We start from the raw sequence: 55,629 nt of genomic DNA on the forward strand, positions 1-55,629 counted from the left end.
TCGCGCGCGTATCTTCCATGTACTGCGCGACGCCCGGATAGCGGGCGAAATAGCGGTCGATATAGAGCTTCGCCGCGTCGCGCGTGATGCCGAGATTCGATGCGAGCCCGAATGCGCTCATCCCGTAGATGAGCCCGAAGTTGATTACCTTCGCGATCCGGCGCTGGTCGGAATTGACCTCCAGCGGCGTCACGCCGAACACCTCGGCGGCAGTCGCGCGGTGGATGTCCTCGCCCTGCGAGAACGCGCGCAGCAGCGACGCGTCGCCCGAGATGTGCGCCATGATCCGCAGTTCGATCTGCGAATAGTCGGCCGACACGATCCGGTGGCCCGGCGACGCGATGAACGCCTCGCGGATGCGCCGCCCTTCGGCCGTGCGCACCGGAATGTTCTGAAGATTGGGGTCGTTCGACGCAAGGCGGCCCGTGACCGCGACCGCTTGCGCATAGTTCGTGTGCACGCGGCCGGTGGTGGGGTTCACCATGCGCGGCAGCTTGTCGGTATAGGTCGACTTCAGCTTCGACAACCCGCGATGCTCGAGCAGCAGCTTCGGCAGCGGGTAGTCCTCGGCCAGCTTCTGCAGCACTTCCTCGTCGGTCGACGGCGCGCCGCTCGGCGTCTTCTTCACGACCGGCAACTGCAGCTTCTCGAAGAAGATCTGCCCGATCTGCTTCGGCGAGCCGAGATTGAATTCGCCGCCCGCCAGTTCGTACGCCTCGCCCTCGAGCTCGATCAGGCGCGTCGCAATTTCGGTGCTCTGCGCGTGCAGACGCGCATCGTCGATCAGCACGCCCGTGCGCTCCATCTTGCGCAGCACGAGCGACACCGGCATCTCGATCTCGCGGTACACGCGCTCGAGGCCCGGCTCGCGTGCGACCTGCGGATACAGCGCGTGATGAAGCTGCAGCGTGATGTCGGCATCTTCGGCTGCGTATTCGGCGGCCTGCGCGAGCGCCACTTCGTCGAAACCGATCTGCTTCGCGCCCTTGCCCGCCACGTCCTCGTACTTGATCGTCTTGACGCCCAGATGACGCAGCGCGAGGCTGTCCATGTCGTGTGTGCGGTGCGATTCGACCACGTACGATTCGAGCAGCGTGTCGTGCTCGATGCCGTTCAGCGCGATGTCGTAGTTCGCGAGCACCTGCGCGTCGTACTTCAGGTGCTGGCCGACCTTCTTGCGATCGGCCGATTCGAGCCACGGCTTCAGGCGCGCGAGCACTTCGTCGAGCGGAAGCTGCTCGGGCATGTCGGGGCCGCGGTGCGCGACCGGCAGGTAGGCCGCCTTGCCCGGCTCGACCGAGAACGACAGGCCGACGAGCCGCGCGAGCATCGGATCGAGCGCGGTGGTCTCGGTGTCGAACGCGGTCAGCGCGGCCGCGTCGATCTTCGCGAACCACGCGTCGAACTGTTCCCAAGTCTGGATCGTGTCGTATTCGCGCACGACGTCGGCTGCGATCACCGGGGCCGGCTCGCCTTCCGGCGCATCGGCGCCCCCACCTTCCGCGGGCGCGCTGTCGACTTCGCGCAGCCAGGTCTTGAAGCCGTAGCGCGCGAAGATGTCGCGCAGCAGGTCGCGCGCCTCGCCGTCGCTCTTGAGCGAGGCTTCGATCGATTCGAGATGCGGCGTGAGATCGCACGACGTATCGACGGTCACGAGCTGGCGGCCGAGCGGCAGGAAATCGAGCGCGCGGCGCAGGTTGTCGCCGACCACGCCCTTGATGTCGGCCGCGTGTTCGATCACGCCGTCGAGGGTGTCGTATTGCGTCAGCCATTTCACGGCCGTCTTCGGCCCGCACTTCTCGACGCCCGGCACGTTGTCGACGGTGTCGCCGATCAGCGCGAGATAGTCGATGATGCGCTCGGGCGGCACACCGAACTTCGCGATCACGCCGTCGCGGTCGAGCGTCTCGTTGGTCATCGTGTTGACGAGCGTGACGCGCTCGGTCACGAGCTGCGCGAGATCCTTGTCGCCGGTCGACACGATCACGTTCATCCCGTGCCGTTCGGCTTCGCGCGCGAGCGTGCCGATCACGTCGTCGGCCTCGACGCCCTCGACCATCAGCAGCGGCCAGCCGAGCGCGCGCACGGCGCCGTGGATCGGCTCGACCTGCAAGGCGAGATCGGGCGGCATCGACGGACGGTTTGCCTTATAGTCGGCATAAAGGTCGTCGCGGAACGTCTTGCCCTTTGCATCGAACACGCAAGCGCTATACTCTGCACTGACTTCCTTGCGCATACGGCGCAGCATGTTGATGATTCCGTAGAGCGCTCCGGTCGGCTCCCCGCCAGGGCCACGCAAATCAGGCATCGCATGGTAAGCCCGATACAGATAGCTCGAACCGTCAACCAATAGCAGGGTCTTACCTTCCAGATTTCGTTCTTCAGGCATTATGAACAAGAGAAAAGTGATTCCGAGTCTGCGTTCGCTCGCAGATCAAGAGCGCGCGACGGCCAAGAAGGCGCGCGCATCGTGGCAGATGTTCACGATTATGGCAGAGTTTATCGAGGCGACCGAGTACCTGTCGGAGATCCGCCCGGCTGTCAGCATCTACGGTTCTGCCCGCCTCAAACCCGACACGCCGCACTACAAGCTGGCCGTGCAGATCGCACGCAAGCTGTCGGACGCCGGCTTCGCGGTGATCTCCGGCGGCGGCCCCGGCATCATGGAAGCCGCGAACAAGGGCGCGCACGCCGGCAAGGCGCCGTCGGTCGGCCTGAACATCGAGCTGCCGCACGAGCAGGCCGGCAACCACTACCAGGACATCTCGCTGCGCTTCCGCCACTTCTTCACGCGCAAGGTAACGTTCGTGAAGAACTCGGATGCGGTGATCGTGATGCCGGGCGGCTTCGGCACGCTCGACGAACTGTCCGAAGTACTCACGCTGATCCAGACGAAGAAATCGCGCCTCGTGCCGATCATCCTCGTCGGCAGCGAGTTCTGGCAGGGGCTGCTGCAATGGTTCCGCGATCAACTGATTCCGATGGGCCTGATCAATCCGGAAGACATGGATCTGATGCAGGTGATCGACGATCCCGACCAGGTGCTCGACGCGGTGCTCGCGTTCTACGAGGACAGCGGCGAGGAAGAAGGTTCGGACGAGGACGATCATCCGCCGCGCCCGGAAGAAGACCGGATGTTCTATCTGTAACCGGTCAATGACGACAGCCGGCCGAGCGCCGGCTGTCGTGCTTTTCATGCAACGGACAGTGCGCTTCGGCGACTCGCCGGGCGTGACTTTGTAACGCGCTGTTAATACCTGTTCGCCGCCGTGCGCGGTCGAATGTCAAATGCCCGCAGCCGGCGCTGCGCGATGCGGGGGAATCAGCCGCACCGGCAAGCCGCCAATGTCAAATGGATGGTCCATCGCGCACCTGCGCGCCGCCAATCCTCCGTAATAATCACGACTCGCCTTTTCCGTCCCGCGACAGCACACTACTTCGTGTCGGCGCGGCGTTCCCCCGGTGGAACGGTCCCCCTCGCTTCCATCGCGTCGCGTCGGCCCATTCATCACCACACCACGGAAAAGAACATGCAACGCTCGCTGATCGCCCTCGCTTTCGCCGGCCTCGGCCTTTCGCTGTCCGGCCTCGCTCACGCCGTCAACGTCGACGTCAACATCGGCACGCCCGCGCCGGTCGTCGTCGCCCCCGCGCCCGTCGTGGTCGCCCCCGCGCCGGTGATCGTCGGCTGGCACGGCGACCGCTACTGGGACGGCCGCCGCTACTGGGAACGCCGCGAGTGGGAAGATCGCGAGCGTCATCACGGTCATGGCGGCTATCACTGCCCGCCGGGGCACGCGAAGAAGGGCGAGTGCTGAGTCACTGAGCGCCCGCCGATCGGCCCGCGCACTGACGCATCAAAAACAAGGCCGCACGCGAACGAGAGTTCGCGTGCGGCCTTTGTCGTTGCAGGCGCGGCTGCGCCGCTGCCCAAGCGGTGTTACTGAAATGCCACTTCCGCAAAACTCCGCAGCTTGCGACTATGCAGCTTGTCGAGCCCGTTCGTGCGCAGGATCTCCATCGCCTTCACGCCGATCTGCAGATGCTGGTCGACCTGCCCGCGATAGAACGTGTCGGCCATGCCCGGCAGCTTCAGCTCGCCGTGCAGCGGCTTGTCCGATACGCACAGCAGCGTGCCGTACGGCACCCGGAAGCGGAAGCCGTTCGCGGCGATCGTCGCGCTTTCCATGTCGAGCGCAATCGCACGGCTCTGCGACAGCCGCTGCACCGGCTCGCGATGGTCGCGCAGCTCCCAGTTGCGGTTGTCGACGCTCGCGACCGTGCCCGTGCGCATCACGCGCTTCAGCTCCACGCCCTCCAGCCGCGTGACCTCGGCCACGCCGCGCTCGAGCGCGAGCTGCACTTCGGCCAGCGCCGGGATCGGCACCCACAGCGGCAGGTCGGCGTCGAGCACGTGATCTTCCCGCACGTAACCGTGCGCGAGCACGTAGTCGCCGAGGCGCTGCGTGTTGCGCAGCCCCGCGCAGTGACCGAGCATCACCCACGCGTGCGGGCGCAGCACCGCGATGTGATCGGTGATCGTCTTCGCGTTCGACGGGCCGACGCCGATGTTGACCATCGTGATCCCGCTGCCGTCCGCGCGCTTCAGGTGATACGCGGGCATCTGCGGCAGGCGCGGCGGCGCGGTGCCCTCGGCCGGCTCGCCGCCGAGGTTCGCGTTGTACGTGACGACGTCGCCCGGCTCGACGAACGCGCTGTACTCGCTGCGATACGCGCGCACCTCGGGATCGTCGCTTTCCGTCATCATCGTGCGGCCGAGCTTCACGAACTCGTCGATGTAGAACTGGTAGTTCGTGTAGAGCACGTAGTTCTGGAAGTGCGTGGGCGACGTCGCCGTGTAGTGGCGCAGCCGATGCAGCGAGAAGTCGACGCGCGCGGCCGTGAACAGCGCGAGCGGATGCGGCTCGCCCGGCGCCGGCTCGAACGTGCCGTTGACGATGCGGTCGTCGAGATACGACAGGTCGGGCGTATCGAAGATGTCGCGCATCGCGAGCAGGCGGTCGCGATCGAGCTCGCCCTCGAGATGGATGCCTTCCGGAAACGCGAAATGGATCGGAATCGGCTGCGACGACACGCCGATCTCGATCTTGACATGGTGGTTCTTCGCCAGCAGACGCAGTTGCTCTCGGTAGTAGTTCGCGAAGAGATCGGGGCGCGTGACCGTCGTCTCGAATACGCCGGGGCCCGCGACGAAGCCGTACGAGCGGCGCGAATCGACGTGCGTGTTGACGTCGGTGCGAATCCGCACGAACGGATAGCATGCGCGCACGTGCTCGGTAATCGCTTCGTGGCGGCGATAGCGCGCGAACGCGTCGCGCAGGAAGCCCGTATTCGTGTCGTAAATGGCGGACAACCGCGCGACGGCGGCGATCGGATCGTCGAAAGCCTCGACCGACGGGCTTTCGGGCGACAGCACACGGTGCCGGCGGCTCAAATCGTTCTTCATTTTCATCACCTCGTCTGATCCGACGACATTACCACGGAACCCGGCCGCCTTTATGGCCGCCCCTGCGCACGGAGGGGCCGGATGGCGCGCAGTATTTGCTAAAATCGGTGGGTTCACTGGAGACTCATCATGAAGCCGCTCATTTTCGTCGCCGCTGCCGTCGCGTTTGCCGCCGCCAGCGTCGCTCACGCCGCCGGCGGCACGCCTGACGCCGACGCGCAGGCCCGGGCCGAGGCCAACGAAGCCGCCGGCCTGCCCGATCTCCGCAAGATCAACCGGCCGGGCGCCGAAGTCACGTCGAAAGTGGACTTCGCCGATATCCGCCGCACGCCGAGCTTCCACGAAAAGAGCAAGAACGGCACCGAAGTCACCGAGTACCGCGACCGCGGCAAGCCGGTCGAGATCGACGTGAAGTCGAACTTCGGCACGCGCTACCAGATGAGCTCCACGCCCGACACGTCGCCGAAGCCGCATGACGCGGGCATCCCGATCACGCGCCTGCCGTCGCTGAACCTGCGCTACTGATTCCGTGGCGCGGCGCGCCAACCGCGCCGCGCCGCCCCTTCACCTGCTGTCGCGCTGCACGCCGCCCGCGTGCCGACACCCTGACCTGACGCATCCCGCATGGCCGTTTTCACCGCTGTTTCCGACTCCGATCTCGCGCAATGGATGCGCCACTACGAACTGGGCGACGTGCTTGCGTTCCGCGGCATTCCGTCCGGTATCGAAAACAGCAATTTCTTCCTGACGACGACGCGCGGCGAATACGTCCTCACGATCTTCGAAAAGCTCACCGCGCAGCAGTTGCCGTTCTACCTCGACCTGATGCGCCACCTGGCCGCCCACGGCGTGCCGGTGCCGGACCCGATCCCGCGCGACGACGGCGCGCTGTTCGGCGAGTTGCACGGCAAGCCGGCCGCGATCGTCACGAAGCTCGACGGCGCGGCCGAACTCGCGCCCGGGGTCGAACACTGCATCGAGGTCGGGCAGATGCTCGCGCGCCTGCACCTCGCGGGCCGCGACTATCCGCGCAACCAGCCGAACCTGCGCAGCCTGCCGTGGTGGCAGGAGAACGTGCCGGCAATCGTGCCGTTCATCACGGACGCGCAACGCGCGCTGCTCGAAGGCGAACTCGCGCACCAGGCCGGTTTCTTCGCGTCGGACGACTACGCAGCGCTGCCGGCCGGCCCGTGCCATTGCGACCTGTTCCGCGACAACGTGCTGTTCGCCCATGCGGCGCCCGGCACCGGTCACGACGTGCGGCTCGGCGGCTTCTTCGACTTCTATTTCGCGGGCTGCGACAAGTGGCTGTTCGACGTCGCGGTCACCGTCAACGACTGGTGCGTCGACCTCGCGACCGGCGTGCTCGACGTCGCGCGCGCCGATGCGCTGCTGCGCGCGTACCAGACCGTGCGGCCGTTCACGGCCGAGGAGCGCCGCCATTGGAGCGACATGCTGCGCGCCGGCGCGTACCGCTTCTGGGTGTCGCGCCTGTACGACTTCTACCTGCCGCGCGCGGCCGAGATGCTCAAGCCGCACGACCCCGGCCATTTCGAACGCATCCTGCGTGAGCGTATCGCGCATACGCCCGCGCTTCCCGAGATCCAAACCGCATGCAACTGATCGAAGTGCCCGCGAAAACGGGCTATGTCTGGTTCCGTCAAGGCATCTGGCTGTTCCGCCGGAATCCGCTCGCGTTCATCACGCTGTTCTTCACGTACCTGCTCGCGATCACGCTGGTGTCGATGGTGCCGGTGATCGGCTCCGCGCTGCCGCTGGTGTTCATTCCCGGCATCGCGGTCGGCTTCATGGCCGCGTGCCGCGACACGGTGGCCGGCAAGACCGTGATGCCGACGATCCTGGTCGACGGCTTTCGCTCGTACGGCACCGTCGCGACCCAGCGGCTGCTCGTGCTCGGCGTGATCTACGTCGCGTCGATGGTGCTCGTGTTCGCCGCTTCGTCGTTCGTCGACGGCGGCGCGCTGTTCCACGTGATGATGGGCGCAGCCGACGAAGCAAACACGACGCCCGAGACGCTCGCCGCGCAAGGCACGCTCGGCGCGCTGTTCTTCGCGACGCTGCTCTATCTGCCGGTCGCGATGCTGTTCTGGTTCGCGCCGGTGCTGGTCGCGTGGCATGACGTCCCGCCGGCGAAGGCGCTGTTCTTCAGCGTCGTCAGCTGCTGGCGCAATCGCGGCGCGTTCGCCGTATACGGCGTGCTGTGGTTCGCCGTCGCGCTCGGCACGTCGCTCGCGCTGTCGCTGCTGCTGCAGGCGCTCGGCGCCGGCGCGTACGCGCTGACGATCATGATGCCGGTGACGATCATCATCGTCACGATGCTGTACTGCTCGTTCTACGCGACCTATCGCGGCTGCTTCGGTGTGCAGGAACCGGGCGCGACGACGACGATGTCGGGCCGCTGAATCGTGTCCTGGCCGGCGCCATGCGCCGGCCGTCACGCGGTTTCCGCGCCGGGTCGTCCCCGGCGCGCATCTGATCTTCCCCCCTTTTCCCATATCGACCGCCTCTGGTCGGCCCTGTTCAACCCGATCTTTTGCGCGCAAAATAATTTGCGTACAAATCGTTCGCGCATTGCCGCGCCTCCCGAACCATGGACCGCCTGCCTCCGCTGCCCCAGACGCTCGACGAGCAACTGTGCTTCGCGCTTTATTCGACTTCGCACGCGATGACGAAGGCGTACAAGCCCCTGCTCGACAAGCTGTCGCTGACCTATCCCCAATATCTCGCGATGCTCGTGCTGTGGGAGCGCGACGACATGGCCGTGAAGGACATCGCCGCGCGGCTCGACCTCGACCCGGCCACGGTCACGCCGCTGCTCAAGCGGCTGGAAGCGCTCGGCTACGTGGAGCGCGTACGCAGCGCGGCCGACGAACGCGTCGTCAACGTTCGCGTGACGCCGGAAGGCCGGGCGCTGAAGGATCGCGCGCGCTCGGTGCCCGCCGACCTCTTTTGCGCGATGCAACAGACACCCGAATTCCTGATCAGGCTGCGCGCCGATCTCCAGCAGCTGCGCGATGCGCTGTCGGTGGCCAACGAACGCTGACACGCCCGGCACGAACCGACCTGCCCGGCGCTGCCGGGTTTTTCTTCAAAATTTCATTTGCACACTAATGATTTGTGTTCTATATTTTGTCCATGGCCGGCGACATTCCGTCTGACCGGACCGCTGTTCCCCTCTCTTCCCGACAGGAGCTGCACGATGAACATTCTGTACAAGACCAGCGCCACGAGCACGGGCGGCCGCGACGGCCGCGCGGTATCCGCCGACAACAAGCTGGAAGTGAAACTGGCCGCGCCGCGTGAACTCGGTGGCACGGGCGCGGAAGGCACGAATCCGGAGCAACTGTTCGCCGCAGGTTACTCGGCCTGTTTCCTGAGTGCGATGAAATTCGTCGCGGGCCAGAACAAGCAGACGCTGCCGGCCGATACGCAAGTCACGGCGGAAGTGGGCATCGGCCCGAACGACGCAGGCGGCTTCGGGCTCGACATCGAGCTGCGCGTGTCGCTGCCGGGGCTCGACAAGAACGACGCGCAAGTGCTGGTCGACAAGGCGCACCACGTGTGCCCGTATTCGAACGCCACGCGCAACAACGTGCCGGTGCGCCTGACGGTCGTCTGACGCGGCACAGGTTCAGGGCTCAGGAAATACAAAAAGGGCGCGTGCGGCATGGTGCCGCACGCGCCCTTTTGCGCGATTCATCGAAATGGCGGGCCGGCAGGCCCGCGTGCGCCGCTTAGCGCGCGCCGATCGAATACGGACGGTTCATTGCCGCGTCGCGATCGATCTTGCGCATGCGGAATTCGAGGTCGTAGATGTCGGTGGCTTCGGCCAGATACGCGTCGGCGCGCTCTTTCGCGGCCTTGTCAGCGTTCTTGGTCAGCATCAGGAAGAGGTGGCTCAGCAGGTACATGATCGATCTCGCTATTCAAAGGTTCTGGACTAGGGTTTTCCCGAATTATAGGGAAAACCCTAGGCTTTGACCAGTGTCGATCAGACGATGCGTCGTTCGGTCGCCACAGTGCGGCGATGGGTTTCGAAAAAAGCCCAGATCATCGCGCTGGCGTCGGGGCCGACCGCCGCGTGAAACGGCACGGCTTCGTCGCCGCCGGCCCACGCGTGATCGAGCCCTTTCACGTGGCACAGCCGCACCACCGGCTCGCCGTCGCGGCACACGTCGGTAATCTGTGCGCCCGTTTCGCGCGTCTCGACCCGCTCGCCGCCGCGCAGCGCGCCGCGGCTGTCGGCGAGCCCGTTCAGGCGCATGAACTGCACGGTCAGCTGATCGGCATTCTTCGGCGCGACGACATGATCGCCGTCACCCTGGACGATCAGTGCGGGCATGCCCGGATAGGCGCCGGCATCGACCAGCGCATCGACCGCCACGGCCGGGTTCTGTCTCAAGCCCCGCCGCATCACGTCCATTGCGGTGATGCCGGAATTCGCCTCGCCGAGCGCGGGGCCCGAGTGCAGCGCGACCGCGGCGAAGCGGTCCGGATGGTGCAGTGCAAGAAGCGACGCAAGCCCCGCACCGGCCGACAGCCCCGCGACGTAAACACGCGACGCGTCGAAGCCATGTTCGTCGACCAGCGCGTCGACCAGCGACGCCACCGTGTCCGCCTCGCCGCGCCCCGCGCGATCGGTGTCTTCATACCAGTGCCAGCAACCGTGCGTATGCGCGCGCAGCGACTGTTCCGGATACAGCACCGCGAAACCGTGCTTGTCGGCCAGCAAGTTCATCCGGGTGCCCTGCGCGAATTCGTCGACGGACTGCTGGCAGCCGTGCAGCATCACGACCAGCGGCATCGCGCCACGCCGGCGGCCGGGCGGTATGTAGAGCCCGTAGGCGAGATTCTGGACGAGGCGGCCCAGCGCGGGCGTCATCGGATGTTCGCCCCGCGTCCACTCGCCGGCCGCCCATGCGGCCGCGCGCGGCCGCACACGCGATTCGCGTGGCGGGGACAGATCGGAGGCCGCCGCCTCGAGTGCGTCGCGTGTGATGCGCTGCGCATCGCGCGCCGCGCGCTTGGCGGTCGGGGACAGCATGCGTTTCATGCCGCCCAGCCACACTTTGGTCAGACTTTTGGTCATCGATCGGGCTCGCAGTCAGGAAAAATAGGGGCGCCATGAAAGCGCCACAACGGATGCATCGTTCGACTTTGTGCAATGCACCATAACATTGTTTCCAGGATTTTTCCTGCACGCCGGTCGTTGCCGGCGGCGCAAAAAACGGGCCTCATGCGGACGCGGCGCTATACTGGGGCTTCGCCGCTTGTATCCGTTGTAGTCGTTCTTCCCGGCTCGCGCGTTGATTTAAGCATTCTCCCGCCTTCGTTCGTCCCCTTCCCGATGTTCGACCTGCCTTCTCACCTGTGGATCATGATCACCGCGTTCGGCGGCGCCGGGCTGACCTTGCCGCTCGCGATCACGATTGCCGTCTGGCTCGCGCTCGGCTACTCGTGGCGGCGCGCGGCCGCGTGGCTCGGCGTGCTGGCGGCCGCGATCGGCGTGGTGGCGCTCACGAAGATCGCGTTCCTCGGCTGGGGCATCGGCATTCGCGCGTGGGATTTCACCGGCTTCAGCGGGCATGCGATGCTGTCGACGTCGGTGTATCCGGTCGCGATTTTCCTCGCGCTGATCCGCACGCGCACGCCGGTGCGGATCGCCGGCATCGCGCTCGGGCTGGCGACCGGCGTCGCGGTCGGCGTGTCGCGCGTCGCGCTCGACGCGCATTCGCCGTCCGAGTCGATCACCGGCTGCATCGTCGGTGCGATCGCCGCGCTCGCGTTCATCGCCGGCTCGTGGCGCGCGGTGCCGCACCGCTGGTCGGTGCCGGCGGTCGTCGCGAGCCTCGCGCTCGTCACCGTGGCGCTGCATGGCCTCACGGTGCCGTCGCACCGCTGGGTCACCAAGGTCGCGCTGGAACTGTCGGGCCACGAGCGTCCGTTCGTCCGCGCGCGCTGGAAGGCCAACCCGAACTACCATCCCGCGTCGCAACCGTCGTCGCTGCAGCGCACCGAGTCGGCGCCGCCTACGCTTCACGCGTGACGGGCCGCCCGGCCAGTCCTTTCCACGTCTGACCATTTCCTGCGCACCGTCGCATGCGCAGTATGCCAAGCGTTATAACCCGCCCTATATTACGATTACGGTTTCCACCCGTTCAAAACGAATCCACCATGCGCTCAACCGTCCGTCCGCTTCGCCGCACCCTGCTTCGCCTGCTGCCGATCGTCACGCTTGCCGCCGGGTTCACGTTCAGCGCGCCCGCTTCCGCCGCCGACGAACTGGTCGTGTCGGCCGCCGCCAGCCTGACGAACGCATTCAAGGCCGTCGGCGACGCGTACGAGAAGCAGCACCCGGACACCAAGGTGCTGTTCAACTTCGGCGCATCGGACGTGCTGATGCAGCAGATCGCCAAGGGCGCGCCGGCCGACGTGTTCGCGTCGGCCGACCAGAAGGCGATGGATCGCGCGGTGAACGAAAAGGTGATCGTGCCTGGCACGCGCCGCGATTTCGCCGCGAACTCGCTGGTGCTGATCGTGCCGGCGGACAGCCGCGCGGCCGCGCCGACGTCGCTGAACGACCTGACCGCGCCCGGCGTGAAGCGCATCGCGTACGGCGACCCGGCCTCGGTGCCGGTCGGCCGCTACACCGAGGGTGCGCTGCGCGCGGCCGGCGTGTGGGACGCCGTCAGCGCGAAGGGCGTGCTGGCCGCCAACGTGCGCCAGAGCCTCGACTACGTCGCGCGCGGCGAGGTCGACGCGGGCTTCGTGTTCGGCACCGACGCCGCGATCATGCCGGGCCGCGTGAAGGTCGCGCTGACGGTGCCGACGCAGACGGTCATCACCTACCCGATCGCCGTGGTCAAGGACAGCCGCCACGCCGCGCAGGCGCAGTCGTTCATCGATTTCGTCGCGTCGCCGCAGGGCCAGGCCGTGCTGTCGACGTTCGGCTTCAAGCCCGCCAAGTGAGCTTATCGCGATGCAAGACGCCTGGGTCCCGCTGCTGCTGTCGCTGAAGGTTGCCGGCTGGGCGACCGCGCTCGACATCGTGCTCGGCGTCGCGGCCGCGTTCGTGCTCGCACGCTGGCGCTCGCCGCTGCGCGACGTGGTCGATTCCGTGCTGACGCTGCCGCTCGTACTGCCGCCGACGGTGCTCGGTTATTACCTGCTCGTGCTGCTCGGCCGGCGCGGCGTGTTCGGCGCGTGGCTCGACAAGTTCGGTATCGAGCTGGTGTTCACGTGGCAAGGCGCGGTGATCGCGTCGATGGTCGTCGCGTTTCCGCTGATCCTGAAATCGGCGCGGGCGGCGTTCGAAGGCGTCGATCCGCATCTCGAGCGCGCCGCGCGCACGCTCGGGCTCGGCGAAGCCGCGGTGTTCTTCCGCGTGACGCTGCCGCTCGCCACGCGCGGGATTCTCGCCGGCGCGCTGCTCGCGTTCGCGCGCGCGCTCGGCGAATTCGGCGCGACGCTGATGATCGCCGGCAACCTGCCCGGCCGCACGCAGACGCTGTCGGTCGCGATCTACGCGGCCGTGCAGGCCGGCGACGACAACACGGCCAACTTCCTCGTGCTGGTGACGTCGATCACCTGCGTGCTGGTGCTGCTCGCGACCGGCTGGCTCGTGCCGTCGCGCGCCCGACGGAACCAACTGACATGAAGCGCCTGTCCTGTCCGCATCGCCGGAGTCGTCCGGCGGCCAGCCCGCTTCGGCGGAGGCCCGCATGAGCCTCGTCGTCGACATCCGCAAGACCTACGCGAGCGCCGAGCGCCGCTTCACGCTCGACATGTCGTTCACGGCGACGACGCAGCGCGTCGTGCTGTTCGGGCCGTCGGGCGCGGGCAAGAGCATGACGCTGCAGGCGATCGCGGGGCTGCTGACGCCCGACGCAGGCACGATCACGCTGAACGGCGAGCCGCTGTTCGACGCCGCGCGCCGGATCGACGTGCCGACCCGCGAACGCCGTGTCGCGTACCTGTTCCAGGACTACGCGCTGTTCCCGCATCTGAACGTGCGGCAGAACATCGCGTTCGGGCTCACGTCCGGGCTGCGCAACCCGCGCGCGAAGACGGTGCCACCGGAGGTCGCGTACTGGCTGCGCGCATTCGACCTCGAATCGCTCGCGGGGCAATATCCGTCGCAACTGTCGGGCGGGCAGAAGCAGCGCGTGGCACTCGCTCGTGCGCTGGTCGCGCAGCCGCGCATCCTGCTGCTCGACGAACCCTTCGCGGCGCTCGACGGCGCGATGCGCCAGCGCATGCGCCATGAGCTCGCCGAACTGCAGGCGCGGCTCGACATCCCGATGGTGCTGATCTCGCACGACCCAGACGACGTCGCCGCGTTCGGCGACCAGGTCGTGCAGTTGAGCGAAGGACGCGTGCAGGCGAGCCCGCCGCACGCCGAGTGGCCGACGCGCGTCACCTGAGCGCGCGACGCCGTGGTCGGGAGCGTGGCGCTGGCCGCCACATTGGAACCTGAGAGACGCCGCGGCGCGGCGCATGCTGCAAGCGGAAACGAAGCCGGTGCGATGCATACGCGTGCGGCACCCGGCTTCGCCCCGCCCTGCACGTCGGCTGCCGGCCAGGTCAGCCCGTCACCGCCAGAATCACGCTCGACGCCTTGAACAGCGCGATCGCACGCCGACCGGCGGCGAGCTGCAACGCATCGACGCTGTCGTTGGTCACGACGGCCGTCAGCGTCCCGCCGCCGTCGAGCGCCAGCGTCACCTCGCTGTTCACCGCGCCCGCCGCGACGGCTTCGACGCTGCCGTGCAGCCGGTTGCGCGCGGACACCTTCAGGTCGGGCCCGCCATCGTCGACGGCGAGCACGACCCACGACGCCTTCACCAGCGCACACGCGTGCGCGCCTTCCCGCAGCCCGAGCGCCTCGGCGCTTTCGTGCGTCAGCACGGCGACGACGGCTTGCCCGCCCGGCAGCGCGAGCGTCACCTCGTCGTTGACCGTGCCGCGCACGAGCGACGCGACCTTGCCGAACAACTGGTTGCGCGCGCTCGTCTTCATCCCGATCCGGCCGATCAGCGCCCAGTCGACGTCGAAGCCAGCAACGGCCGCACTCGCGGCCTCGATGAAGCGGCGATGCTCGCGCTCGATCGTGCGGAATGCGGCGATCAACGACGTCGCGCGCGGCGTCAGCGTCGTGCCGCCACCGCCCTTGCCGCCCGTCGAACGCGCGACGAGCGGTTCGCCGGCGAGATTGTTCATCGTGTCGACCGCGTCCCACGCGGCCTTGTAGCTGAGGCCGACGGCCTTCGCCGCGCGCGTGATCGAACCGGTGTCGCCGATCGCCGCGAGCAGCGCGATGCGCGTCGCGCCGCCGAGGGTCTGTTCGCCGGCGCGCAGCCACAGCTCGCCGCCCAGTTCGAGCGGTCCGGCGGACGAGGAAGAAGGCGGGACGTCGGTCATCATCGGCATGCGTGGGGGAAACGGGCGGCCATTATAGGGGCGGCGCGCGGCGCTCAGCCCGGCTTGCCGTCGAGCTTCGGCGGCCGCAGGCTGGCCAGCAGCGTCTCGGCGTCGCGCGCCGCCCGCTGTTCGAGCGCGGCGCCGTAACCGCGCACGAAACCGAGCTGATACGGCGGCGCCGCCAGTTGCTCGAGATGACGCAGCGCGACCATCGCGTCGTTCGCTTCGCCGAGCACGCTCTGCACGCGCGCCAGCGTCTTGACCGTCTCGGTGCGCGTGCGGCGCGACGCCAGCGACGCGAAGAATTCGAGTGCGTAGCGCAGCCGCTTCGCATCGATCCGCACCTGGTGGCGTGCCGCCGTGTCGAGCGACGTGAGCGACGGCGATCCGTAGAGATGCCCGAACAGCCGCCGTACGCGCTTGGTCGCGTGACGCCGCAGCGACGGCGCGTCGTCGCCATCGGCCGCCGGCAACGCGAGCGCACTCAGCCATTCGAGCCAGCCGAGCGTCAGCCGCGCGTAGCGGGCCGAATGCAGCGCCTGCCGCAGCTCGACGCGCGCGGCCATCGACTGCGCGCGGGCGGCGTCGAGCGTGCCGTCCCAGTCGCTGCTGCCGCCGTCGGCCGCGATCAGTGCGGGCAGGCTCTCGGTCGCGAACACGTCCCAATCGCGCACCGTGCCGAGCAGCTTGGCGAGCCAGCGCAGGTCGACGCCGAGCGTGTCCCTCCATTGACGGTCGGTGAAGCGCGGGAAGAAGCGCATCAGCGTGCGCAGGCGGCGCAGCGCGACGCGCATCTGGTGCACGAATTCCGGGTCGTCGCGATCGAGCACGCCGCACTCGTTGCCGAGCCATTGCGCGGTGATGTCGCCGGACAGCGCGAACAGCGCGGCGCGCTGCGTGCGGATGCCGGTCAGGTCGACGGGCTGCGCCTTGACCAGCGTGGCGGCCACCGGTCCGCCGGCACAGGCGCGGTCGATCACGCTCGTCAGTTGCACGAAGGCCGGCCACGCGCCGCTCAGTTCGCGCGCCGCGGCAAACAGCGCGTGCAGCGCCGCCGTGCGCGCGGCCACGGTCTCCCAGTCGGGCGCGGCCAGACGCAGCTCGACGTGGCGGCGCGGCGGCTCGCCGCCGCCATGCAGCGTGATGTCGTCGAGCGTCATCTCGACCACGACGCCGCTGTCGTCGGCCCAGCGCCCGCGCCGCCGTTCGCTGACGAGGCGCAGCGCCGACGCCTGGGCCCGCGCTTCGTCGGTGTCCGGCGCAACGCCGTCGGTTTCGGCGGCCGGTGGTGCGTCGGTATCGGCCGCGCCAGCCGTCGCGGGCACCGGCAGCGGCGTCGCGACGACGATGCCTGCGTGTTCCGCGTCGAACAGTTCGCGCTGCGTGACGCCGGGGGCGAACGTCCGGGTGCGCGATGCGACGACCCGCGTGCCATGCGCGTTCGATTCGACCCAGGTCCACCAGCTCGCGCCGGGGCTCCGCTCGGCCTCCTCGATCTGGCACGGCTCGACCGTCACGCGCTCGTGGCCGCGCCGCATCCGGACCTGCGGGCAGATCCGCCACGCGCGCACGAGCTCGGCGCCGAAGTCGCGTTGCGCGCCACGGGCACGGCTTGCGCCCTTGACCGGCCATCCTTCCAGCGACAACGACAACACGATTTCCAGCACACGCGACATGGAGGCTCCTGCACATGAAGGATCGCCGGCGCATCGACCGCGCCGGCGTCGCTCGTGAAGCAGCTTCCATAGTACACGCCGCCCAAACGCGCTGGCGTCGATCCGGCCCCGCCGCCCTGTGGCAGGTCAAGCCGGCACGTCAGACGGCGTATTGCGCGATGCCGTTGCCGAACGACCAGTTCTCCTTCAGCACTTCGACGAGACCGATGAATACGTCTTCCTGCCGCACGCCGGGCTGCTGCGCGAGGTTATCGGCGATCGCCCGGTACAGCGAGCGCTTCTGCTCGAGCGTGCGGGTGTTGTTCGCGGTGATCTGGATGATCACGAGATCGTCACTGCGTTCGATATCGAGGTAATGGCGACCGAACACGAAATTCTCGGCCGTATGCTCGGTCACGACCATGAAGATGTCGTCCTCGGGAACGTTGAACGTCTGGATCAGCGCGCGTTGCACGCCGTCGACGAGGGCCCTGCGGTAGGCGGCCGGCTTACCTTCGCGTAAGGCGATACGGGTGAATGGCATGGTCATGCTCCTGTCGGTGAGTGACGGTGAAGAACGAAAACACAGCGTCAGGTTAGGCGCGTCCACCTATAATGAACAGTCATTGATGAATATTTCATTTATTTTCATTTGAAATGAAAGTACTCGATCTCGATGCCGTGCGCGCGTTCGTGCTGGTCGCCGACCTCGCCAGTTTCACGCGTGCCGCCGATGCGCTCGGCACCACGCAATCGGCCGTCAGCCTGAAGCTGAAGCGACTGGAGGCCCATCTCGGCAAGCCGCTGCTGGCGCGCACGCCGCGCGTCGTCAAGCTGGCCGCCGACGGCGAGAATTTCCTGCCGGCCGCCCGTGCGCTGCTCGACGCGCACGAGCGTGCGCTCGGCGCGATCTCGACCGGCACGGTGCGCCTGTCGCTCGGCGTCAGCGAGCACGTCGCGGTGCCCGACCTGCCGGCCGTGCTGACGAGCCTGCACCGGCAGGACCCGGGGCTGTCGCTGGAAATGCATCTCGGGGCGTCGACGAGCCTGCTCCCGCAATACGACGAACGGCGGTTCGACGCGGTGATCGCGCGGCACGAGCCTGGCGAGGACCCGCCGCGCGACGACGCCACGCCGCTGTTCACCGAGCCGCTGGCGTGGCTCGCCGCGCCCGACTGGGCGCCGCGCGCGGGCGAGCCGCTGCCGCTCGCGGTGCTGGCCGGCCCCTGCGGCGTGCGAGCCGCCGCGCTGCGCGCGCTCGATCGCGCGGGGTTGCCGTGGCGCGAGCGCTTCACGGGCGGCGGAGTCGCGGCGGTCACGGCGGCCGCCGCGGCCGGATTGGCCGTCTGCCCGCTCGCGCGGCGCGTCGCCCCGCGCACGCTGGTCGACGTCGGCGCGAAATTCGGGTTGCCGCCGCTGCCGCAATCGCAGGTCGTGCTGTATTCGCGCGTCCGCGACGCCCGCGCCGCCGCCGCGCTGCGCAGGTTTGCCGACAGCCTTGCAATCTCGGCGTAAACTGGCGGGCCCGCCGCCCGCAATCTCCAGACGAATGCCGATGAAGCCCGACGCCCGCAAGCACCTCCGCGCCAACCTGCTGATGCTCGGCGCCGCCGCGATCTGGGGCTCCGCCTTCGTCGCGCAACGCCTGAGCCTCGACGTGATCGGGCCATTCCTGTTCACCGGGCTGCGCTTCCTGCTCGGCGCGCTCGTGCTGGTGCCACTGCTGATGGTGAATGCGGCGTCGCGCGCGCAGCTCGCGGCGATCCGGCGCGAACCGGCGCTGCTGCTGCCGGGCCTCGCGCTCGGCGGGCTGCTCGCCGTATCGATCTCGCTGCAGCAGGTCGGCCTGCAATACACGCGGATCGCGAACGCCGGCTTCATCAGCTCGCTGTACGTCGTGATCGTGCCGCTGATGGGCGCGCTCGCGCGCCACCGGATCGGCGCGGGCACGTGGTTCGGCGCCTTGCTGGCCGCGATCGGCCTGTATTTCCTCAGCATCGACGAGCATTTCTCGGTGCTCTACGGCGACTGGTTCCAGCTCGCGGGCGCCGTCATCATCGCCGCGCACGTGATGGCGGTCGGCCATCTCGCGAAGCGCCACGATCCGCTCGTGCTCGCGTTCCTGCAGTTCGCCGTGTGCGGCGTCGCGTGTCTCGCGGTCGGCCTGGCGGTCGAACCGGTCAGCGCCGCGATGCTGCGCGGCGCGCTGCCGACGCTGCTGTACGGCGGGCTGCTGTCGGTCGGGGTCGGCTATACGCTGCAGGTCGTCGCGCAACGCGACGCGGCGCCCGCGCACGCGGCCGTGATCTTCAGCATGGAAGGCGTGTTCGCGGCGATCGCCGGCTGGGCCGCGCTCGGCGAAACGCTGACGCTGCGCGCGCTGGTCGGCTGCGCGCTGATGCTGGCCGGCCTGCTCGCGTGCCAGTTGCTGCCGAACGGCGACGCGCGGAAAAAGGACGAGGACGCGCTGCCGGCGTGACACCCACCGTCCCTATAATGGCGATTCGCGTGACTTCCACGCCAACCGCTTCCGACAGGCCAGCTCCGTGACGTCCACTTCCGTCGATCCCGCCGCCGACCTGCTGCGCGAACGCGCAGCGCACTACGCCGCCCAGGCGGCGCTGTTCCTGCGCGACCAGGCCCTCTCCACCGCGTCGCACGACCTGCGCAGCCCGCTGAATGCGATGCACAGCTGGGCCTACGTGCTCGAGCGCCAGCTCGCCAATGCCGATCCCAATCTCCAGCGCGCGCTTGCGGGCATCCGCACGGGCATCGACCAGCAGGTCGCGCTGATCGATGGCGTGCTCGACGCGCCGCGCGCGGAAACGCGCACGCTCGTGCTCGCGCCGCAGCCGTTCGCGCTGCGCGCGCTGCTCGACGAAACAATCGCGCTCGTCCGGTTCGCGCTCGCCGACGCACGCCAGGTCGCGCTCGACACGACGCTGCCGGACGGCGAGCCGTCGCTCACCGTCGATCGCGAACGCGTCGCACAGGCGCTGTGGACCCTGCTGACGACGGCCGTCGAAGCCAGCGCCGCGGGCAGCCGGGTCGCGTTCGCCTGCACGCGCGACGGCGCGCAGTTCACCGCGCGCGCCACCTGCACCGTGAATGCCGGCGTGCTGGTGGACCCCACGCAGCCGCATGCGTTCGAATCGTTCGCGCGGCGCGAGATGCTGCACGAGCGCGATGCGAAACGCAGCGCATGGACGCTCGCGCTATGCCAGCGCGTGGCCCTCGCGCACGGCGGCACGTTCGCGCACGACGTGTTCGCCGACGGCGCGGCCGCCACCCTCACCTTCTCGATTCCCTGCGAGGCGCCGGTGTAAGCAAGCGGTCGCCCGACGCATTACAAATTCCTTTCTGGCTCTATACTGGTGGGCCTGTCATAACCGGAGCGATTCTTTGTTACAGATCTTCGCGCTCATCGGCGCGTTGTTCCTGGTGGCCCTGAACGGGTTCTTCGTTGCGGCCGAATTCGGCCTCGTCAAACTCCGCGCGACGCGCGTCAAGACCCTCGCCCGCAAGCACGGCCTGCGCGGGCGCATCCTCGGCATCGTGCACGGCCGGCTCGACGCGTATCTTTCCGCGTGCCAGCTCGGCATCACGCTCGCATCGCTCGGCCTCGGCTGGGTCGGCGAACCGGCGTTCGCGCAACTGCTCGGCCCGCTGCTCGACCTGATCGGCGTCCACTCCGAGCGCGTCGTGCACCTGATCTCGCTCGTGTTCGCGTTCTCGCTGATCTCGTTCCTGCACATCGTCGTCGGCGAACTGGCGCCGAAGTCGATGGCGATCCGTCAGCCGGAGAAGGTCGGCCTGTGGGTCGCGCTGCCGCTCTACGCGTTCTACTGGGCGATGTATCCGGCGATCTGGGTGCTCAACACCAGCGCCAACGCAGTGCTGCGGCTCGCAGGGCTGTCGGCCGACCACGGCGGCGATGCGCACTATTCAACCGACGAGCTGAAGCTGATCCTGCGCAGCCGCCGCAGCGCGGCCGGCAATGCGGCCCAGCCAGCGCGCGGCACGTACACCAACGACGAGTGGAACACGCTCGCGCATTCGCTCGATTTTTCGTCGATGACCGTGTCGGACCTGATGCGGCCGGCCCATGAAATGATCGGCCTGCGGCGCGACCTGCCGCTGCCCGACAACATGGAGATCGTCGCGCGGCACCGCTTCAGCCGCTATCCGCTGTTCGAGGATGCGTCGCGCGAACAGGTGAGCGGGCTGATCCACCTGAAGGACCTGCTGCTCGCGCGTCACGCGGGCGCCGCGCTCGAGGATCTCTCCGACTACGTGCGCCCGGTCCAGTACGTGAAGCCCGATACGCCGGCGCTGGAGCTGTTCCGCCGCTTCCGCAAGGGCGCCCCGCACTTCGCGCTGGTCGGCAACAAGGGCGAGAAGCCGATCGGCTTCCTGACGCTCGACAACCTGCTCGGCGCGCTGGTCGGCCAGATCCACGACGAATTCCGCCAAGGCGACGCCGACTGGAGCCGCCTCGACGACGGCACGCTGATGGGCAAGGGCAGCCTGCCCGTCGTGTCGCTCGAGCAGGCGCTCGGCATCGACATCGACGAAGGCCGCGCGGAATCGGTCGGCGGCCTCGTGATCCAGGCGTTGAGCGACCTGCCGACCGAAGGGCAGCGCGTGTCGTTCGACCGCTTCGACGTCGTCGTGAAGAAGATGAACGGGCCGCGCATCGTGCTCGTGCGCGTCTATCCGAAGATCGTGAAAGAGGCCGACGAATGACGGCCCGGCGCCGCATCGCACGATGAACGCGCCGCTGCCGCGCTGCTGCGTGATCACGCCGGAACCGGCGTCCGCGTCGGCAGCTGATCGGGCGGCGTTCCTCGACCGCCTGTCGGCCGTGCTCGCACGCGGCGAAACGCTCGTGCAACTACGCGTGAAATCGCTCGACGCGGCCGCGTTCGCGTCGCTGGCCGCCGCGGCGCTCGCGCGCTGCGCCGCGGCCGGCGCGCACCTGATGCTGAACGGCCCGATCGATGCAGCCGGCGTGATGCGGCTCGACGGCGCCGGCTGGCATCTCGACGGCACCGCATTGCGCGCCGCCGCGCAACGGCCGCTGCCGGCTGCTCGATGGGTGTCCGCCGCGTGCCACACGCAAGACGACCTGCTGCTGGCCGCGCGCGCCGGCGCGGATTTCGTCACGCTGTCGCCGGTGCTGCCGACGCTCAGCCACCCCGGCGCGCCGGCGCTCGGCTGGGCGCGATTCGACGCGCTGGCCGCACAGGCCGCGATGCCCGTGTTCGCGCTCGGCGGCATGACGCGCGCGCATCTCGACGACGCGCGCCGCCACGGCGCGTACGGCATCGCGGGCATACGCGGGTTCTGGTAATTCGGTGCTTTCCGGCAGGCGGCCGGCTGCGTACGACCGCGGCCGGCCGCACTGCTTCACGCGTTCACCGGCTCATGCGTTCAGGTTCGGACGCATGCCGCGCCACGAACCGTCGTCGAGGCGACGCACGTCGTGCGTCAGCGCGTAGCGATTGACGTCGCCGGTCAGCCACGCGACGAGCGAATACGGCGGCAATTCCCCTTCATCGACCCGGTCGCGAGCGCGCGCCGGCGTCTCGAACACCACCCGCCCGCCCGGTGCATCGAACGGCACCGCATCCGGCGACAGGTTCAACGCGATCGTCAACGTCTCGTCGTCGGCGAGCCGCCATGACGCGCACAGCGCGTCGGCATCGCCGTCGCCGTCCGCCTTCAGCGCATGGGCTGCCTGCGGCCGGCAATCGGACAGCCGCGGCGCGATCAGCTTCGCGCGCACCGCGAGCGCCGACTGCACGAAATGCGCGCGATCGATGTCGCGCGCAGTCTCGTCGAAGATCAGCGGGATCTGCGGCGTGAGCAGCGACAGCGCGAGCGCGGCCAGACCGGCCGCCTGCCCGGGATCGCCGGGGCCGCCGTCGCGCCATGCGCCATCGGACAGCACGAGCGACGTCAGCGACAGTCCACCGTCGGCGCCCATCCCGTCAGACGACGCGGCCGGCTGGTACGCCGCGCCGGCCGCGGTCAGCGCGCGGGCGAGCGTGTGGATCGACTGGTGCGCGGAAATGCCTTCATGCGCCGACGGGTCACGCCCCGTGAGCCGGTGCAGCGCACGTTCGCCGCAGCCGTTCCACTGCGCGTCGAAATGGGTATCGGCCAGATGCGCCGGATGCCGCTCGCTGCCGAGCACGAGGTGGATCAGCCGGTCGGCCGGCACGGCGGCGCGCACGCGATCCGCGATCTCGCGCAGCCACGACACGCCGATCCGGTCGGCTTCGCGCAGGCGCAGCCCGTCGCAACGGTATTCATCGATCCAGTACAGCGCGTTGTCGCAGAAGAAATCGCAGACTTCCGGATGATCGAGCGCGAGCGGCGCGGCCTGCAGCGGATCGTCGCGCGTATGGAAGAACGGCCCCGCATAGTGGCGCAGCGCGTCGGTGCCGCTGCCGAAGCGCGCGTAGTCGAGCTCCAGCAGCACCGCGAGACCGTAGCCGTGCGCGGCGTCGATCAGCGCCTTCAGCTCGTCGGGGCCGCCTTCGGCCGCGAGCGGCGCGAACGGCAGGCTGTCGTGCGGCGACGCGAGCAGCTCCAGCGCGGTCACACCGAGGCGCGCGAGCTGCGGCAGGCGGCGGCGCACGGCGTCGAAGCCGCCCACCGCGTGCGGGCGGATCGCGTAGAGCGCGACGTCCTCCCATGCGCGCCCGTGCCAGAACGTATTGCGCCACGTGAACGCGCGCGGATCGACGACCTCGCTCGGCCCGTTGAGCCCCTCGGGTTGCGAACGCGACGCGGGATCGGGAATCGACACGGTATCGTCGAGACGATAGCGGTAACGTGCGCCCGCGCCGCAGTCGACGAACACTTCGAACCAGTTCGGGCCGGCGCTCGTCATCGGCACCAGCATCGGGCCGTAGCCGGTATTCAGTTCGAGCTGGACGTGGGTGCTGCCGGGCGCCCACACGCGGAAATGCGTGCGCGGCGTCGTGCTGAGCGCGCCGCAGGGCTGCGCGCCAAACGGCAAACAATGGATGTAGTGCTGCGCGTACGGATCATGCGGACAATCGGACATCATGCGCTCCTCGTGCGTACCGAGCGGCATGGCCGCGCCACTGGCGCAGCGCATCGGGGCCCGGCATGCGACGGCCAGGCGGGGGGAGAGAAACGAGTATGCGCCGGATTCGCCACCGCGATGCGGTGTGGTCAGACATTTTTAAATGCGAATCGACCCCGGGAAACCGCCGCCGGAAACGAAGCGGCATGCGCCCGCGAGTCGGGTAGTCGGCATACCGGAATGATTGCCCGTCTTGTTGCGCCGGCCGCGCGCACATACGCTGCGCGTCATGCTCGCGGACACGTCGTCCGCTCCCGTCAAAAGGAACCCGCCATGTCGCTTCCCGCCAGCGCCGCGAAATTCGATCCGTCACGCGCGCACGAATACGCCGAACAATCGCGCATCGCGCTCGCCGGCTACGATGCCTGTCACGAACTCGCCGCCTGCATGCTCGCGTCGGCGATCGGTGCGACCGATGCCCGGATTCTCGTGGCCGGCGCGGGCGGCACGGGGCAGGAAATCTGCGTAGCAGCCGCGCTCGAACCGGGCTGGCAATTCACGGCCGTCGACCCGTCCGCGCCGATGCTCGCGCTCGCGCGCTCGAATGTCGAAGCCGCGGGTTTCGGCGCGCGTACCGCGTTCGTCGAGGATGGCGTCGACGCGTTGCCCGATGCGCCCGCGTTCGACGGCGCGACGCTGATCGGCGTGCTGCATCACGTGCCGGGCGACGACGCGAAAGCCGCGCTGCTGCATGCGATCGCGCGGCGACTGAAGCCCGGCGCGCCGCTCGTGCTCGCCGGCAACCATCGCCGCTACGCGGACCACCCGCGCCTGCTCGACGCCTGGCAGCAGCGCTGGCGCATGAAGGGCGCCACGTCCGACGCCGTGCGCGCGCAACTCGCGAAGATCCTGCAGGGCGCCGATCCGCCCGCGTCCGAGGAAGCCGTGTTCGCGCTGCTGCGCGACGCGGGCTTCGATGCGCCGCTGCGTTTTTTCGCGAGCCTGTTCTGGGGCGCGTGGATCGCGGTGCGGCGCGCTTGACGATTCGAAGCGGCCCGCCACGGCGCGCACCACACGATTCGCGAATGCGCCGCGCGCGCTCGGTATGATGGCGTTCCCGCCCCCTTCCGGCCTCGACATGCTCACCGTCCATCACCTGAACAACTCGCGTTCGCAGCGCGTGCTCTGGCTGCTCGAAGAACTGGATGTGCCGTACGAGATCGTGCGCTACGAACGCGATCCGAAAACGATGCTCGCGCCGGCCGAATTGCGCGCGATCCATCCGCTCGGCAAGTCGCCTGTCGTGACCGACGACGGCCGCACCTTCGCCGAATCGGGCGCGATCATCGAATACCTGGTCGAACGCTACGGCAACGGGCGCCTCGCGCCGCCGCCCGGCTCGCCCGAGCGGCACGACTACACGTACTGGCTGCACTACGCGGAAGGGTCGGCGATGCCGCCGCTGCTGCTCAAGCTCGTCGCGCTGCGGATCGCGCATGCGCCGATGCCGTTCTTCGCGCGGCCGATCGCACGCAAGATCGCCGCGACGCTGCAGTCGGGTTTCGTCGATCCGCAGATCGACCTGCATCTCGGCCACGTCGACGGTGCGCTGGCGCGCAGCGGCTGGTTCGTCGGCGACGGCTTCAGCGCGGCCGACATCCAGATGAGCTTTCCGCTCGAAGCCGCGACCGCGCGCGGCGGTGGCAGCCGGTATCCGGCGATCGCGCGCTTTCTCGACACGATCCATGCGCGGCCCGCGTACCAGCGCGCGCTGGAGCGCGGCGGCCGGTACGACCTGCTCAAGTAACCGGCGTCAGCTCAGCAGCCCCGCCGCGACGTTGATCGACAAGCCGAGCACGGCCATGTTGAAGTAGAACGACAGGATCGACTGCGCGAGCACCGAGCGCCGCGCGGAGCGGTTCGCGAGCGACACGTCGGCCGTCTGCGACGCGACCGCGAGCGTGAACGCGAAATACAGGAAATCCCAGTAATCGGGCTCCGGGTTCCGGTCGGGGAAACGGAGCGCGCGATCGTTGCTCGGCGAGCCGTAATAGAGCCGCGCATAGTGCAGCGTGAAGATCGTCGGGATCAGGAACCACGCGCCGAACAGCGTCGCGCCCGTGATCGCGTAGTGGCTGAGCCCCGCGCTGAAGCCGACGCTCTTGGCGGTCGCGAGTTCGATCGCGATCGCCGCCACGCTCGCGACGGTCGCGAGGCACACGACGGTCAGCACGGTCGTCGCGTTTTCGTCCTCGCGGACCGCGACTTCGCGCACCTTGTGATGATGCGCGGTCACCATGCGCACCCACATCAGCACGAGGTACAGCCAGACCGCGCAATCCCAGCCGATCAGCGCCCGCGCGGTCGGGCGCAGCGGAAACGGCAGCAGCACCGCGCACAGCACGCCGGCGACGAACGCCGCGACCATGCGCGGCCGGTTGCGTAATACCTGCGGATAAAGCGTCATCGTGTGATTCCGAAAGCGGATGGAAAGGGTTCGGCCGGTGCGCGGGAAAGCCGCCGCGCCGGCGGGTAACGCGCCCCGATTATCGCCATTCCGTCGTGACGTGGCGATGGGCACGAGCGCCTAAGATAAGGGGATGACCGCCACCGCCCTGCTCTGCCGCCATCCCGCGAACCCGGCCGGCCGCGACTTCGTCGTCGGCGACCTGCACGGCTGCGTGGACGTGCTGCGCGCGCTGCTGCACGACGTCCGCTTCGATCCGGCCCGCGACCGGCTGTTCTCGGTCGGCGATCTCGTGGACCGCGGCCCGGCCTCCGAAACCGCGCTGGACCTGCTCGACCGGCCGTGGTGCCACGTCGTGCGAGGCAATCACGAGGAAGTGCTGAGCCTCGTCGCACGCGGCAAGCTGCCGCCCGACGCGTGGCGCGGGATCGGCGGCGACTGGGGCGCCGACCTGCCGCCGGAACGGCTGCACGCGCATGCGGCACGCGTTGACGCGCTGCCGCTCGTGCGCGTGATCGGCGACGGCCCGGCGCGCTTCAACGTGCTGCATGCGGAATTCTTCGGCTCGGATGCGGAGCTCGATACCGGCAGCTATCCGCACGACGTGCGCGAGCGGCTGATCTGGGGCCGCGATCTGATCCAGGGGCTCGCCGATCCGGCGCGGCAGGCCGGACTGTCGCTGACCTGCACGGGGCACACGCCGGTGCGTGAACCGCAACGGATCGGCGCGCAATGGTTCATCGACACGGGTGCGTTCGCGCCGGCCGGGCGCCTCACGCTCGCCGAGCCGCGCACCGGCCGCACGTGGTCGATGACGCAGGCCGAGGCGCGCGAACGCCACGCGGGCGACTGGCCGCTGCCGTGACGGGCCGGTCGGTGTCCGCTCCGCGCAATGCAACGCCCGCCGCGCCCGGCCAAGCAAACGCTAGCCGACCTGATTCAGTTCGAACACCGCATCGACGGCCGAGCCGTTCCAGTTGTATTCGAGATAGGCCGCATGCTGGCAGTCGCGCAGCAGCGTCGTGCGGAATGCGGCGAGACATTCGCCGCGCGGGTCGCGCACCGACGGATAGACGATCCCCGCGCCGCCCGCCTGGCGCACCGCGCGGCCGAATGCCTGCCCCGCGCTGTAGTCGACCGGGTCCAGCAACGCGGGATCGCGCTGCGGCCACGTGCGCACGTCGGCAACGTCGCCGTGCGCGAGCACGGTATAGAGCCGCATCTGCTGGCGCATCGGCGGCTCCTTGGTCGCGGCGAGGAACAGCCCGCTGTGATAGCGCGTTTCCGCGATCGCCGTATCGCGCGAGCGCGTGCAGTAGAACACGCCGTAGCTGCCGTCCGAAAAGCGGCTACCCAGCGGATTCAGGTGCGTGAACGCGGCCATGATCGGCCCCCAGCCCTGCCCGTAGCGGCGCTCGGCGGGCGGCACGAGCTCGAGCGTGCCGACTTCGTTGCGGATGCGGTCGTTGGTCAGCGATTCGAGCGCGTAGAGCGCGTCGAAATCGTCCGCCGACGCGACGCGGTCGAACAGGTTGATGGCCGGAAAACGGGTGGGAATCACGCGATAGGCGGGCGCCCAGTCGACGGTGGTCGTGGGCCACCGGGTGACTTCGATCGGTGTCGTCACGCCCAGCCACCCCGCATCGCATCGAGATATTGCCGCACGGCCACCAGGTCGCCGACGTTGCCGGCCAGCATCCGGTCGAGCGCGCGCTTGCCGCCGAACGGCGCCGCATCGTTGGGCCGCTTGACCCAAGCATCGGCCGCAGCGGGCTGCGGCAGCAGGATCTGCAAGCCCTTGTAGATACCGAGCAAGAGCGACAGCCGCTCGAGCGTATCGCGCGGCAGGCGCGCCGATTCCGGCGCGGCCTTCCACTTGAAGAACGTCGAGCGGCCGGGCGACCCGAGCAGCACGATCTGCTCGTCGATCGTCAGTTCCCAGTCGCGCGCGATGTTGAAAAACGCACGCAGGCCGGCCGCCGACATCTGCGCGACCGAAGCGTGCGGCAAGGCGGAATGCGATTCATAGGCGGGCTGTGACATGACGGTTAGTCTCGAAACGAATTTACTAACAAGATTAGTCCATTCTCGTATTTTTGCAAGGGTCGCACCCAACGATCGTCAAGCCCGTCCGACAAATCGATATTTTTTGTCCATTCTGGACTCTTATTTTATTTTCTGCCTTAATGGCCGGGCGGACACCGCGTCACGGCGCGGGTCGTGTCCGTGGAGACCATGTCGCACGGAAACCGGATGCACCATGCCAAGGAACGCACCATGAAGAGACTGATTGCCGCTGTTTCGATCGCCCTGCTCGCGGTATCCGCAGGCCCCGCCGTCGCGAAGGACTGGACCACGATCCGCTTCGGCACCGACGCCAGCTACGCGCCGTTCGAATCGAAGGCGCCGGACGGCAAGCTCGTCGGCTTCGACATCGACCTCGGCAACGAGATCTGCGCGCGCCTGAAGGCCAAATGCGTGTGGCTCGAGAACGATTTCGACGGGATGATTCCGGCGCTGAAGGCGAAGAAGTTCGACGCGGTGCTGTCGTCGATGTCGATCACGCCGCAGCGCGCGCAGCAGATCGGCTTCACGACGAAGATCTACAACCAGCCGACGCGGCTCGTCGTGAAGAAGGGCTCGTCGCTGCTGCCGACCGCCGCATCGCTGAAGGGCAAATCGATCGGCGTCGAGCAGGGCACGACGCAGGAAACGTATGCGAAGGCGTACTGGGGCAAGCAAGGCGCGAACGTCGTGTCGTACCAGAACCAGGACGGCGTGTATGCCGACCTGATCGCCGGCCGCCTCGACGCGGCCCTCCAGGATGAAGTGCAGGCCGCGATCGGGTTCCTGAAATCGCCGCGCGGCGCGAACTACACGTTCGTCGGGCCCGAGCTCGTCGACGAAAAGGTGCTCGGCATCGGCGCCGGCATCGGTTTGCGCCAGGAGGACACCGACCTGAAGGCGAAGATCGACCGCGCGATCCACGACATGGTCAAGGACGGCACCTACAAGCGGCTCGCATCGAAGTACTTCGACTTCGACATCTACGGCGGTTGAAAAACGGCGTCGCGCGCGTACGGATGACTGCTTCCGTCGCGCGCGTCCGACCGCCCCTCCCCTTCAACCGGATGGCAACGGCGGCGCGTGGTTCGCCGTTTCATCGAATGCCTGTTTCTTGCGTCGTCCGCAGCGCGCGGCACGACGCTTCGCGTCATCGTTCGGATTGCATATCGATCCTTCGCGGCAACGACATGCGACGCGAACGGACGTCGTGCGGATCGATTCAATAGGCGAAAACCGGGCGGCGCGGCACGGGCGCCCGTGCGCACATGCCCATGCGGATCGGGTTCGCGTGCAGGAAAGTGCCGACCCGGCGCGGATGACCGGCAACCAGCCGGATCCGCCTCGCACCGGGCGCGGAGAGATGGCCTGTCGAGGCATGCCGGTCCGCTGCAAGCGCGATGCTCGAACGGCGATGTCCCGAATCACTGCGATCGCGGCCTGCGGACCGCGGCGTGTGATGATCGATCATTTTTCTACCCCGTTTGCTGTCTGATGTTGGTTCCGGCAACCGGACGATGCCGATGCTCCGGCGATCAGCCGACGACGTTCCGTGCTCGCCGTGACGCGGCTGCTGCACCGCGCCCGACCGCCGCATCCCCGCGGACCGCGTCCTGGCCGGTACGGAAAGCTTTCGCTGCCTGACCGGAGGACCTCGCGTCGTCGACTCTCGCACGTCTCTCTTTGCAAGGACCGGGCCAGCGCGACGCGAGCCCGGCCGGACAAGGCGGCGGCCGGGCCGGCTGGCGGCCGGAACGGGCGTGGCATGCAGGAAGTTACGAAACTGAAACGTCGGCGCAACGGCGGGCGCCGGCCCTGCGACGGCGGGGCCTTGCGGAATAAGGCTGAACAATGGAGCGCGGAATTTTTACCGGCGGCGGGATGGCCGAACGACCCGTTTCGTCGCGGCAATCCGCCCGGCGATCCACACGAAATGTTTCATGCGCTTTACATGCCGGCGCTGGCGGCAACGCGCACCGCACGTCGCTGCCGGACGCTGGACGCGGCCGCCGATCGCATGGCTATACTGCGACACCGCTTCACGCGATCTCACGCGACTTCACGCAAACCACCGCCCACGATGATCCGTACCTTCCATGCCGCCGAGCGCGCCAGGCTGATCCGCTTCGGCGTGTCCGGTGTCGGCTCGACCGCGCTGCATGCGCTGATCGCCGCCGCGATGTTCGCGCTGTTCGACGCGACGCCCGTCATCGCGAACGCGACCGCGTTCGTCTGCTCGACCGCGTTCTCGTATCTCGCCAACACGCTGTGGAGTTTTTCGTCGCCGGTGACGTGGGGCAACTTCGTGCGCTTTCTCGCGGTCGCGATGGCCGGCCTGGCCGTGACGATGCTGCTGGCGCACGGCACCGACGCGCTCGGGCTCGCGCGCGCGTGGAGCATCGTCGCGGTCGTGCTGTGCGTGCCGCCCGTCACGTTCGTGCTGCACCGGCTGTGGACCTATCGCTGAAGCGGTCCGCACGCATCACACGCCTCGCACCCGCCGCTCAGCCGACGCGCTGATGCCCCGCGTCGCCCGACGGCGCGCCGTCGTGCCCGCCGCTGTCGCCATTCCCGCCGTTGCCGCCGTTGTTGTCGTGATCGTTCAGCCCGTGCTCGATCATCATCCGGTAGAGCGTCACGCGTGAAATGCCGAGTTCGGCGGCGGCCTTGTTGATCCGGTGGTCGTTGCGCAGTAGCGCGTTCTCGATCGCGGTGCGCTCGGCCAGCGCCCGCGCCTGCTCGAGCGTCACCGGTTCGGTTTCGCCGGGCGTATCGAGTCCGAGATCGTGCGGCGTCAGCAGCCGGCTCTCGGCCATCACGATCGCACGCCGCACGCGGTTGATCAGTTCGCGCACGTTGCCGGGCCACTCGTAGCGCCGCATCGCGTCGAGCGCGGCCGACGTGAAGCCGCTGATCTTGCGGCCGCTGTCGGCCTTGAATTTCTGCAGCACGTAGTGCGCGAGGATGTCGATGTCCTTGCCGCGCGCGCGCAGCGGCGGCTCGTGGATGCGCAGCACGCACAGCCGGTGATAGAGATCCGCGCGGAAGCGCCCGGCCTCGACCGCGCCGTCGAGATCGACGTGCGTGGCCGAGATGATCCGCACGTCGACCACGATCGATTCCTGGCCGCCGAGCCGTTCGATCTTGCCCTCCTGCAGGAAGCGCAGCAGGCTCGCCTGGCTTTCGACCGGCATGTCGCCGATCTCGTCGAGAAACAGCGTGCCGCCGTTCGCCGATTCGATCCGGCCCGCGCGCCGCTGGTTCGCGCCGGTGAACGCGCCGCGTTCATAGCCGAACAGTTCCGACTGCAGCAGGTGATGCGGAATCGCGCCGCAATTGATCGCGACGAACGGCCCCTTGCCGCGGCCGGAGCGCTCGTGAATCGCGAGCGCCGTCAGCTCCTTGCCGGTGCCCGACTCGCCCGAGATGAACACGCTCGCGTCGGTCTTCGCGACCTTGCGGATCGTGCTGAACAGCTGCTGCATCGCCTCGCAGTTGCCGATCATCCCGTGTTCGCCGATCGACGCCGCATAGGCGGCGCCATCGACGCGATCGAGCGCGGCCATCCCGCGCGCATGGCCGAGCACGTGCGAAATCCATTCGTACGGCAGCGGCAGCGTCACGTAATCGAAGCAATAGCTACGGATCAGCTCGCGCACGGCGGGGCCGATCGTGATGCCGGCCTGCGCGATGGAAATCCAGCCGATCGCCGGCTGGCTCAGGCACATCTTCAGCGCGGGATAGTCGCGCGACGTGAACCCGGTGAAATCGACCAGCCCGGCGGCCACGCTCACGCCGCAGGTCATGTTCTGCGCGGCGCCGGCCGTCTTCGCGACCGTGATCTCCCAGCCGAGCCCGCGCAGTTGCGCCAGCAACGGCTCGTCCGGCGTGCGCATGATCACGAACAGCTTGCGGCCGGCCTCGGGAGCGGTGACGGACACGTCCGTCATCTCGGGCGCCGCCGGCCCGTTTGCGTCGGGTGACCTTGCAACCATCGTTGTTCCCCGCTTGGCGTTGGTATCGCGCGCCGGCTCGCCGCCGCGTACGACGGACACGATCGAACCGACATATTGGCCGTATTTCCGTCCGAATAAAATCCCCCTTCGCATGAATCGCGCCGGAGGTCGACGTTGCCATGAACGGTATATCGATGCGGCAGGCCCGCGGCTAGATGGGTGTTATCCCGGTGGCGGGCGCCGTGCGCGACCGGCGAGGACCGGCGCCGAGCGCGCAAAGCCGCGCCGGTACTGGCGCACGGCGATGGCGAACGACGCGGCGCACGCATGACCAGCGGCGGCGGCGCATGCGCGCGCAACCGGTCGGCCGGGCACGCGGGCGCCCGTGCAACCGGTTCCGGTTGATTTTCGTCAATCGTCGGAAGAAGCGGGCTGATGCACGCACGCAACATGCGCGGCGCCCCGCCGAGTGGGTGGGGCGAGGGACGGCCGGGTCAGCGGCCCGATGCGAGCGGCGCCGGTGCGTTCGCGCGACCGCGGCCGGCCGGCGTGCCGCCGTGTTCGCCATAGGTGGCGGCCAGTGCGTCGACCCGCGCGAGATGATGGTGATTGTCGTGATCCCACGGGTGGAAGCCCGGCCGGAAAAAGCTCAGCCATTCGCCGGCGATGCGCGGAAACAGCCCGCGGCGCGGCCCGTACAGGAACGCGATCATCCGCAGCATGCCGCGCACGTGATGGCCGGCGCCGCGATCGCGCCACAGTAGCGTCGCATGCATCAGGAACACGGTCGGCCAGAACGTCAGCGTCGTCAGCAGATACACGCCGATGCGGATCAGGTAACGGCGGAGCCCCGGCTTCATCGCGGCATTCCACACGTCGAACGACACGGCCTTGTGCTCGGTTTCCTCCAGCGCGTGCCAGATCCACATCTGCCGGTAGCCTTCGACCGAACCGTCGAGGCGCGTCGGGTCGCGCAGCAGCCAGTCGGCGAGCATCGCCGTGTAGTGCTCGGCGGCCACCGTATGCGCGAGCTGTACCGAATGCGGCAGCTTGCGCTTCATGTAGCCGAGCACCGTCCACACGCGCTGGTCGAGCTTGCGCGCGGGCAGCCGGTTCGCCTGCATCAGCTCGTTGTATTCGATGTGCTCGCGCGTGTGCATCGCCTCCTGGCCGATGAAGCCGAGCACCTGCTGCTTCAGCACGGGATCGTCGATCCGGTCGCGATAGTTGCGCACCGAATCCATGAAGAAGCGCTCGCCGGCCGGAAACAGCAGCGACAGCGCGTTGAAGAAATGGGTCACGTGCGACCCGAGGCCATGCCAGTCCTTCGCGCGCTCGACCGGCAGGTCGAAGCGCAGGTCGCGGCGCACCGGCATGATCCCGGCTGCGGTGGCGGAAGCGGCTGACTTCATTGCATCGTTCTCCTGTTGCGGCACGGCCCGGCGCATCGTCCGACGCGGCCGGCGCCAGTCCGGGCGGCGCAGCGCGCGCCGCCAAAATCATGACATCGACAGATGTAAAGATAGGCCGCACGCGCCGGCACACGCAAGCCGCGCGGTAGATGCGCGCTTCCAAACAGGGCACGGTCGGCAACGCGGAAAAAACGGCGCTCGAACGACGCGCCGACGGGTCGGGATTCGAACGCGGGAGTGCGCGTCAGGGCGAGGTGCCGGATGCAGTGCGGCGCCCGGCGATCGGCCCGCAAGCCCCGTGTGGCGGGTCTTTCGCGAGATCGGGCAATGATCGTGCAGCAGGCTGTACATGAGCCGGCCACATCGATTCATACGCGCAGCGCACTGCCGTGGTGCAACCTTGGGCCCGCGGCTCGCGAAAAATTCAAACGCGCGTTCCAATTGCGTGTCGGGCGATCCCGCGCGCGGCGCTCCGCCACGCTTGCCGACACGCGTACGGCGGCACGAAATCCACGCGCGCCGGCCCGTTGCGCGCTCGCCTACAATAGCGGTTTCACGCAACCTCTTTCAGGAGAAATCATGTCCGTCATCACGACCGAATCGGGCCTCAAGTACGAGGACCTGACCGAAGGCACCGGCGCGGAAGCGCAAGCCGGCAAGACCGTCAGCGTCCACTACACGGGCTGGCTGACCGACGGTCAGAAATTCGATTCGAGCAAGGATCGCAACGACCCGTTCGCGTTCGTGCTCGGCGGCGGCATGGTCATCAAGGGCTGGGACGAAGGCGTGCAGGGCATGAAGGTCGGCGGCGTGCGTCGCCTGACGATCCCGCCGCAACTCGGCTACGGCCCGCGCGGCGCAGGCGGCGTGATTCCGCCGAATGCGACGCTCGTGTTCGAAGTCGAACTGCTCGACGTCTGACCCCGCATCCGGCCGTTTCCTTCCGATGGAACGCATCGCCTCCCCCGCCATCGCGCTGCGCCGCTACGACACGTGCGAAGCGTCGGACGTGCACGACTTCCACCAGGTCGTGCTCGGCGTCGACGGCGCGATGGTGATGGCGGTGGACGGAATCGGCCGTCGCATCGACCGGCACGCGGCCTGGCTGATTCCGGCCGGCGCGCGCCACGACTACGCGGGCCTCGGCGACAATCGCCAGCTCGTGATCGACCTGCCCGCCGCGTCGCTCGCGGTGCCTCAGCGACTGTTCGACCATGCGCGCGCCGTGTCGATCGACCCGGCGCTCACGTCGCTCGTCGCGCAGGTCGCGGCGGCGGCCGCGCAACACGATGCACCGGACGGCGACGCACGGCAGGCCGCCGCGCACCGTTTCCAGTGGCAGGCCGCGGCACGCCTGTGCGACGCACTGCTCGACGATGCGGGCATCGCCGCGCCCGCGTCGGGCCTCGATTTCGCGCGCATCGACCGCTGGCTGCGCGCGCGGCTCGCCGACCCGCTGCGCATCGCCGATCTCGCCGCGCACTGCGGCTACGGGATGCGCCGGTTTCATCAACTGTTCGTCGACGCCTTCGGCGAAACGCCGCATCGCTACCTGCAGCGGCTGCGGCTCGACGCGGCCGTCGTGCTGCTCGCCGACGGCCGGCATGCGCTCGTCGACATCGCGGGCAGCGTCGGCTTCGCGGATCAGAGCACGTTCACGCATGCGTTCACGAAGCGCTTCGGCGTGGCGCCGGGACGCTGGCGCGGCGAACGGCACTGAACGGTCAAGCGGCGCCGGTTCTCCCGCGATGGCGGATGCGACGGCCGCTCGCCCCGGCATCACGGCCGGACGCGCTTCGACAGCCGCTGCCCGTCCCGCATGAAGCCGTACCGCGCGTAAAAGCGGTGCGCATCGAGCCGATGGTCGCCGCTCGTCACCTCCAGTTTCACGCACCCCACCGACTCGAACCAGCTGTGCGCCGCTGCGATCAGCGCGCCGCCGACACCCTGCCCGCGACAGCTTTCGTCGACGACCAGACTCGTGATGCGCCCGAGATTGCCATGCGCGTGAAATAGCGCAAGCGCATGCAGGCTGATGCAGCCGACCACGCGATGCGCGATCGTCGCGACCAGGATGCGGTCGACCGCGCTCGGCAGCAGTGTTGCCAGCTTGTCGCGGATCATCTCGGGGGTCGCATCGTAGCCAAGCTGGTGCATCAGCCGTGCGATGTCCGCGTGATCGGCGATCTGCGCGTCGCGCGTCGTCAGGTTCGAGGGAGTCATCCGGACAGGCCTGTCGAAAGTCGATGTGCGCGGTGGCATGCGCCCGCCGCATTGCCATGTTAATCGCCGCGCACGGGCCGCGTATCGACGCTTCACGTCCCGCTGAAACATCGAATGTCCGTCGCCGCCTACGATGGACGCATGGATACGACCACACCGTCCCCCGCTTTCCCGCCCGCGCTGGCGCGCATCGTCGCCACCGTCAGCATCGGGTTCGTCGTCACGCAGCTCGACGTGACCATCGTCAATATCGCACTCGCGCATCTCGCCGCCGATCTGCACCTGCCGGTGGCCGGCCTGCAATGGGTCGTCGATGCGTACACGCTCGCGTTCGCGGTGCTGATGCTGTCGGCCGGCGCGCTCGGCGACCGCTTCGGCACACGCCGCCTGTATGTCGCGGGCCTCCTGCTGTTCGCGTTCGCGTCGCTCGCGTGCGGCGCCGCCGTCGCGCCCGCGATGCTGATCGCGGCCCGCGCGCTGCAAGGCGTCGGCGCCGCGGCCATGCTGCCCAATTCGCTCGCGCTGCTCAACGACGCGTGCCGGCATGACCCGCGCCTGCGCGCCCGTGCGGTCAGCGGGTGGACGGCGGCCGGGTCGATCGCGATCGCGGCCGGCCCGGTCGTCGGCGGCCTGCTGATCGCCGCGTGGGGCTGGCGCGGCATCTTCCTCGTGAACCTGCCGCTGTGTGCGGCGGGGCTCGCCGCCACGTTCGCGTGGGTGCCGGCGCGCCGCGAGCAGGCTGCCCCGGCGCGCTCGACCCGTTCGCTCGATCCGCGCGGCCAGTTCATCGCGATCGCGATGCTGACCGTGCTGACCGGCGCCGTGATCGAATGGCGGCCGCTCGGCTTCACGCATCCCGTCGTGGCCAGCGGTTTCGTGCTGGCGGCGCTGGCCGCGCTCGCGTTCGTCGCGGTCGAATCGCGTACGGCCACGCCGATGCTGCCGCTGTCGCTGTTCCGCCACCCTGCGTTCAGCACGGCCGTGCTGTTCGGGATCTGCGTGAACCTCACGTACTACGGCACCGTGTTCGTGCTCGCGCTGTACCTGCAACGCGCACGCGGCGAATCGGCGTTGCAGGCCGGGCTCGCGTTCCTGCCGCTCACCGGCGGCTTCCTGCTGTCGAATCTCGCGAGCGGACGCGTCGTCGCCCGCCACGGCCCGCGCGTGCCGATGGTGGCCGGCGCGCTCGTCGCCGCGCTCGGCTACGGGTCGCTGCATTTCGTCGATGCCGCGACGCCGCTCGGCGTGCTGCTGGTGCCGTTCCTGCTGATTCCGTCGGGCATGGGCTTCGCGGTGCCCGCGATGACGACGGCCGTACTCGCCTCGGTCGCGCCCGAGCGGGCCGGCATCGCGTCGGCCGTGCTCAATACCGCGCGGCAGGCCGGCGGCGCGATCGGCGTCGCGGCGTTCGGTGCGCTCGCCGGCGGCGGCGGTGCAGCGCAGGTCGTCAGCGGGTTGCGGATCGAAACCGTCGTGTCGGTCGCGCTGCTGGTCGCGGCCGCGCTGCTCGCGACCCGCGTGCGGACCGATGCGGATCGCGGTGCGCCGCGGTCGCGTCAGACCTTGTCGGCGCACGATTGAGCGCGTGCGGTCATGCGTCGCCGGGGTCGGGCTGGATCAGGTGACGCCATGGAAAGACGTTACGCCCGAAGTGGCTCACGTGCCCACCGCGGCTCGCCTGAATCACCATGAACTGCAAGCGCGGATGCGGCCCGTGCAGCGTGTCGGGTGCATCGGGATCGAGACAGGTATTTCCCAGATACAACGCGGGAGCTGCTGGCCGGTCGGGCCATCGCGCCTGATGCTCATCGCCGTGTCGCGCTCGCCTCGTCGTCGACCTTCCTGACGACCGTGTCGGCCGCCTTCACGGGCCGGCCGTCGTCGTGCCGCAGCGCGAGCTTGCGGATCGCACGCCCGGTGCCGCGATCGACCAGCACCGAATGCCGCTCGCCGCGCGCGAACAGGTTGGCCTCGCCCCACTGCCGCAGCATCACGATGACCGGAAACAGCCCTTCGCCCTTTTTCGTCAGCACGTACTCCTGATACGCGGTGCCGTCCGACGCCGGCACGACGTCGAACACGCCCGCGTCCACCAGCATCTTCAGCCGGTCGGACAGGATGTTGCTCGCGACGCCGAGACTCGCGCGGAAATCGCCGAAGCGGCGCACGCCGTCGAATGCATCGCGCACGATCAGCAACGCCCAGCGATCGCCGACGATATCGGTCGCGCGCGCCACCGGGCACGGCGAATCCGCAAGACTTTTCTGCCTGGCCATCTTTCTCTCCGCAATCGTGCCGGCCGCCTTCGCGGGCATGCCGGCCATCCGTGCGCGGGCCTCAGGCCCGCCACCCAACAAGTTGCATTTTAAAACTACTTTCCCTACACTCCAACCTAGTTTCAAATTGCAACTACATTGCGCGAGGAACCATGGAATCGTCCTGTCATTCCGGCACCGTTGCATCGAACGCGTCGACCGACGCGATCCATCCGGCCGAGGACGGCCGCCTGTCGTCGGCACGCGTCGCGCTGCTGGCCGTCTGCTGCGCGGCGAGCGTCGCGAACGTCTACTACGCGCAGCCGCTGCTCGATTCGATCGCACGGGATTTCGGCGTGTCGCAGGCCGCCGTCGGCGGCGTCATCACCGCGACGCAGCTCGGCTGCGCGCTCGCGCTGCTGTTCGTCGTGCCGCTCGGCGACCTGCTGAACCGCAAGCGCCTGATCGCCGTGCAGCTCGTGCTGCTGAGCGCGGCCTGCATCGGCGTGGCCACTGCACCGACGCGTGGCGCGCTGCTGGCCGGAATGGTCGCGATCGGGCTGCTCGGCACCGCGATGACGCAAGGGCTGATCGCGTGCTCGGCCGCCCTCGCCGGTGCGGGCGAACGCGGGCGCGTGGTGGGCGCCGCGCAAGGCGGCGTCGTGGTCGGACTATTGGCCGCGCGCTCGCTGGCGGGCGTCGTCACCGACATCGCGGGGTGGCGGGCCGTCTATCTCGTGTCGGGTGCGCTCGCGATCGCGATGCTCGTCGTGCTGTCGCGGCTGCTGCCCGATATGCGCGAACCGCGCACACGCATCGGCTACGCGGCGCTGCTGCGCTCGATGGTGTCGCTGCTGCGCGACGAACGCGTGCTGCGTGTGCGCGGCGCGATCGCACTGCTGATGTTCGCGGCGTTCAGCATCTTCTGGAGCGCGCTCGTGCTGCCGCTGAGCGCGCCGCCGCACGCGATGTCGCACACGCAGATCGGCGCATTCGGCCTCGTCGGCGCGCTGGGTGCAGCGGCGGCGGCCCGCGCGGGCCGGCTCGCGGATCGCGGGCGCGGCGAGGCGACGACCGGCGCGGCACTCGCGCTGCTCGCGTGCGCGTGGCTGCCGCTCGCGTTCGGCAATACGTCGATTGCATGGCTGGTCGTCGGCATCGTGCTGCTCGACGTCGGCGGGCAGGCCGTGCACGTCGTCAACCAGAGCATGATTCTCGGCGCGCGGCCCGATGCGCATGCGCGCCTCGTCGGCTGCTACATGCTGTTCTATTCGGCCGGCAGCGGGCTCGGTGCGATCGCGGCGACGATGATGTATGCGCGCGCCGGCTGGACCGGCGTCTGCGTGCTCGGCGCGGGGGTGAGCGTGGCCGCGCTCGGGGTGTGGGTGGCGACGCTGCGGCGCGCGTGAGGCGCGCGGCCATGCGGTCTCCGTGCTCCGCGCGGGGGCGAGTGGCCGTGCTCGGCGTGTGGGGCCAGCTGCGGCGCGCATGAGGCGCGCCGGCTGTGCGGATCGAACGGGAAACGCCGGCCCGCCCTCGGCTGGCGGCCGGCATGCGAAGCGGCCGCGCACGCGCGCCGATCGGGCTTTCGGTTCCGCTGCGGTTCGGCTTGGGGCATCGCCGCGGCATGGAAGCGGGCGCGCCGGCAACGTCGCGGCGCATGTCGGTTCCGCTTCGGTCCCGCTGTGGTCCCGCCGGGGTTCGACGCACACGGTGCGCGCCGCGAACGTTCAACCTGCCGCCTGGATCGCCTCTTCGTACACGCCGGCCACGCGCCGCGCGATCACCGCATTGTCGAAATGATCGCGTGCATAACGCTTGCATGCGGCCGCATCGGGCAGCGCGATCGCACCCGACAGCGCGCCGCCGAGCCCTTCGGCAATTGCATCCGCGCCCGTCGACGGCAGCACGAGATCGTTCGACAACCCGGCGACCGCCTCCGGCAGCCCGCCGACCGGCGTGACCAGCACCGGCGTGCCGGACGCCAGCGATTCGACCGTGATCAGCCCAAAGCCCTCGAGCGCGACCGTCGGCACGACACTGACCGTCGCCGCACGGTACAGCGCCGCGAGATGGTGATCGGGCACGAAGCCGAGCAGCTTCACGTTGTCCTGCAGCCCGGCTTCGTCGATGCGCTGCTGCAGTTCCTCGCCGATCTTGCCCTTGCCGGCGATCAGCAGCAGCACGTCCGGGTGGCGGCGCTTGACGATGCCGATCGCATCGATCAGGTCCTCCAGCCCCATGCGCCGCACGAGTCGGCGCACGGCCAGCACGATCGGCCGGTCCTGCGGCAGTTGCAGCTTGTGCCGCGCCTCGGCGGGCGTGAGCGGCGTGTCGAACTGCGCGGTATCGACGCAGCCGGGAATCACGCGCACGCGCGACGGATCGATCCCGTACCGGTTCGTCAGGATCTGGCCGAACGCCTGCGACAGCACGATCAGCCGCGACGAGCGCGTATACACCGCCTGCTCGAGATAGCGCTTCGCGCGCTGCCCGAGCGACGCGGCGCCCTCGACCTGGCTTTCGTCGGCCCACGGCCCCTGGAAGTGCGACACCTGCGGAATCCCGCGCGTCACGTCGAGGCCCGGGAACGTATACAGCGCGAAGTGCGACGAAATCACGTCCGGCCGCGCGCTGCGGATCTCGTCGCGCAACGCTCGCCGCGCGGCGAGCATCCGGCGCGCGAGCGGCTCCGACGCGGGACCGAAACCCTGGATCGCCCCGCCCGTGTCGTCGGCGACCTTCGGCGAGCCGGCCACGAGCCCGCGCACCTCGACGCCCGCGCCGGGCAGCGCGCCGACGAGCGAGTAGTACATCCGGTCGAGGCCGCCCGCGCGTTCGGGAAACCAGTGCATGCCGATCTGCAACGATTTGATCGGCCGGGAAGAGTGGGACATCACGGTTGCTCCTGCGTGATTGCATGCTCGACCCGCTCGAAGGCGGACGGCTGCGTGGGTTGGCCGATGCGCCGGTAAAGCGCGACGTACTGGGCGCCCATGTGCGCCCAGCCGAAACGGGTCATCAGTTCGCGGGCCGCGTCGCCCATCGCGCGGCAGGTGTCGCGCGACGCCGCGAGCGCGCCGATCGCCTGCGCGAGCGCGGCCGGATCGTCCGGGTCCTCCAGCACGATCCCGCATTCGCGCGTGATGATTTCCGCGCCGCCCGCCGTGCGCGCGGTGACGACCGGCAGCCCGGCCGCCATCGCCTCCAGCAGCGACAGGCTCATCGCTTCGTAGCGCGACGGAAAGACATACGCGTCGACCGAGCGCATCAGCGTCGGCATGTTCTTCACGAGCCCGAGGAAATGCACGCGCGAATCGATGCCGAGCGCGCGCGCCTCCTCCGGATACGGGCTGCCGGGCAGATAGCCGGCCACCGCCAGATGCACGTTGGCGGGCAGCTTCGTCAGCGCCTTCAGCACGGTGCCGAGGTTCTTGCGCGGCGTGCGCAGGTCGCCGACGAACAGCAGCAGGAACGCGTCGTCCGGCAGCTTGAACGCCGCGCGATCGGCCTGCGCGCCGGCGAATGCGCTGCCGTCCACACCGTTGTAGATCACGCTGATCTTGCGGCTGTCGATGCCGAGCCCGGCGATCTCGTCGGCCACCTTTTGCGACACGGCGGTGATCGCGCGCGAACGCTTGTACGCCCAGCGCTCGAGCACGGTATTCACGCGCGTGTAGACGTACTGGTAGGCCGACCACAGCCCCTTCGCGGGCCCGAACGGATAGTACGGACTCTTGAACCAGCCGCCGTGCACGAAGTGCGCGGTATTGACGTCGGCCTTGATCCACGAGATGAAGCCGTTCACGTGCAGTACGTCGTATTCACCGCGGTGCGCGCGCAGCCAGGCCGCGCTCTTCAGCGCGAACACCTGCTGCTTGACGAGATTCGACGGCCAGAAGCCGCCGACCTTCACCGGCACCCAGCGCACGCGCGGGTCGGCCAGCAGTTCGGGCGCGACGTGCGACGCGACCAGCGTGACCTCGTAGTTCTCGGCCAGCGCCGCGCGCGCGATTTCGTAATTGACGCGGCCCTGCCCGTCGTTATGTCGCACGACGTGCGTGACGATCGCGATTCTCAATGGTCGCCTCCCCGTGAACGCGCGGCGGCCAGCAGGCGTTGCGCCTTCTGCCAGTGCGCCGCGGCAAGTATCGAAAAAATGGCTGTGAACATCAGCAGGCCGCCGGTGCCGATCAGCGAGTTCGTGAACACGAGCATCGCGAAGGTCGACAGGCACAGGCTCAGGCACGCGCCGACGAACTTGTCCTTGCGCAGCTTGAACGCCGCGCGCAGCGTGCGGCCGAAAAGCATCACGACGCCGGCGAGATACAGCAGCGTGCCGGGCCAGCCGAGCACGAACGGCACGTTCATCACGCCGCTGTCGAAGCTGCCGTACTTGCCGAGTTCGCCGCTGTCGCTCGACAGCTTCGTGGACGCGCCGGTCGCGCCCATCCCTTCGCCGGCGACGTCGGTAAACGCCGTCTGCGCGAAGGTCGCGTAGAACTTGTTGCGGTCGTCGTAGCTGCGGTCGTCCTTCAGGTTCGTGATCGACTGCAGGCGCGCCCCGAGCCGGTCGGCCACCGGCCCGACGGTCAGCAGCGGCACGCACAGCCCGACCAGCACGACGCCGCTGATCAGAATCCGCATCCGCACGCGGTTGCTCGATTGCACGAGCTGGATCGCGAGCGCGATCACCCAGCCGCCCCAGGTCGAGCGCACGAGACACAGCGCGAACGACACGAAACCGGCCGCGCCCGCGAACCAGCGGATCTTCTGCGGCGCGACCAGCACGAATACCAGTGCCCCCATCATCGCGAACGCGAACGGCCCGGACGAATTCATCGTGCTGAACACACGCACGCCGTACGGCACCGGCTCGCCCTGCGAGCCCATCTGCGAGCCGACCATCCACAGCACGTCCCACTGCGGCATCACGAAATACTGCACGACGCCGTACAGGCCCATCACGAGCATGCCCCACATGAAGGTGGACAGCAGCACGTCGCGATACTCCGGATAGTTGCGCGCGTTCACCATGATGTGAAAGCCGATCAGGATCGGGTACAGCCAGTTCGCGAGGTCGTAGGTCGCGGCCATCACGCCGCTCGACACGATCCCGACCAGGTACGCATACACGAGCCCGAACAGGATCAGCAGCACCGGAATCCCGCGCCGCTGCGCGAGCACGCGGTAATGCCTGACGAGCCCCAGGCCGGCGATCATCGTCACCGCGAGCGGCGCGACCTGGATCAAACTCGTCGGCGTGAACGCGCCCTTCGACCAGTCGGCCAGGCGCCGCACTTCCGGGCTCAGGAACCACACCCACCACATGAAGCCCACGTAGCGTGCCGGGCTCTTGAAATACAGCCAGATGCCGACCCCGATGGCCAGCACCGGGAACGCGAGCGTCAGCACCTTGCCCTGGTGGATGGCGATCAGCGCGGCGGTCAACGCCCACAGCCCGGCCTGCCCGGCCCAGTGCTTCGGCTCGGCGAACCAGCTGCGGGCGCGCGACGGCGCGCGTTCGGCGGCAATCGTACTCATCGATCCGCGCTCACTGCGACGACGCGCTCGAATCGGCGAGCGGCATCGCGACGCCGGCCGGCGCGGGCGTGCGGCGCCGGCGCAGCATGTCGCGCGTGATCCGCACGTGCTGCTCGGCGAACGCCTGCGTGGTCAGGTCGCGTTCGCGCAGGCAGGCGGCGGCCGCCCGCGCGCAGTCGAGCGCCGCCGCCGGGTCGGCGACAAAGCGGTCGGCGGCCTGGCGCATCGCCTGCGCGTCGAACGCCGGCACATAGGCGGCCGTATCGTGCGGGAAATAGTCGCTCAGGCCGCCCACGTCGGATACGATCATCGGCTTGCCGACGGCCGCCGCCTCGAGTATCACCGTGATGCCCGATGCATGGAAATTCGGCCGCAGCGGCACGACGATCACGTCGGCCCACGCGTACAGCTCGTGCTGCTTCGCGAGCCCCGACGCCGGGCCGATCTTCACGTTCGGCGCATGCCATTCGCGCGGCACGCGGCGGCGCGTCGCGAGCCGCACCTCGTAGCGTTCGTCGCCGCCGAACGCGGCGAGGAACGTGCGCCAGTCGCGGTCGCGGTCGTTGCCGATCGCCGCGATCCGCAGCGGCCGGTTCGGTTGCCATTGCCGCGGCTCGACCGGCGGGAAATCCTGCGTGTTGAGCCCGTAATAGACGAATTCGGCTTCGCGCCCGAGATAGCGTCGGCACAGGTCGGCGTTGTCGCGGGCGAGCGTGGTCAGCGCGTCGGCGCGCGCGAGCAGCTTGCGGTACAGCCAGCGGCGCGGGCCGCCGAAACTGCCCCACTTGTCGAACAGCCACACGCTCTGCGCAAGCAGCAGCGGGCGCTTGCCCTGCGCGCCGGCGAGCTTGAGGATCAGCGCGGCGGCCAGATGCTCCTGCTCGGTGTGCGTCCAGATCACGTCGGTCGCGAGCAGCGCCGCGCGATTGCGCCACGCATGCACGATGTCGAAGCCGAGCGCCGCCTTCAGCGCGCGGCGCGCGACGCTCACGACGCGGTTCTCGCCGACGTCCTGCGAATAGGTCAACCGGAATTCGTCGGATTCGGCGTGGTGATAGCCGTACAGGCAGCCGATGTCGTCGCCCTTCCGGTAGGTACGCGGATCGGCGCCATAGAACAGATGGACGTGGACTTGGGTTGCAGCCTTCGTGGTCATGCGAGCCCTCCGGATGTGGCCGCGCGCGGTGCGCGCAGGCCGTTCAAGACGTCACCGGCGGCATCGCCGCACGGTGGGGGGCAAGGTTGGTGCGACGCGCATCGCGGGCGCCGCGGCGCACCGCGCGCCAGTGCGCGAGCACGCGGGCGCGCCGCGCGGTCGGCAGCGCCAGCAGCAGGTGCGCGAAGCCCGGGTAGACGCGCGTGCCGACCAGCGCCCACCACCACCACGCGATCTCGCGCCGGAGCGGCGACAGATGCTCGCGCAGGATCAGGTGCAGGTTGTGCGCGCCGTTGCTGATCGCGTTCAGCGACGCGGCATCGCGCCGATCGTCGTCGAAGCGCTCGGCCGGAAAATGATCGACCGCGATCGCCGGGTCGTAGACGAGCTTCCAGCCTTCGCGCTGCACGTGCATGCTGAAGCCCATGTCGTTGTGCATCTGCGCGCCGGCGCCGCGCAGCCGCGTGTCGAAGCGCAGCCGTTCGATCGCCGCGCGTCGATAGCTCATGTTTGCGCCCTTGAGCATGTCGACTTCGCGCGCGCCGCCCACGCCGAGGTGATGATTGCCGATGATCTTGCCGGACAGCGTGAGCTGGCCGACGAGCTCGCGCGATTCGTCGAGCAGGCGGCCCTTCTCGTGCACCCAGTCGCGTCCGCCGACCGCGCCCACGCGCGGATCGGCCTGGAATACGGCTTCGATGCGCGCAAGCCAGTCGGGGCGCGGCGCCGCATCATCGTCGGTGATCGCGACGATGTCGCCGTTCGCCGAGTCGAGCCCCTTGTTCAGCGCGGCGACCTGCCCCCCCACGTCGACCGGCACGATGCGCAGCGGCAGCGCGCCGCCGACCGCCGGATCGGCGAGCCGTTCGTGCGTGGCGTCGTCCTCCGGGCGCGCGACGACGATCACCTCGTCGGGCAGCCGCTGCTGCCGCTGCAGCGCCAGCAGGCAGCGCGCGAGGTCGGCGGGACGCCGGTAGGTCGGAACGAGCACGGAAATTTTCATCAAGGATTCTCCAGTCGGCCGGGCAGGTGCCGTTCGCGCCGGCCCGGTGTCGTGAAATGCGGTCAAGCGCTCAGGTATTCGTGTACGGCCGCATAGCCGCGGCCGTAGCCGCGCGCCTTCGGCGGCACGCCATTGAAGATCCCGCCCTCCAGATCGACGCCCGCGGTGCGCAGGCGCTTGATCGCGTCGGCGATCTCGCCTTCGGTATGCATGCCCGAGCGCAACACGAGGAACGTCGAGCCGGCCATGCGGCCGATGATGGTCGCGTCGGTCACCGCCAGCACCGGCGGCGAATCGATCAGCACGACGTCGTAGCGCTTGCCGAGCCCTTCGAGGTATTGCGGCAGGCGCGTCGACATCAGCAGTTCCGACGGATTCGGCGGGCGCGTGCCGGCCGCGATGAACGACAGGCCCTGCACCGGCGTCTCGCGGATCGCTTCCTCGAGCGGCGACTGATCGCTCAGCAGCTCGGACAGGCCCGGCTGCACGGTGAGACCGAAGTAGCGGTCGAGCATCCCGCGGCGCATGTCGGCGTCGATCAGCAGCACGCGCTTGCCCGAATGCGCGAGCAGCACCGCGAGGTTGACCGTCAGGAAGCTCTTGCCGATGCCCGGCGTCGGGCCGGTCAGCACGATCACGCGGTTCTTCGCGTCCATCATCGCGAACTGCATCGCGGTGCGCAGGCTGCGCATGCTCTCGACGCTCAGGTCCTTCGGACGCAGGCTCGCGAGGATCGGCCGCGCACGGCTGCCGCCCTTCTCCGCCGCCGCGTCGAGCTTCACCTGCTCGGCGCTTTGCGGCACCAGCCCGTACAGCGGCAGGTTGAACGTGCGCTCGATGCGGTCCGGGTCCTCGATGCCCTGGAACAGGTTGCGGCGCAGGAACACGACGCCCGTGCCGAGGATCAGCCCGAGGAACACGGCGGCCGACAGGATCAGCACCTTCTTCGGCTTGACCGGCGCGCCCGGACGCAGCGCCGAATCGATCAGGTGGATGTTGCCGCCCGTGCCGGCCTTCTGCACCGACAGTTCCTGCACGCGGTTCAGCAGCAGCACGTAGATGTCCTCGGCGACCTTCGCGTCGCGCTGGAGCTGGACCGCCTTCACCTCGGTCGCCGGCAGGCTGCGGAAGCGGTTGCTGAACTTGTCCTTCTCGCCCTGCAGCTCCGCGAGCTGCTGCTTCGCGGCGATCACCATCGGATGCGAATCGGTGAAGCGCTGCGCGAGCGACGCGAGCTGCAGCCGCTGCGCGGCGATCTGCTGTTCGTACTGCACGCTGCCTTCGAGGTAGACCTTCGCCTCGTCGCTCGCGTTGATCGAGCCCGACGTGCGCTGGTATTGCGTGAGCGCGGCTTCCGCGCGTTCGAGGTCGGCCTTCAGGCGCGGCTCCTCGCCCTTCAGGAAGTCGAGCATCTTGGTCGCTTCCGCCTGCTTCGCGACCACGTGCTGGTTCAGGTACGACTGCGCGAGCGCGTTCGCGATCGCGGCGGTCTGGTCCGGGTCCTTGCCTTCGAGCGAGATCTGCACGACGCCCGTCTGCTTGCCCTGCTCGCTCACCTGGATACCGGCCTGGAAGCCGCTGATCGCGTCGAGATCGTTGTAGCGCACCACCGTGAACTGCGTGCCGGGGCGCGCGACCAGCTTCCGCACGAGCAGCGTCACGCCGCCGCCCTGCGCGGCTTCGTCGACACGGCCCGCCAGCAGCCGCGTGCCGTTCTCGTCGACCAGCGAATAGGTGCCGTTCGGGCCGGCCGTCAGCGTCAGCTTCTTGCCTTCGAGCGCCGGCACGACGCTGATCGAGTCGACGTCGGCGACTTCGCCGCCCCACGCATACGACTTCAGGCCGAGCCACGGCCGCGACGGCTCGCCGGGCGTCGCGAGGCGCGCGGCGAGGCTGCCGAGCACCGGCAGCGTCTTCGGCGCGACCGAGAAGTTCAGCTTGAACTGCTCGACGACCGGCGTGACGACACCGCGGCTCTTGATGATCTCGATTTCCGCGTCGGTCGGCGCCTGCTGCGGGCCGCTGTTGATCGACGCGCCCGTCTGCGTCTGCGTGAGCGCCTGCGACGTGTTGTCGTTGCCCTCGACCCGCACGTGCACGTCCGCCTGGTAGACCGGCTTCGCGATGAAGCAGTAGAGGCCGGCGAGCGCGACGACCGTCACCGCGATGCCGATCAGCAGCCAGATGTCGTCCATGATCACCTGGAGCAACTGGCCGAGAACGAAGTCCTCTTCCTCGGTCTTCGCGGTCAGGTCCGCGTAGGAGTGTTTCGCTTGCGTGTTCACCATTCGTTCCCGCTTGAGTGGTGCCGGGGGGCGGACGCCGCCCCGGCGGGCTATCAGCGCGTGATTTGCCGCATGTAGAAGATCGTCTGGATCGTCGGCAGCACCTGCTGCAGCACACGGTTGAACTGCACCGAACCGGCCGTGCTGACGTAGACGACGTCGAGCGGTTGAAGCGGGAAGCGGCTCGACAGCATCAGCGCATCGGGCTGCGTCATGTCGAGGCGGTACACCTCGGGCTTCGTCGGGTTGTCGCGCATCCCGCGCATCACGTAGATCTTGCGCGGGTTCGCGTCGGTGTCGAGAATCCCGCCGCCCGCGGTCAGCGCATCGGCGATGGTCAGCTTGCCCTTGAGCATCGGCACCGTGACCGGCGTCTTGACCTCGCCCATGATGAACACGCGGCTGTCGCTGCGGTCCGGCACGTTGACGATGTCGCCCGGCTGCAGCATCACGTTCTGCTTCACTTCGCCGCGATCGAGCACGCCGTTCGCGTCGAGCGTGTAGAGCTTGCCGTCGCGCGTCAGGCGCACGCGCTGCAGGTCGGCCTCGGCGGTCGAGCCGCCGGAGCGCGAGATCGCGTCGACGAGCGTGAGCGGCACGTCGCTCACCGCGAGCGGGCCCGGCTGCTTCACCTCGCCCGTCACCTGTACCTTCTGGCTGCGGAACGACAGCACGCGCACGTCGAGCTGCGGATTCTTCACGTAGCGCGACAGGCTGGACGCCATCTCGTCGCGGATCTGCGCGACCGTCTTGCCCGCCACGCGGATGCGGCCGACGAACGGGAAGAAGATCGTGCCGTCGGCGGCGACCGTCTGGCCGTACGGATCGGCCTGGCCCGGCAGCGCGGTCGTATACGGCTGCTGCAGCGCGCCCGCGACCGATTGCGTCGTGTTGCCGCCGCTCGAGAACGACTGGCCCTGCGGCGTCGTCAGCTCCGGGTGGTCCCACACGGTGACGCCGAGGATGTCCTGCGGGCCGACGCGATACGTGTACTGCGACGGATCGGTATAGCGCCCGGGCGGCAGCGGATGATCGACCTGCGCTTTCTGCAGCTGGTCCATCACCACTTTGGCGTCGATGTAATGAACCGGATAGGTTTCGGCCGCTTCCTGCCGGCCTTCGTCCTTCAGGTTCGACGAGTCGAGGTAGTTGCCGGGCGCGGTTGCACAGGCTGACAGGAAAGTCGTCAGCGCGACGGCAAGCGCCACCGGGCGCATCGGGCGTTTCAGCATAGTTTCTGTAGCCATCCTTGAACCAGACGTTCGATCAGTGAGTAGCTCTCGCGGTAGTCGGCCTCGGGGCCGCCGTGCGGGTCCGCGATCTCGGCCCCTTCCCACTTGCCGAGCAGGTGAACCTTGCCGCGCGCGAACGGATCGACCGCTTCGACGGCCTTGATCTGTTCGCGCTCGCTGACGAGAATCAGGTCGGCGTCGCGCACGATCCGGCGCGACAGCCGCCGCGAGCGATGGGTCGTCGCATCGACGCCCCGCTCGGCCAGCAGTCGCCGCATCACCGGATCGATGCCGTCGCCGTCGTTCGCGTGCACGCCGGCCGAATGAAACGTCGGGCGCGGGCCGCCGCGCGACGCGGCGTGCGACTTGAACAGCATTTCCGCCGCCGGGCTGCGGCAGACGTTCGCGTGGCAGACGATCAGGATGTTCCGGAACATGGCGTCTCGTAACGAGTGACGGAAAACGGGTTACGCGCTGGCGCGCGCGGCGCCCGGCACGCGAGCGGCGACCGCCTGGCGCGAGCCCGGCCGGCCGATCGGGTGGTACTCGATGCCCTGCTCGCTCATCGTCTCCGGCTCGTACAGGTTGCGGCCGTCGAAGATCACCGGCGTCTTCCACAGGCGGCCGAGCGCGACGAAGTCCGGGCTCTTGAACGCCTTCCATTCGGTGACGATCACGAGCGCATCGGCGTCGCGCGCGGCCTGCGCCTCGTCGTCGACGAACGAGAGGCGTTCGAGCCAGCTCGGGTGATCGGCGAGATCGAGCGCGATCACGCGGCGCGCTTCCTGCTGCGCGACCGGGTCGTACGCGGCGACGCGCGCGCCGCGCGACAGCAGCTCGGCGATCAGCTCGCGGCTCGGCGCTTCACGCATGTCGTCGGTGTTCGGCTTGAAGGCCAAGCCCCACAGCGCGAACGTGCGGCCGCTCAGGTCCTCGCCGAAGCGCGCGACGATCTTCTCGGCGAGCACGCGCTTTTGCGTCGCGTTGACCGACGACACGGCCTTCAGGATCTGCAGCGACTGGCCGTGCTCGTCGGCCGTGCGGATCAACGCCTCGACGTCCTTCGGGAAGCACGAGCCGCCGTAGCCGCAGCCGGCGTACAGGAAGTGATAGCCGATGCGCGGATCGGAGCCGATCCCGCGGCGCACGGCCTCGATGTCGGCGCCGAAGCGGTCGGCGAGGTTCGCCAGCTCGTTCATGAACGAGATACGCGTCGCGAGCATCGCGTTCGCCGCGTATTTCGTGAACTCGGCCGAGCGCACGTCCATGTACAGCGTGCGCTCGTGATTGCGGTTGAACGGCGCGTAGAGCTTCTTCATCAGCTCGCGGGCGCGCTCGCCCGGCACGTCGTCGTCGCAGCCGATCACGATGCGGTCCGGCCGCGTGAAATCGTCGACGGCCGCGCCTTCCTTCAGGAATTCCGGATTCGACACGACCGAGAACATCTGGTCGCCGCCGCGCTTCGCGAGCTCCTCGGCGACCGCCGCGCGCACGCGCTCGGCCGTGCCGACCGGCACCGTCGACTTGTCGACGATCACCTTGAAGCCGGTCATGTAGCGGCCGATGTTGCGCGCCGCCGCGAGCACGTATTGCAGATCGGCCGAGCCGTCCTCGTCGGGCGGCGTGCCGACCGCGATGAACTGCACGTCGCCGTGCGCGACCGCGGCCTCGATGTCGGTCGAGAAGCGCAGGCGGCCGGCCGAGCGGTTGCGCGCGATGACTTCCTTCAGGCCCGGCTCGTGGATCGGCACGCCGCCGTTGTTCAGGATGTCGATCTTTGCCTGGTCGACGTCGAGACAGAACACGTCGTGCCCGATGTCGGCGAGACAGGCGCCGGTGACGAGCCCTACGTAACCGCTGCCGATGATAGTCAGATTCATGATGTGTCGGACCCCTTGACCAATGATTCGAAATTCGTAAAACCGGAATTGCCTGCGTGACGCGGCGCGTCGGTGTCAGTACGCGTTGCTGCCGGTGAAGCCTTTCCACAGCGTCAGCACGACGATCTTGATATCGAGCCAGAACGACCAGTTCTGCATGTAGTAAAGGTCGAGCTTCACGCGGCCCATCATCTTCTCGATCTGGTCGGTCTCGCCGCGATAGCCGTTGATCTGCGCCCACCCGGTGATGCCCGGCTTGATCCGATAGCGGAACATGTAGCCCTTGACCAGATCCTTGTAGATGTCGTCGTGCGCGAGCGCATGCGGACGCGGCCCCACCACCGACATCTCGCCCTTCAGCACGTTGATGAACTGCGGCAGCTCGTCGAGGCTCGTGCGGCGCAGGAACCGGCCGACCGGCGTCACGCGCGAGTCGTTCTTGGTCGCCTGCGTGACCTGCCCGGCCACTTCCTGGTGCACCTTCATCGAGCGAAACTTGTAGATCTCGAACTCGTGCCCGTCGATACCCTTGCGCTTCTGCCGAAAGAACACCGGCCCGCGCGAGGTCAGCTTGATCAGCGCCGCGATCAGCACCATCACCGGCGCGAGCGCCGTGAGCGCCGCCAGCGCGAACAGCCGGTCGAACACGAACTTCGGCAAGATCCGCACGTCGGTGATCGGCGACGCCGCGAGGTTGATCGCCGGCACGCCGAGCACCTCGACCACTTCCTGGTTGAAGAACGACAGCGTGCGCACGTCCGGAATGAAGCGGATGTTCACGAAGTCGTGGCGAAACACCGTCACGATCTGATGAATCCGGCGCTCCTCCGTGATCGGCAGCGTGAGCCACAGCTCGCTGATCGCGCGGCTGCGCACCAGCCACACCAGCGATTCGAACTGCCGCTCGATCCGCACGTCGTCGAGCGCGACTTCGCCCGGCGCCTCGCTTTCGTCGTACACGCACACCGGGTTGAAGCCGGCTTCCGGCCGCGCCCGCATCTGCGCGATCAGCCGCCGCGCCGCCGGCGTGCCGCCGACGATCGCCACCGCCTTCAGGTTGTAGCCGCCGCGGCGCAATTGCCGCAGCACGACGTGCACGCAAGCCTTCGAGCCGGCGAGCAGCACCGTCGTCGCGAGCGCCCAGTAACCGAGCCACAGCCGCGACAGGTCGCCCGACTGGTGAAAGCTGAAACTCATCAGGATGCCCGCGAGCTCGACCGCGAGCCACGCGAACACGACCCGCCCCATCAGTCCGACGAGGCGCTTGCCGCGCCACGACTGGTAGATGCCGAAGGCCGGAAAGAACACGACGACCAGCAGGCAGTCGAACAGCACCGTCGTGCGCTGCAGGTCGCTGAGCCCGATGCTGCCGCCGTGCAGCGCGGCCGCGATCAGCGCGCCCGTCACGACCATCGCGATATCGATGACTCTCGCCAGCACGCTCAACATGTCTGTTTCCTCTTCTTTGAACAGGCGTTTGCCGAACAGCGCCTTGTGCAGCCCGTGCCGCACATTCGAATCAAACGTTGCATGACGCTATTGAAGCGACAAGAAAATTCATCCTCAAGCGCACAAGTATTTCGAAAAATAATCGGAAATTCTTGCCGCGATCTTTTTTAATTAAATCGGCAGGTTTTCCCGAATGGGCGGGAAATGGAGATTTTTTCTGAGTCGTTACGCCTTCCGCTCACCCTTTGCGGGCGGTCGCGTCCGGCCGGCGCCCGGAATTATTTTTTACTTTTTTATTTCCGGCCGATGCTACCGCGGAAAATTCTCCCGGATGAATGCGTGGCGGATATCCGCCATTGGGTCCGGTTTTATTGTCGATTTACTTCATGCTACAACGACAGGCACTGACTTCAACCGTGGAGAGTGTCATCATGAATGCTCCGGCAGTGGTCGCCGAAACGCGCCATTCTTCTTCCGCCGCACCCGCAGCTGGCACACCCGCAGCCGGTATGCCCGCCGTCGGCACACGTCTCGCCGTGCAGCCCGTGATTCTCGCCGGCGGTTCCGGCACGCGCCTGTGGCCGATGTCGCGCGAGCGTTTTCCGAAACAGCTGATCGGACTGCTCGGCGATCACTCGCTGCTGCAATCCACCGCGCTGCGCCTCGACGGCCTGACGGCCGACTACCCGCTGAACGACGACGTGCTGATCGTGTGCGGCGAGGATCATCGCTTCACGACCGCCGAACAGCTGCGCCTGACGGCCAGGAACGCGACCATCATGCTCGAGCCGCTCGGCCGCGACACCGCGCCGGCGCTGACGCTCGCCGCGCTGCGGCTCGTCGCGAACGGCAACGACGCGGTGATGACCGTGATGCCGGCCGACCATGCGGTCGCCGACCTGCCGCGCTTTCACGCGGCCGTCGCGGCCGGCGTGCACTGCGCGGCGCAAGGCAAGATCGCGACGATGGGCATCGTGCCCAAGCACGCGGAAACCGGCTACGGCTACATTCGCGTCGGCGCACCGCTCGGCGACGCCGGAACGGGCACTCTCGACGTGCGCCGCCTTGACCGTTTCGTCGAGAAGCCGCACCTCGAGCTCGCGCAGCAGTACGTCGCGTCGGGCGAATACTGGTGGAACAGCGGCATCTTCATCGTGCGCGCGTCGGTGTGGCTGAACGCGATCCGGCAGCTCGAACCGGCAATCTACGCGGCCTGCGCACAGGCCGTCGCACAGGGCAAGGAAGACGGCGATTTCTTCCGCGTCGATCGCGACGCATTCGCCGCGTCGCCGTCGAACTCGATCGACTACGCAGTGATGGAGCCGCTCGCGAGCCAGCCGCAACTGTGCGAAAGCGTCGTCGTGCCGCTCGATGCGGGCTGGTCCGACGTCGGTTCGTGGGACGCGATCTGGCAGATCTCGCCGAAGGACGAGAGCGGCAACGTCGGCCGCGGCCACGTGCTGTTCGAAGGCGCCGATTCGACGTTCGCGCATTCGGAAAGCCGGCTCGTCGCCTGCGTCGGCACGCAGAACCTGGTCGTCGTCGAAACGCCCGACGCCGTGCTCGTCGCGGATAAATCGCGCGTGCAGGACGTGAAGAAGATCGTCGGGCACATCAAGGCGCGACAAGGCACCGAAGCGACCGATCACCGCAAGGTGCATCGTCCGTGGGGCCACTACGACTCGGTCGACACCGGCGAGCGCTTCCAGGTGAAGCGCATCGTCGTAAAGCCGGGCGCGCAGCTGTCGCTGCAGATGCACCATCACCGCGCCGAACACTGGATCGTCGTGCGCGGCACCGCGCGCATCACGCGCGGCGACGAAACGTTCCTGCTCTCCGAAAACGAATCGACGTACATTCCGCTCGGCGTCTCGCACCGCCTGGAGAACCCGGGCAAGATGCCGCTCGAGCTGATCGAAGTGCAGTCGGGCGCGTATCTCGGCGAGGACGACATCGTCCGCTTCGACGATACCTACGGTCGGCAGTAACGCGTCATGCAACAAAGGGCGCCGCTTATACAGCGGCGCCCGGGCAGACATGGAGATACGGGATTTTCGCGCGGGCGTCGTGGCACACGACGGCCCGCGCGTTGCACGGCAACGGCGATCAGCCTACGCGGTACGCATATTCGCGACGCTCCGACTGCACGGGATCGTTGCGGCTTTCCGACAACACGCCCGCGCGACGCTCGGCGATGAAGCGCTTGATGTCCGATTCCGCGCGCGCCAGCGCCGACAAGCCGGCCAGCACCTCGCCTTGCGGCTCGCGCGCCGGCGCGTCGCTCGCACCGTGGCGATCGATCCACTGGCGCGCCCACTCGAGCGCATACTGCTCCGCTGCCTCGGCGTCGGTGAAGCGCGGGCCGATCAGGCCCGAGCGTTCGACGCGCCGGTCGTCCTGCGAGATCTCGGCCCACGCGCGATACATCAGGTTCTGCACGGGCTGCGCGATGCCGCTGATCGTATAGCCGCGATACTCGTCGACCTGCGGCTCGGCCGCGGCGAAGCTCGCCGCCGACGCGCGCACATGGCGCAGCTCCGCAGCCGGCGCGCCGGGCACCGCGAACGACACGTCGGCGCGGCCGTCCACCTGGTCGGCCGACAGCGTGCTCAACGACGCACCTTCGCCCTCCCAAACGTTTGCCTGCGCAACCGGCAATTGCCACGACTCGGGGTTCTGCCAGAACACGCCGCGCAAACGGTCGTTGTCGGGCACCGGCTCCGCGCGGCGAGCCGGCACGACCGCCTCCGGCGGCGGCGGAATATACGCGAACGTGCGCCCGCTGAACTGGGTCAGCACGTCGATCATCTTCAGCAGCGTGCCGTTCGCGAGCCACTCCTCGTAGCGGCGGCGGCACGTCGGCCCGGACGGATAGCGGCCGGGCAGCTTTGACCAGGCTTCCCCGGTCGTCAGGATCCACAGCACCGCGTTGGCGACGACACGCGGTTCGGCGCGTGGACGCCCGCGACGGTTCAGCCGGATGGGTTCATCGGCGATCAGCGCTGAAAGGCGAAACCACTCTTCATCGTTAAGCTCATCGAAGAACATAGTCGATCTCTCCACGCAGCCAGGCCGGGGCT

54 protein-coding genes (1 of these 54 cut by a window edge) are annotated in these 55,629 nt (G+C 68.4%); 26 read left to right on the forward strand and 28 right to left on the reverse strand.

What is annotated here, in order from left to right:
* Positions 1-2,389: the 5' portion of a DNA polymerase I gene (gene polA / locus AP428_RS22825; protein WP_011548155.1), read on the reverse strand. It extends 365 nt beyond the left edge of the window; the window shows 2,389 of its 2,754 coding nt (coding positions 1-2,389); the start codon lies at positions 2,387-2,389; its stop codon lies off the left edge, out of view.
* 1 nt (position 2,390) lies between these two features.
* Between polA and AP428_RS22830 the strand changes: the two genes are divergently transcribed.
* A complete protein-coding gene (locus AP428_RS22830; RefSeq protein WP_006479437.1) occupies positions 2,391-3,149 on the forward strand; it encodes a TIGR00730 family Rossman fold protein in 759 nt (252 codons plus the stop codon).
* A 381-nt stretch (positions 3,150-3,530) separates the two neighbouring features.
* Positions 3,531-3,818, forward strand: a complete 288-nt coding sequence (locus AP428_RS22835; RefSeq protein WP_012338493.1) for a hypothetical protein — start codon at positions 3,531-3,533, stop codon at positions 3,816-3,818.
* A 122-nt stretch (positions 3,819-3,940) separates the two neighbouring features.
* Here AP428_RS22835 and AP428_RS22840 read toward each other — a convergent pair whose 3' ends face one another.
* Positions 3,941-5,467: an AMP nucleosidase gene (locus tag AP428_RS22840; protein ID WP_011548157.1), complete on the reverse strand. Its 1,527-nt coding sequence runs from the start codon at positions 5,465-5,467 to the stop codon at positions 3,941-3,943.
* 129 nt (positions 5,468-5,596) lie between these two features.
* Here AP428_RS22840 and AP428_RS22845 point away from each other — a divergent pair, with 129 nt between their 5' ends.
* From AP428_RS22845 to AP428_RS22865, 5 genes are all read left to right on the forward strand, one after another.
* Entirely contained in the window at positions 5,597-5,992 is a 396-nt protein-coding gene (locus AP428_RS22845; RefSeq protein ID WP_006479446.1) for a hypothetical protein, read from the forward strand.
* A 99-nt stretch (positions 5,993-6,091) separates the two neighbouring features.
* Complete coding sequence (locus tag AP428_RS22850) at positions 6,092-7,090, forward strand: homoserine kinase (RefSeq protein ID WP_011548158.1); 999 nt, start codon at positions 6,092-6,094, stop codon at positions 7,088-7,090.
* Complete coding sequence (locus tag AP428_RS22855) at positions 7,081-7,890, forward strand: BPSS1780 family membrane protein (protein ID WP_006479448.1); 810 nt, start codon at positions 7,081-7,083, stop codon at positions 7,888-7,890. Before AP428_RS22850 ends, AP428_RS22855 begins: the two co-directional genes overlap by 10 nt.
* Positions 7,891-8,078: 188 nt before the next feature.
* Complete coding sequence (locus AP428_RS22860; RefSeq protein WP_006479449.1) at positions 8,079-8,531, forward strand: MarR family winged helix-turn-helix transcriptional regulator; 453 nt, start codon at positions 8,079-8,081, stop codon at positions 8,529-8,531.
* 156 nt (positions 8,532-8,687) lie between these two features.
* Complete coding sequence (locus AP428_RS22865) at positions 8,688-9,107, forward strand: organic hydroperoxide resistance protein (protein ID WP_006479451.1); 420 nt, start codon at positions 8,688-8,690, stop codon at positions 9,105-9,107.
* Positions 9,108-9,222: 115 nt separating this feature from the next.
* On the opposite strand, the gene AP428_RS35690 is transcribed toward AP428_RS22865, so the two are convergent.
* Positions 9,223-9,399 (reverse strand): DUF3563 family protein, encoded by a 177-nt coding sequence (locus AP428_RS35690; protein WP_011548159.1) that lies wholly within the window; start codon positions 9,397-9,399, stop codon positions 9,223-9,225.
* An 80-nt stretch (positions 9,400-9,479) separates the two neighbouring features.
* Complete coding sequence (locus AP428_RS22870; protein WP_011548160.1) at positions 9,480-10,577, reverse strand: PHB depolymerase family esterase; 1,098 nt, start codon at positions 10,575-10,577, stop codon at positions 9,480-9,482.
* 258 nt (positions 10,578-10,835) lie between these two features.
* Between AP428_RS22870 and AP428_RS22875 the strand changes: the two genes are divergently transcribed.
* The 4 genes from AP428_RS22875 (at position 10,836) to AP428_RS22890 (ending at position 13,911) form a co-directional block, all read left to right on the forward strand.
* Positions 10,836-11,534, forward strand: a complete 699-nt coding sequence (locus tag AP428_RS22875; RefSeq protein WP_011548161.1) for a phosphatase PAP2 family protein — start codon at positions 10,836-10,838, stop codon at positions 11,532-11,534.
* Positions 11,535-11,662: 128 nt separating this feature from the next.
* Positions 11,663-12,457, forward strand: a complete 795-nt coding sequence (modA, locus tag AP428_RS22880; protein ID WP_012338494.1) for a molybdate ABC transporter substrate-binding protein — start codon at positions 11,663-11,665, stop codon at positions 12,455-12,457.
* Between the two features lie 10 nt (positions 12,458-12,467).
* Entirely contained in the window at positions 12,468-13,145 is a 678-nt protein-coding gene (gene modB, locus AP428_RS22885) for a molybdate ABC transporter permease subunit (RefSeq protein WP_011548163.1), read from the forward strand.
* A 64-nt stretch (positions 13,146-13,209) separates the two neighbouring features.
* Positions 13,210-13,911: a sulfate/molybdate ABC transporter ATP-binding protein gene (locus tag AP428_RS22890; protein WP_011548164.1), complete on the forward strand. Its 702-nt coding sequence runs from the start codon at positions 13,210-13,212 to the stop codon at positions 13,909-13,911.
* A 160-nt stretch (positions 13,912-14,071) separates the two neighbouring features.
* Here AP428_RS22890 and AP428_RS22895 read toward each other — a convergent pair whose 3' ends face one another.
* The 3 genes from AP428_RS22895 to AP428_RS22905 form a co-directional block, all read right to left on the reverse strand.
* Positions 14,072-14,908: a TOBE domain-containing protein gene (locus AP428_RS22895; RefSeq protein ID WP_012338495.1), complete on the reverse strand. Its 837-nt coding sequence runs from the start codon at positions 14,906-14,908 to the stop codon at positions 14,072-14,074.
* A gap of 53 nt (positions 14,909-14,961) precedes the next feature.
* Positions 14,962-16,584 carry a CHAD domain-containing protein gene (locus AP428_RS22900; protein ID WP_011548166.1) on the reverse strand — a complete coding sequence of 541 codons (1,623 nt, stop codon included), beginning with the start codon at positions 16,582-16,584 and terminating at the stop codon, positions 14,962-14,964.
* A 139-nt stretch (positions 16,585-16,723) separates the two neighbouring features.
* A complete protein-coding gene (locus AP428_RS22905; protein ID WP_011548167.1) occupies positions 16,724-17,107 on the reverse strand; it encodes a tautomerase family protein in 384 nt (127 codons plus the stop codon).
* 113 nt (positions 17,108-17,220) lie between these two features.
* Between AP428_RS22905 and AP428_RS22910 the strand changes: the two genes are divergently transcribed.
* From AP428_RS22910 to AP428_RS22930, 5 genes are all read left to right on the forward strand, one after another.
* Entirely contained in the window at positions 17,221-18,078 is an 858-nt protein-coding gene (locus AP428_RS22910) for a LysR family transcriptional regulator (protein ID WP_011548168.1), read from the forward strand.
* Between the two features lie 40 nt (positions 18,079-18,118).
* Positions 18,119-19,042, forward strand: coding sequence for a DMT family transporter (locus AP428_RS22915; protein ID WP_006479461.1), 924 nt, complete (start codon positions 18,119-18,121; stop codon positions 19,040-19,042).
* A gap of 67 nt (positions 19,043-19,109) precedes the next feature.
* Complete coding sequence (locus tag AP428_RS22920; protein WP_011694677.1) at positions 19,110-19,889, forward strand: sensor histidine kinase KdpD; 780 nt, start codon at positions 19,110-19,112, stop codon at positions 19,887-19,889.
* Between the two features lie 76 nt (positions 19,890-19,965).
* Positions 19,966-21,309, forward strand: a complete 1,344-nt coding sequence (locus AP428_RS22925) for a hemolysin family protein (RefSeq protein ID WP_011548171.1) — start codon at positions 19,966-19,968, stop codon at positions 21,307-21,309.
* Positions 21,310-21,331: 22 nt separating this feature from the next.
* Positions 21,332-21,916, forward strand: a complete 585-nt coding sequence (locus AP428_RS22930; protein ID WP_011548172.1) for a thiamine phosphate synthase — start codon at positions 21,332-21,334, stop codon at positions 21,914-21,916.
* 72 nt (positions 21,917-21,988) lie between these two features.
* Here AP428_RS22930 and AP428_RS22935 read toward each other — a convergent pair whose 3' ends face one another.
* Positions 21,989-23,641, reverse strand: a complete 1,653-nt coding sequence (locus AP428_RS22935) for a DUF3459 domain-containing protein (RefSeq protein ID WP_011548173.1) — start codon at positions 23,639-23,641, stop codon at positions 21,989-21,991.
* 315 nt (positions 23,642-23,956) lie between these two features.
* Here AP428_RS22935 and AP428_RS22940 point away from each other — a divergent pair, with 315 nt between their 5' ends.
* Both AP428_RS22940 and AP428_RS22945 read left to right on the forward strand, forming a co-directional pair.
* Positions 23,957-24,664, forward strand: a complete 708-nt coding sequence (locus AP428_RS22940; RefSeq protein ID WP_011548174.1) for a class I SAM-dependent methyltransferase — start codon at positions 23,957-23,959, stop codon at positions 24,662-24,664.
* 97 nt (positions 24,665-24,761) lie between these two features.
* The gene (locus AP428_RS22945) at positions 24,762-25,430 is read left to right on the forward strand and encodes a glutathione S-transferase (protein ID WP_027808988.1); all 669 of its coding nucleotides are present in this window, start codon (positions 24,762-24,764) and stop codon (positions 25,428-25,430) included.
* 6 nt (positions 25,431-25,436) lie between these two features.
* On the opposite strand, the gene AP428_RS22950 is transcribed toward AP428_RS22945, so the two are convergent.
* Positions 25,437-26,090 (reverse strand): DUF1345 domain-containing protein, encoded by a 654-nt coding sequence (locus AP428_RS22950; RefSeq protein WP_011548176.1) that lies wholly within the window; start codon positions 26,088-26,090, stop codon positions 25,437-25,439.
* A 133-nt stretch (positions 26,091-26,223) separates the two neighbouring features.
* Here AP428_RS22950 and AP428_RS22955 point away from each other — a divergent pair, with 133 nt between their 5' ends.
* The gene (locus tag AP428_RS22955; RefSeq protein ID WP_011548177.1) at positions 26,224-26,955 is read left to right on the forward strand and encodes a metallophosphoesterase; all 732 of its coding nucleotides are present in this window, start codon (positions 26,224-26,226) and stop codon (positions 26,953-26,955) included.
* Between the two features lie 60 nt (positions 26,956-27,015).
* On the opposite strand, the gene AP428_RS22960 is transcribed toward AP428_RS22955, so the two are convergent.
* The gene (locus AP428_RS22960) at positions 27,016-27,717 is read right to left on the reverse strand and encodes an RES family NAD+ phosphorylase (protein WP_011548178.1); all 702 of its coding nucleotides are present in this window, start codon (positions 27,715-27,717) and stop codon (positions 27,016-27,018) included.
* A complete protein-coding gene (locus AP428_RS22965; protein ID WP_011548179.1) occupies positions 27,714-28,133 on the reverse strand; it encodes an MbcA/ParS/Xre antitoxin family protein in 420 nt (139 codons plus the stop codon). The genes AP428_RS22960 and AP428_RS22965 overlap by 4 nt, the downstream gene beginning before the upstream one ends.
* 234 nt (positions 28,134-28,367) lie before the next feature.
* On the opposite strand from AP428_RS22965, the gene AP428_RS22970 reads away from it, so the two are divergent.
* A complete protein-coding gene (locus AP428_RS22970) occupies positions 28,368-29,150 on the forward strand; it encodes an ABC transporter substrate-binding protein (protein ID WP_011548180.1) in 783 nt (260 codons plus the stop codon).
* A gap of 226 nt (positions 29,151-29,376) precedes the next feature.
* Here AP428_RS22970 and AP428_RS35695 read toward each other — a convergent pair whose 3' ends face one another.
* Positions 29,377-29,625 (reverse strand): hypothetical protein, encoded by a 249-nt coding sequence (locus AP428_RS35695; protein ID WP_074803957.1) that lies wholly within the window; start codon positions 29,623-29,625, stop codon positions 29,377-29,379.
* Positions 29,626-30,234: 609 nt separating this feature from the next.
* On the opposite strand from AP428_RS35695, the gene AP428_RS22975 reads away from it, so the two are divergent.
* Entirely contained in the window at positions 30,235-30,621 is a 387-nt protein-coding gene (locus AP428_RS22975; protein ID WP_011548182.1) for a GtrA family protein, read from the forward strand.
* A 37-nt stretch (positions 30,622-30,658) separates the two neighbouring features.
* On the opposite strand, the gene AP428_RS22980 is transcribed toward AP428_RS22975, so the two are convergent.
* Entirely contained in the window at positions 30,659-32,149 is a 1,491-nt protein-coding gene (locus AP428_RS22980) for a sigma-54 dependent transcriptional regulator (RefSeq protein WP_011548183.1), read from the reverse strand.
* A 455-nt stretch (positions 32,150-32,604) separates the two neighbouring features.
* On the reverse strand, positions 32,605-33,522 hold the full coding sequence (locus tag AP428_RS22985) for a metal-dependent hydrolase (protein ID WP_011548184.1): 918 nt from the start codon (positions 33,520-33,522) through the stop codon (positions 32,605-32,607).
* Between the two features lie 579 nt (positions 33,523-34,101).
* Between AP428_RS22985 and AP428_RS22990 the strand changes: the two genes are divergently transcribed.
* Complete coding sequence (locus AP428_RS22990) at positions 34,102-34,443, forward strand: FKBP-type peptidyl-prolyl cis-trans isomerase (RefSeq protein ID WP_006479474.1); 342 nt, start codon at positions 34,102-34,104, stop codon at positions 34,441-34,443.
* 25 nt (positions 34,444-34,468) lie between these two features.
* Positions 34,469-35,242 carry an AraC family transcriptional regulator gene (locus AP428_RS22995; protein ID WP_011548185.1) on the forward strand — a complete coding sequence of 258 codons (774 nt, stop codon included), beginning with the start codon at positions 34,469-34,471 and terminating at the stop codon, positions 35,240-35,242.
* 59 nt (positions 35,243-35,301) lie between these two features.
* Here the strand turns inward: AP428_RS22995 and AP428_RS23000 are convergent, their stop codons facing one another.
* Complete coding sequence (locus tag AP428_RS23000) at positions 35,302-35,745, reverse strand: GNAT family N-acetyltransferase (protein ID WP_011548186.1); 444 nt, start codon at positions 35,743-35,745, stop codon at positions 35,302-35,304.
* A gap of 141 nt (positions 35,746-35,886) precedes the next feature.
* Between AP428_RS23000 and AP428_RS23005 the strand changes: the two genes are divergently transcribed.
* Positions 35,887-37,326, forward strand: coding sequence for an MFS transporter (locus AP428_RS23005; protein ID WP_041489414.1), 1,440 nt, complete (start codon positions 35,887-35,889; stop codon positions 37,324-37,326).
* A 10-nt stretch (positions 37,327-37,336) separates the two neighbouring features.
* On the opposite strand, the gene AP428_RS36820 is transcribed toward AP428_RS23005, so the two are convergent.
* Together AP428_RS36820 and AP428_RS23010 are read right to left on the reverse strand one after the other, a co-directional pair.
* Complete coding sequence (locus AP428_RS36820) at positions 37,337-37,510, reverse strand: hypothetical protein (RefSeq protein WP_155123311.1); 174 nt, start codon at positions 37,508-37,510, stop codon at positions 37,337-37,339.
* Between the two features lie 40 nt (positions 37,511-37,550).
* Complete coding sequence (locus AP428_RS23010) at positions 37,551-38,021, reverse strand: helix-turn-helix domain-containing protein (RefSeq protein ID WP_011548188.1); 471 nt, start codon at positions 38,019-38,021, stop codon at positions 37,551-37,553.
* A gap of 152 nt (positions 38,022-38,173) precedes the next feature.
* Here AP428_RS23010 and AP428_RS23015 point away from each other — a divergent pair, with 152 nt between their 5' ends.
* On the forward strand, positions 38,174-39,409 hold the full coding sequence (locus AP428_RS23015; RefSeq protein ID WP_011548189.1) for an MFS transporter: 1,236 nt from the start codon (positions 38,174-38,176) through the stop codon (positions 39,407-39,409).
* A gap of 321 nt (positions 39,410-39,730) precedes the next feature.
* Here the strand turns inward: AP428_RS23015 and AP428_RS23020 are convergent, their stop codons facing one another.
* The 10 genes from AP428_RS23020 to AP428_RS23065 all read right to left on the reverse strand — a co-directional run bounded on the left by AP428_RS23020 (position 39,731) and on the right by AP428_RS23065 (position 52,549).
* On the reverse strand, positions 39,731-40,897 hold the full coding sequence (locus tag AP428_RS23020; RefSeq protein ID WP_011694671.1) for a glycosyltransferase family 4 protein: 1,167 nt from the start codon (positions 40,895-40,897) through the stop codon (positions 39,731-39,733).
* Positions 40,897-42,081: a glycosyltransferase family 4 protein gene (locus tag AP428_RS23025; protein ID WP_011548191.1), complete on the reverse strand. Its 1,185-nt coding sequence runs from the start codon at positions 42,079-42,081 to the stop codon at positions 40,897-40,899. Before AP428_RS23025 ends, AP428_RS23020 begins: the two co-directional genes overlap by 1 nt.
* Positions 42,078-43,544 (reverse strand): O-antigen ligase, encoded by a 1,467-nt coding sequence (locus tag AP428_RS23030; RefSeq protein WP_011548192.1) that lies wholly within the window; start codon positions 43,542-43,544, stop codon positions 42,078-42,080. Before AP428_RS23030 ends, AP428_RS23025 begins: the two co-directional genes overlap by 4 nt.
* Before the next feature lie 10 nt (positions 43,545-43,554).
* The gene (locus AP428_RS23035) at positions 43,555-44,700 is read right to left on the reverse strand and encodes a glycosyltransferase family 4 protein (RefSeq protein ID WP_011548193.1); all 1,146 of its coding nucleotides are present in this window, start codon (positions 44,698-44,700) and stop codon (positions 43,555-43,557) included.
* A gap of 43 nt (positions 44,701-44,743) precedes the next feature.
* Entirely contained in the window at positions 44,744-45,703 is a 960-nt protein-coding gene (locus tag AP428_RS23040) for a glycosyltransferase family 2 protein (RefSeq protein ID WP_011548194.1), read from the reverse strand.
* A 62-nt stretch (positions 45,704-45,765) separates the two neighbouring features.
* Positions 45,766-47,991 carry a polysaccharide biosynthesis tyrosine autokinase gene (locus AP428_RS23045; RefSeq protein WP_011548195.1) on the reverse strand — a complete coding sequence of 742 codons (2,226 nt, stop codon included), beginning with the start codon at positions 47,989-47,991 and terminating at the stop codon, positions 45,766-45,768.
* Between the two features lie 50 nt (positions 47,992-48,041).
* On the reverse strand, positions 48,042-49,220 hold the full coding sequence (locus AP428_RS23050; RefSeq protein ID WP_012338500.1) for a polysaccharide biosynthesis/export family protein: 1,179 nt from the start codon (positions 49,218-49,220) through the stop codon (positions 48,042-48,044).
* A complete protein-coding gene (locus tag AP428_RS23055; protein WP_011548197.1) occupies positions 49,214-49,657 on the reverse strand; it encodes a low molecular weight protein-tyrosine-phosphatase in 444 nt (147 codons plus the stop codon). The genes AP428_RS23050 and AP428_RS23055 overlap by 7 nt, the downstream gene beginning before the upstream one ends.
* Positions 49,658-49,687: 30 nt before the next feature.
* Positions 49,688-51,100 carry a UDP-glucose/GDP-mannose dehydrogenase family protein gene (locus tag AP428_RS23060; protein ID WP_006479486.1) on the reverse strand — a complete coding sequence of 471 codons (1,413 nt, stop codon included), beginning with the start codon at positions 51,098-51,100 and terminating at the stop codon, positions 49,688-49,690.
* A 75-nt stretch (positions 51,101-51,175) separates the two neighbouring features.
* Positions 51,176-52,549 (reverse strand): undecaprenyl-phosphate glucose phosphotransferase, encoded by a 1,374-nt coding sequence (locus tag AP428_RS23065; protein WP_012338501.1) that lies wholly within the window; start codon positions 52,547-52,549, stop codon positions 51,176-51,178.
* Positions 52,550-52,980: 431 nt separating this feature from the next.
* Here AP428_RS23065 and AP428_RS23070 point away from each other — a divergent pair, with 431 nt between their 5' ends.
* The gene (locus AP428_RS23070) at positions 52,981-54,537 is read left to right on the forward strand and encodes a mannose-1-phosphate guanylyltransferase/mannose-6-phosphate isomerase (RefSeq protein WP_011548199.1); all 1,557 of its coding nucleotides are present in this window, start codon (positions 52,981-52,983) and stop codon (positions 54,535-54,537) included.
* A 118-nt stretch (positions 54,538-54,655) separates the two neighbouring features.
* Here the strand turns inward: AP428_RS23070 and AP428_RS23075 are convergent, their stop codons facing one another.
* Positions 54,656-55,597 carry a transposase gene (locus AP428_RS23075; protein ID WP_011548200.1) on the reverse strand — a complete coding sequence of 314 codons (942 nt, stop codon included), beginning with the start codon at positions 55,595-55,597 and terminating at the stop codon, positions 54,656-54,658.
* Positions 55,598-55,629 lie beyond the last annotated feature (32 nt).

Source organism: Burkholderia sp. E168m22, assembly GCF_001319805.1.
In the GTDB taxonomy this organism is placed as follows: Bacteria; Pseudomonadota; Gammaproteobacteria; order Burkholderiales; family Burkholderiaceae; genus Burkholderia; species Burkholderia orbicola.

Coding starts and splice junctions, on each gene's coding strand:
- AP428_RS22855 (WP_006479448.1), top strand. CDS start 7,081: ATGCAACTGATCGAAGTGCCCGCGAAAACGGGCTATGTCTGGTTCCGT.
- AP428_RS22955 (WP_011548177.1), top strand. CDS start 26,224: ATGACCGCCACCGCCCTGCTCTGCCGCCATCCCGCGAACCCGGCCGGC.
- AP428_RS22975 (WP_011548182.1), top strand. CDS start 30,235: ATGATCCGTACCTTCCATGCCGCCGAGCGCGCCAGGCTGATCCGCTTC.
- AP428_RS23070 (WP_011548199.1), top strand. CDS start 52,981: ATGAATGCTCCGGCAGTGGTCGCCGAAACGCGCCATTCTTCTTCCGCC.
- AP428_RS22915 (WP_006479461.1), top strand. CDS start 18,119: ATGAAGCCCGACGCCCGCAAGCACCTCCGCGCCAACCTGCTGATGCTC.
- AP428_RS22980 (WP_011548183.1), bottom strand. CDS start 32,149: ATGGTTGCAAGGTCACCCGACGCAAACGGGCCGGCGGCGCCCGAGATG.
- AP428_RS22890 (WP_011548164.1), top strand. CDS start 13,210: ATGAGCCTCGTCGTCGACATCCGCAAGACCTACGCGAGCGCCGAGCGC.
- AP428_RS23055 (WP_011548197.1), bottom strand. CDS start 49,657: ATGTTCCGGAACATCCTGATCGTCTGCCACGCGAACGTCTGCCGCAGC.
- AP428_RS22840 (WP_011548157.1), bottom strand. CDS start 5,467: ATGAAGAACGATTTGAGCCGCCGGCACCGTGTGCTGTCGCCCGAAAGC.
- AP428_RS35695 (WP_074803957.1), bottom strand. CDS start 29,625: ATGATCGATCATCACACGCCGCGGTCCGCAGGCCGCGATCGCAGTGAT.
- AP428_RS22965 (WP_011548179.1), bottom strand. CDS start 28,133: ATGTCACAGCCCGCCTATGAATCGCATTCCGCCTTGCCGCACGCTTCG.
- AP428_RS22995 (WP_011548185.1), top strand. CDS start 34,469: ATGGAACGCATCGCCTCCCCCGCCATCGCGCTGCGCCGCTACGACACG.
- AP428_RS22875 (WP_011548161.1), top strand. CDS start 10,836: ATGTTCGACCTGCCTTCTCACCTGTGGATCATGATCACCGCGTTCGGC.
- modA (WP_012338494.1), top strand. CDS start 11,663: ATGCGCTCAACCGTCCGTCCGCTTCGCCGCACCCTGCTTCGCCTGCTG.
- AP428_RS23015 (WP_011548189.1), top strand. CDS start 38,174: ATGGAATCGTCCTGTCATTCCGGCACCGTTGCATCGAACGCGTCGACC.
- AP428_RS22870 (WP_011548160.1), bottom strand. CDS start 10,577: ATGACCAAAAGTCTGACCAAAGTGTGGCTGGGCGGCATGAAACGCATG.
- AP428_RS22835 (WP_012338493.1), top strand. CDS start 3,531: ATGCAACGCTCGCTGATCGCCCTCGCTTTCGCCGGCCTCGGCCTTTCG.
- AP428_RS23030 (WP_011548192.1), bottom strand. CDS start 43,544: ATGAGTACGATTGCCGCCGAACGCGCGCCGTCGCGCGCCCGCAGCTGG.
- AP428_RS23050 (WP_012338500.1), bottom strand. CDS start 49,220: ATGCTGAAACGCCCGATGCGCCCGGTGGCGCTTGCCGTCGCGCTGACG.
- AP428_RS23020 (WP_011694671.1), bottom strand. CDS start 40,897: ATGTCCCACTCTTCCCGGCCGATCAAATCGTTGCAGATCGGCATGCAC.
- AP428_RS22985 (WP_011548184.1), bottom strand. CDS start 33,522: ATGAAGTCAGCCGCTTCCGCCACCGCAGCCGGGATCATGCCGGTGCGC.
- AP428_RS22950 (WP_011548176.1), bottom strand. CDS start 26,090: ATGACGCTTTATCCGCAGGTATTACGCAACCGGCCGCGCATGGTCGCG.
- AP428_RS23045 (WP_011548195.1), bottom strand. CDS start 47,991: ATGGTGAACACGCAAGCGAAACACTCCTACGCGGACCTGACCGCGAAG.
- AP428_RS22935 (WP_011548173.1), bottom strand. CDS start 23,641: ATGTCCGATTGTCCGCATGATCCGTACGCGCAGCACTACATCCATTGT.
- AP428_RS35690 (WP_011548159.1), bottom strand. CDS start 9,399: ATGTACCTGCTGAGCCACCTCTTCCTGATGCTGACCAAGAACGCTGAC.
- AP428_RS23000 (WP_011548186.1), bottom strand. CDS start 35,745: ATGACTCCCTCGAACCTGACGACGCGCGACGCGCAGATCGCCGATCAC.
- AP428_RS22860 (WP_006479449.1), top strand. CDS start 8,079: ATGGACCGCCTGCCTCCGCTGCCCCAGACGCTCGACGAGCAACTGTGC.
- AP428_RS22930 (WP_011548172.1), top strand. CDS start 21,332: ATGAACGCGCCGCTGCCGCGCTGCTGCGTGATCACGCCGGAACCGGCG.
- AP428_RS22865 (WP_006479451.1), top strand. CDS start 8,688: ATGAACATTCTGTACAAGACCAGCGCCACGAGCACGGGCGGCCGCGAC.
- AP428_RS22910 (WP_011548168.1), top strand. CDS start 17,221: ATGAAAGTACTCGATCTCGATGCCGTGCGCGCGTTCGTGCTGGTCGCC.
- AP428_RS22830 (WP_006479437.1), top strand. CDS start 2,391: ATGAACAAGAGAAAAGTGATTCCGAGTCTGCGTTCGCTCGCAGATCAA.
- AP428_RS22970 (WP_011548180.1), top strand. CDS start 28,368: ATGAAGAGACTGATTGCCGCTGTTTCGATCGCCCTGCTCGCGGTATCC.
- AP428_RS22895 (WP_012338495.1), bottom strand. CDS start 14,908: ATGACCGACGTCCCGCCTTCTTCCTCGTCCGCCGGACCGCTCGAACTG.
- AP428_RS22940 (WP_011548174.1), top strand. CDS start 23,957: ATGTCGCTTCCCGCCAGCGCCGCGAAATTCGATCCGTCACGCGCGCAC.
- AP428_RS23075 (WP_011548200.1), bottom strand. CDS start 55,597: ATGTTCTTCGATGAGCTTAACGATGAAGAGTGGTTTCGCCTTTCAGCG.
- AP428_RS22945 (WP_027808988.1), top strand. CDS start 24,762: ATGCTCACCGTCCATCACCTGAACAACTCGCGTTCGCAGCGCGTGCTC.
- AP428_RS22900 (WP_011548166.1), bottom strand. CDS start 16,584: ATGTCGCGTGTGCTGGAAATCGTGTTGTCGTTGTCGCTGGAAGGATGG.
- AP428_RS22905 (WP_011548167.1), bottom strand. CDS start 17,107: ATGCCATTCACCCGTATCGCCTTACGCGAAGGTAAGCCGGCCGCCTAC.
- AP428_RS23035 (WP_011548193.1), bottom strand. CDS start 44,700: ATGACCACGAAGGCTGCAACCCAAGTCCACGTCCATCTGTTCTATGGC.
- AP428_RS22850 (WP_011548158.1), top strand. CDS start 6,092: ATGGCCGTTTTCACCGCTGTTTCCGACTCCGATCTCGCGCAATGGATG.
- AP428_RS23040 (WP_011548194.1), bottom strand. CDS start 45,703: ATGAAAATTTCCGTGCTCGTTCCGACCTACCGGCGTCCCGCCGACCTC.
- AP428_RS23005 (WP_041489414.1), top strand. CDS start 35,887: ATGGATACGACCACACCGTCCCCCGCTTTCCCGCCCGCGCTGGCGCGC.
- AP428_RS23065 (WP_012338501.1), bottom strand. CDS start 52,549: ATGTTGAGCGTGCTGGCGAGAGTCATCGATATCGCGATGGTCGTGACG.
- AP428_RS22845 (WP_006479446.1), top strand. CDS start 5,597: ATGAAGCCGCTCATTTTCGTCGCCGCTGCCGTCGCGTTTGCCGCCGCC.
- AP428_RS23010 (WP_011548188.1), bottom strand. CDS start 38,021: ATGGCCAGGCAGAAAAGTCTTGCGGATTCGCCGTGCCCGGTGGCGCGC.
- AP428_RS23060 (WP_006479486.1), bottom strand. CDS start 51,100: ATGAATCTGACTATCATCGGCAGCGGTTACGTAGGGCTCGTCACCGGC.
- modB (WP_011548163.1), top strand. CDS start 12,468: ATGCAAGACGCCTGGGTCCCGCTGCTGCTGTCGCTGAAGGTTGCCGGC.
- AP428_RS22990 (WP_006479474.1), top strand. CDS start 34,102: ATGTCCGTCATCACGACCGAATCGGGCCTCAAGTACGAGGACCTGACC.